General features: G+C 51.0%; 51 protein-coding genes (2 of these 51 only partly in view). 24 read left to right on the top strand and 27 right to left on the bottom strand.

Annotation, left to right across the window (positions count from 1 at the left end):
- From hutI to ABFZ84_RS12780, 3 genes are all read left to right on the top strand, one after another.
- Window positions 1-234, top strand: the 3' portion of a protein-coding gene (gene hutI / locus ABFZ84_RS12770; protein ID WP_369314403.1) for an imidazolonepropionase. 975 nt of this gene lie to the left of the window's left edge; only the last 234 of its 1,209 coding nucleotides appear in the window; its start codon lies off the left edge, out of view; it ends in the stop codon at window positions 232-234.
- 368 nt (window positions 235-602) lie between these two features.
- Window positions 603-1,547 (top strand): diacylglycerol kinase family protein, encoded by a 945-nt coding sequence (locus ABFZ84_RS12775; RefSeq protein WP_369314404.1) that lies wholly within the window; start codon window positions 603-605, stop codon window positions 1,545-1,547.
- A complete protein-coding gene (locus tag ABFZ84_RS12780) occupies window positions 1,547-2,521 on the top strand; it encodes a hypothetical protein (RefSeq protein ID WP_369314405.1) in 975 nt (324 codons plus the stop codon). Before ABFZ84_RS12775 ends, ABFZ84_RS12780 begins: the two co-directional genes overlap by 1 nt.
- On the opposite strand, the gene ABFZ84_RS12785 is transcribed toward ABFZ84_RS12780, so the two are convergent.
- On the bottom strand, window positions 2,518-3,378 hold the full coding sequence (locus ABFZ84_RS12785) for an N-acyl homoserine lactonase family protein (RefSeq protein ID WP_369314406.1): 861 nt from the start codon (window positions 3,376-3,378) through the stop codon (window positions 2,518-2,520). The two genes, ABFZ84_RS12780 and ABFZ84_RS12785, sit on opposite strands and share 4 nt — an antisense overlap.
- Before the next feature lie 229 nt (window positions 3,379-3,607).
- Window positions 3,608-4,396, bottom strand: coding sequence for a DUF7683 domain-containing protein (locus ABFZ84_RS12790; protein ID WP_369314407.1), 789 nt, complete (start codon window positions 4,394-4,396; stop codon window positions 3,608-3,610).
- Window positions 4,397-4,670: 274 nt separating this feature from the next.
- Between ABFZ84_RS12790 and glpK the strand changes: the two genes are divergently transcribed.
- Window positions 4,671-6,161, top strand: a complete 1,491-nt coding sequence (gene glpK, locus ABFZ84_RS12795; protein WP_369314408.1) for a glycerol kinase GlpK — start codon at window positions 4,671-4,673, stop codon at window positions 6,159-6,161.
- On the opposite strand, the gene selD is transcribed toward glpK, so the two are convergent.
- Window positions 6,158-7,201, bottom strand: a complete 1,044-nt coding sequence (gene selD, locus ABFZ84_RS12800) for a selenide, water dikinase SelD (protein WP_369314409.1) — start codon at window positions 7,199-7,201, stop codon at window positions 6,158-6,160. The two genes, glpK and selD, sit on opposite strands and share 4 nt — an antisense overlap.
- Here selD and mnmH point away from each other — a divergent pair.
- Window positions 7,186-8,385 (top strand): tRNA 2-selenouridine(34) synthase MnmH, encoded by a 1,200-nt coding sequence (mnmH, locus tag ABFZ84_RS12805; protein WP_369314410.1) that lies wholly within the window; start codon window positions 7,186-7,188, stop codon window positions 8,383-8,385. The two genes, selD and mnmH, sit on opposite strands and share 16 nt — an antisense overlap.
- Window positions 8,378-9,100: an SDR family NAD(P)-dependent oxidoreductase gene (locus ABFZ84_RS12810; protein WP_369314411.1), complete on the top strand. Its 723-nt coding sequence runs from the start codon at window positions 8,378-8,380 to the stop codon at window positions 9,098-9,100. Before mnmH ends, ABFZ84_RS12810 begins: the two co-directional genes overlap by 8 nt.
- 7 nt (window positions 9,101-9,107) lie before the next feature.
- On the opposite strand, the gene der is transcribed toward ABFZ84_RS12810, so the two are convergent.
- From der to ABFZ84_RS12850, 8 genes are all read right to left on the bottom strand, one after another.
- Window positions 9,108-10,481 (bottom strand): ribosome biogenesis GTPase Der, encoded by a 1,374-nt coding sequence (gene der, locus ABFZ84_RS12815; RefSeq protein WP_369314412.1) that lies wholly within the window; start codon window positions 10,479-10,481, stop codon window positions 9,108-9,110.
- Between the two features lie 41 nt (window positions 10,482-10,522).
- Window positions 10,523-11,935: a PQQ-like beta-propeller repeat protein gene (locus ABFZ84_RS12820; protein ID WP_369314413.1), complete on the bottom strand. Its 1,413-nt coding sequence runs from the start codon at window positions 11,933-11,935 to the stop codon at window positions 10,523-10,525.
- 3 nt (window positions 11,936-11,938) lie between these two features.
- Window positions 11,939-12,748 (bottom strand): tetratricopeptide repeat protein, encoded by an 810-nt coding sequence (locus ABFZ84_RS12825; protein ID WP_369314414.1) that lies wholly within the window; start codon window positions 12,746-12,748, stop codon window positions 11,939-11,941.
- A gap of 141 nt (window positions 12,749-12,889) precedes the next feature.
- Entirely contained in the window at window positions 12,890-14,227 is a 1,338-nt protein-coding gene (locus ABFZ84_RS12830) for an aminotransferase class III-fold pyridoxal phosphate-dependent enzyme (protein WP_369314415.1), read from the bottom strand.
- An 18-nt stretch (window positions 14,228-14,245) separates the two neighbouring features.
- On the bottom strand, window positions 14,246-15,736 hold the full coding sequence (locus ABFZ84_RS12835) for an aldehyde dehydrogenase (protein ID WP_369314416.1): 1,491 nt from the start codon (window positions 15,734-15,736) through the stop codon (window positions 14,246-14,248).
- A 13-nt stretch (window positions 15,737-15,749) separates the two neighbouring features.
- Complete coding sequence (locus ABFZ84_RS12840) at window positions 15,750-16,580, bottom strand: hypothetical protein (protein WP_369314417.1); 831 nt, start codon at window positions 16,578-16,580, stop codon at window positions 15,750-15,752.
- 85 nt (window positions 16,581-16,665) lie between these two features.
- Window positions 16,666-19,005, bottom strand: coding sequence for a TonB-dependent receptor (locus tag ABFZ84_RS12845; protein WP_369314418.1), 2,340 nt, complete (start codon window positions 19,003-19,005; stop codon window positions 16,666-16,668).
- Between the two features lie 273 nt (window positions 19,006-19,278).
- Window positions 19,279-20,874, bottom strand: coding sequence for a tetratricopeptide repeat-containing sulfotransferase family protein (locus ABFZ84_RS12850; protein ID WP_369314419.1), 1,596 nt, complete (start codon window positions 20,872-20,874; stop codon window positions 19,279-19,281).
- 109 nt (window positions 20,875-20,983) lie between these two features.
- On the opposite strand from ABFZ84_RS12850, the gene ABFZ84_RS12855 reads away from it, so the two are divergent.
- Window positions 20,984-23,029 (top strand): amidohydrolase, encoded by a 2,046-nt coding sequence (locus ABFZ84_RS12855; RefSeq protein ID WP_369314420.1) that lies wholly within the window; start codon window positions 20,984-20,986, stop codon window positions 23,027-23,029.
- Here ABFZ84_RS12855 and ABFZ84_RS12860 read toward each other — a convergent pair whose 3' ends face one another.
- Window positions 23,030-23,749, bottom strand: coding sequence for a GntR family transcriptional regulator (locus tag ABFZ84_RS12860; RefSeq protein ID WP_369314421.1), 720 nt, complete (start codon window positions 23,747-23,749; stop codon window positions 23,030-23,032). It lies immediately after the preceding gene.
- Between the two features lie 321 nt (window positions 23,750-24,070).
- On the opposite strand from ABFZ84_RS12860, the gene ABFZ84_RS12865 reads away from it, so the two are divergent.
- Genes ABFZ84_RS12865 through ABFZ84_RS12880 form a run of 4 tightly spaced genes read left to right on the top strand, consistent with a single transcriptional unit; the run spans window position 24,071 to window position 29,493 of the window.
- Entirely contained in the window at window positions 24,071-25,420 is a 1,350-nt protein-coding gene (locus tag ABFZ84_RS12865) for a glutamine synthetase family protein (protein ID WP_369314422.1), read from the top strand.
- Window positions 25,421-25,435: 15 nt separating this feature from the next.
- A complete protein-coding gene (locus ABFZ84_RS12870) occupies window positions 25,436-26,803 on the top strand; it encodes an aminotransferase (protein WP_369314423.1) in 1,368 nt (455 codons plus the stop codon).
- Window positions 26,804-28,195, top strand: a complete 1,392-nt coding sequence (locus ABFZ84_RS12875) for a glutamine synthetase family protein (protein WP_369314424.1) — start codon at window positions 26,804-26,806, stop codon at window positions 28,193-28,195.
- 11 nt (window positions 28,196-28,206) lie between these two features.
- A complete protein-coding gene (locus tag ABFZ84_RS12880; protein ID WP_369314425.1) occupies window positions 28,207-29,493 on the top strand; it encodes an NAD(P)/FAD-dependent oxidoreductase in 1,287 nt (428 codons plus the stop codon).
- Here ABFZ84_RS12880 and ABFZ84_RS12885 read toward each other — a convergent pair.
- From ABFZ84_RS12885 to ABFZ84_RS12900, 4 genes are all read right to left on the bottom strand, one after another.
- Complete coding sequence (locus ABFZ84_RS12885; RefSeq protein WP_369314426.1) at window positions 29,490-30,662, bottom strand: hypothetical protein; 1,173 nt, start codon at window positions 30,660-30,662, stop codon at window positions 29,490-29,492. The genes ABFZ84_RS12880 and ABFZ84_RS12885 overlap by 4 nt on opposite strands.
- Window positions 30,662-31,417, bottom strand: a complete 756-nt coding sequence (locus ABFZ84_RS12890) for a C39 family peptidase (protein ID WP_369314427.1) — start codon at window positions 31,415-31,417, stop codon at window positions 30,662-30,664. The genes ABFZ84_RS12885 and ABFZ84_RS12890 overlap by 1 nt, the downstream gene beginning before the upstream one ends.
- A gap of 38 nt (window positions 31,418-31,455) precedes the next feature.
- Window positions 31,456-31,896, bottom strand: a complete 441-nt coding sequence (locus ABFZ84_RS12895; protein ID WP_369314428.1) for a hypothetical protein — start codon at window positions 31,894-31,896, stop codon at window positions 31,456-31,458.
- A 189-nt stretch (window positions 31,897-32,085) separates the two neighbouring features.
- Window positions 32,086-34,488 carry a beta strand repeat-containing protein gene (locus ABFZ84_RS12900; protein WP_369314429.1) on the bottom strand — a complete coding sequence of 801 codons (2,403 nt, stop codon included), beginning with the start codon at window positions 34,486-34,488 and terminating at the stop codon, window positions 32,086-32,088.
- A 536-nt stretch (window positions 34,489-35,024) separates the two neighbouring features.
- Here ABFZ84_RS12900 and ABFZ84_RS12905 point away from each other — a divergent pair.
- The 3 genes from ABFZ84_RS12905 to ABFZ84_RS12915 all read left to right on the top strand — a co-directional run bounded on the left by ABFZ84_RS12905 (window position 35,025) and on the right by ABFZ84_RS12915 (window position 40,068).
- Complete coding sequence (locus ABFZ84_RS12905) at window positions 35,025-36,770, top strand: trypsin-like serine peptidase (protein WP_369314430.1); 1,746 nt, start codon at window positions 35,025-35,027, stop codon at window positions 36,768-36,770.
- A 332-nt stretch (window positions 36,771-37,102) separates the two neighbouring features.
- Window positions 37,103-38,305 carry a sigma 54-interacting transcriptional regulator gene (locus tag ABFZ84_RS12910; RefSeq protein ID WP_369314431.1) on the top strand — a complete coding sequence of 401 codons (1,203 nt, stop codon included), beginning with the start codon at window positions 37,103-37,105 and terminating at the stop codon, window positions 38,303-38,305.
- A 17-nt stretch (window positions 38,306-38,322) separates the two neighbouring features.
- Window positions 38,323-40,068 (top strand): LysM peptidoglycan-binding domain-containing protein, encoded by a 1,746-nt coding sequence (locus ABFZ84_RS12915; protein ID WP_369314432.1) that lies wholly within the window; start codon window positions 38,323-38,325, stop codon window positions 40,066-40,068.
- Window positions 40,069-40,103: 35 nt separating this feature from the next.
- On the opposite strand, the gene ABFZ84_RS12920 is transcribed toward ABFZ84_RS12915, so the two are convergent.
- The 3 genes from ABFZ84_RS12920 to ABFZ84_RS12930 are packed head-to-tail and all read right to left on the bottom strand — an operon-like array spanning window position 40,104 to window position 42,384.
- Complete coding sequence (locus ABFZ84_RS12920) at window positions 40,104-41,069, bottom strand: M48 family metallopeptidase (RefSeq protein WP_369314433.1); 966 nt, start codon at window positions 41,067-41,069, stop codon at window positions 40,104-40,106.
- A gap of 3 nt (window positions 41,070-41,072) precedes the next feature.
- Window positions 41,073-41,762 (bottom strand): aspartate/glutamate racemase family protein, encoded by a 690-nt coding sequence (locus ABFZ84_RS12925; protein WP_369314434.1) that lies wholly within the window; start codon window positions 41,760-41,762, stop codon window positions 41,073-41,075.
- 58 nt (window positions 41,763-41,820) lie between these two features.
- Complete coding sequence (locus tag ABFZ84_RS12930; protein WP_369314435.1) at window positions 41,821-42,384, bottom strand: LemA family protein; 564 nt, start codon at window positions 42,382-42,384, stop codon at window positions 41,821-41,823.
- A 197-nt stretch (window positions 42,385-42,581) separates the two neighbouring features.
- Between ABFZ84_RS12930 and ABFZ84_RS12935 the strand changes: the two genes are divergently transcribed.
- Window positions 42,582-43,229, top strand: coding sequence for a DUF2959 family protein (locus ABFZ84_RS12935; RefSeq protein ID WP_369314436.1), 648 nt, complete (start codon window positions 42,582-42,584; stop codon window positions 43,227-43,229).
- A gap of 5 nt (window positions 43,230-43,234) precedes the next feature.
- On the opposite strand, the gene ABFZ84_RS12940 is transcribed toward ABFZ84_RS12935, so the two are convergent.
- Window positions 43,235-44,008, bottom strand: a complete 774-nt coding sequence (locus tag ABFZ84_RS12940; protein WP_369314437.1) for an SDR family oxidoreductase — start codon at window positions 44,006-44,008, stop codon at window positions 43,235-43,237.
- Window positions 44,009-44,118: 110 nt separating this feature from the next.
- Complete coding sequence (locus ABFZ84_RS12945; RefSeq protein ID WP_369314438.1) at window positions 44,119-44,442, bottom strand: DUF1476 domain-containing protein; 324 nt, start codon at window positions 44,440-44,442, stop codon at window positions 44,119-44,121.
- 277 nt (window positions 44,443-44,719) lie between these two features.
- On the opposite strand from ABFZ84_RS12945, the gene purC reads away from it, so the two are divergent.
- From purC to purQ, 4 genes are all read left to right on the top strand, one after another.
- Window positions 44,720-45,496: a phosphoribosylaminoimidazolesuccinocarboxamide synthase gene (gene purC / locus ABFZ84_RS12950; RefSeq protein WP_369314439.1), complete on the top strand. Its 777-nt coding sequence runs from the start codon at window positions 44,720-44,722 to the stop codon at window positions 45,494-45,496.
- Between the two features lie 36 nt (window positions 45,497-45,532).
- Window positions 45,533-46,270: a hypothetical protein gene (locus ABFZ84_RS12955; RefSeq protein ID WP_369314440.1), complete on the top strand. Its 738-nt coding sequence runs from the start codon at window positions 45,533-45,535 to the stop codon at window positions 46,268-46,270.
- Between the two features lie 62 nt (window positions 46,271-46,332).
- Window positions 46,333-46,575 (top strand): phosphoribosylformylglycinamidine synthase subunit PurS, encoded by a 243-nt coding sequence (gene purS, locus ABFZ84_RS12960; protein WP_369314586.1) that lies wholly within the window; start codon window positions 46,333-46,335, stop codon window positions 46,573-46,575.
- 4 nt (window positions 46,576-46,579) lie between these two features.
- Window positions 46,580-47,242, top strand: coding sequence for a phosphoribosylformylglycinamidine synthase subunit PurQ (gene purQ, locus ABFZ84_RS12965; protein ID WP_369314441.1), 663 nt, complete (start codon window positions 46,580-46,582; stop codon window positions 47,240-47,242).
- Between the two features lie 5 nt (window positions 47,243-47,247).
- On the opposite strand, the gene ABFZ84_RS12970 is transcribed toward purQ, so the two are convergent.
- Window positions 47,248-48,729: an amidase gene (locus tag ABFZ84_RS12970; protein WP_369314442.1), complete on the bottom strand. Its 1,482-nt coding sequence runs from the start codon at window positions 48,727-48,729 to the stop codon at window positions 47,248-47,250.
- Window positions 48,730-48,852: 123 nt separating this feature from the next.
- Here ABFZ84_RS12970 and ABFZ84_RS12975 point away from each other — a divergent pair, with 123 nt between their 5' ends.
- From ABFZ84_RS12975 to ABFZ84_RS12985, 3 genes are all read left to right on the top strand, one after another.
- Window positions 48,853-50,070: a parallel beta-helix domain-containing protein gene (locus ABFZ84_RS12975; protein ID WP_369314443.1), complete on the top strand. Its 1,218-nt coding sequence runs from the start codon at window positions 48,853-48,855 to the stop codon at window positions 50,068-50,070.
- 32 nt (window positions 50,071-50,102) lie between these two features.
- Window positions 50,103-51,212 (top strand): SO2930 family diheme c-type cytochrome, encoded by a 1,110-nt coding sequence (locus tag ABFZ84_RS12980; RefSeq protein WP_369314444.1) that lies wholly within the window; start codon window positions 50,103-50,105, stop codon window positions 51,210-51,212.
- A 67-nt stretch (window positions 51,213-51,279) separates the two neighbouring features.
- Window positions 51,280-52,302, top strand: a complete 1,023-nt coding sequence (locus ABFZ84_RS12985; protein ID WP_369314445.1) for a methyltransferase — start codon at window positions 51,280-51,282, stop codon at window positions 52,300-52,302.
- Here the strand turns inward: ABFZ84_RS12985 and shc are convergent, their stop codons facing one another.
- The 3 genes from shc to ABFZ84_RS13000 all read right to left on the bottom strand — a co-directional run bounded on the left by shc (window position 52,303) and on the right by ABFZ84_RS13000 (window position 55,245).
- Window positions 52,303-54,345 (bottom strand): squalene--hopene cyclase, encoded by a 2,043-nt coding sequence (gene shc, locus ABFZ84_RS12990; RefSeq protein WP_407067092.1) that lies wholly within the window; start codon window positions 54,343-54,345, stop codon window positions 52,303-52,305.
- 62 nt (window positions 54,346-54,407) lie between these two features.
- Window positions 54,408-54,815, bottom strand: coding sequence for a DUF6691 family protein (locus ABFZ84_RS12995; protein WP_369314446.1), 408 nt, complete (start codon window positions 54,813-54,815; stop codon window positions 54,408-54,410).
- 1 nt (window position 54,816) lies between these two features.
- Window positions 54,817-55,245, bottom strand: coding sequence for a YeeE/YedE family protein (locus tag ABFZ84_RS13000; protein WP_369314447.1), 429 nt, complete (start codon window positions 55,243-55,245; stop codon window positions 54,817-54,819).
- Window positions 55,246-55,321: 76 nt separating this feature from the next.
- Here ABFZ84_RS13000 and ABFZ84_RS13005 point away from each other — a divergent pair, with 76 nt between their 5' ends.
- The gene (locus ABFZ84_RS13005; RefSeq protein ID WP_369314448.1) at window positions 55,322-55,633 is read left to right on the top strand and encodes an ArsR/SmtB family transcription factor; all 312 of its coding nucleotides are present in this window, start codon (window positions 55,322-55,324) and stop codon (window positions 55,631-55,633) included.
- Window positions 55,634-55,646: 13 nt separating this feature from the next.
- Complete coding sequence (locus ABFZ84_RS13010) at window positions 55,647-56,510, top strand: MBL fold metallo-hydrolase (RefSeq protein ID WP_369314449.1); 864 nt, start codon at window positions 55,647-55,649, stop codon at window positions 56,508-56,510.
- Window positions 56,511-56,512: 2 nt separating this feature from the next.
- On the opposite strand, the gene ABFZ84_RS13015 is transcribed toward ABFZ84_RS13010, so the two are convergent.
- Both ABFZ84_RS13015 and ABFZ84_RS13020 read right to left on the bottom strand, forming a co-directional pair.
- Window positions 56,513-57,037, bottom strand: coding sequence for a GNAT family N-acetyltransferase (locus ABFZ84_RS13015; protein ID WP_369314450.1), 525 nt, complete (start codon window positions 57,035-57,037; stop codon window positions 56,513-56,515).
- 11 nt (window positions 57,038-57,048) lie between these two features.
- On the bottom strand, window positions 57,049-57,671 hold the 3' end of the coding sequence (locus ABFZ84_RS13020) for a DUF885 domain-containing protein (protein WP_369314451.1). The gene runs 1,156 nt beyond the window's last position; 623 of the gene's 1,779 nt are visible here — the last part of the coding sequence; its start codon lies off the right edge, out of view — the gene reads right to left on this strand; it ends in the stop codon at window positions 57,049-57,051.

The raw sequence follows: 57,671 nt of genomic DNA on the forward strand, positions 1-57,671 counted from the left end.
TCGGTCCTGTTGGCGATGAATATGTGTTGCACTTTATTTCAACTGACACCCGAAGAGGCCCTAGCCGGCACGACTTGTCATGCCGCACGCGCCCTTGGTCTTGATGATTGTGGCATGCTAAAATCGGGTTTTCGCGCAGATTTGGCCATTTGGGATATTCATCACCCGGCGTCATTGGCCTATACTATTGGTCATAACTCCCTGAAAGTAAGAGCGTTTTCTGGCTCTGACTAACGCGCCCATGATGCGGGCAAAAGCGATGACCAGTTTTTGTGCGATCACGCCGCAAACCAAGCCAGAGTGAAAAAATCAAGCACGCACAGTGTGCGTCTAAACTGAACGTGAATAAACGGGAGCTGTAATTTCCACACGCCATACCTAAATGGCGATTGCTAAGTTGCGGAATTCAGTGGATAAATATGTCCAAAATGTGACAAATCGATTTTGTCGCATTGGCCGACTTTGGGCTGACGGGGCAAGGCGAAATACGCTGCAAGGGGTTGCGAGAAATCGCAATTAGGCTGCACGGTCGCCGCCTCATAAACGATGGCTAATACCAATCTGGTGGCGTAGCGCCGCAAGATGCTTACGGGATGTGCGCGATGTCTACCGCATCGATGATTATAAATTCTAAAAGTACGCGTAGCGCATTGCTCGCCGATGATCTGCTCTACGTTTCAAAGCGGCATCCGAATATCCGGCCCTATGTGCTTGAACAATTCGAAGATCTGGTCCCGGCCTTAGATGATATCGAAAAAGGCGACTCCGATACGTTGATCCTTTGTGGCGGCGACGGAACAATGCAAGCCACAATCACCAATGCGATTAACCGCCGGCGTTTTGACCGCCAACCCAACTATGTCGCCTTGCCTTGCGGCATGACCAATGTGATCGCCAATGATTGTGGCCTTCAGGGTCCGCCCGCAACATCGCTTGATAATTTCCTTTGGCGGAGAAATCGGGGCGAAATCAATCGCGTTGAACGTCCGCTCATCGGGATGCAATTATCAGAGCGGCAAGACCCGATTTATGGGTTCTTTCTCGGGGCTGGACTTTTTCATACTGCGGTCCATTTCAGCCGTCAGAATGTTCAGAAAATGGGCGCCAAAAGCTCGCTCGCGGTTGCACTGACCACAGCTGGATTCATCCTGAAAACAGCATTTGATAATTCCGGTGGCCCATCACCATTGATGACCCAAATTCGCGATGAAAATGGCGAGTTGCAGGATCGTGACCTTTCGATGCTGTTGCTGACCACGCTGAACCGTTTATCCGCCGGTATCTTTCCGTTCTGGGGCGAAGGCGAAGACCCAATGAACGTAATGGCCATCGATTATCCGCGAAAGCGTTTCTTGCGCGCCGCCATCAATGTGGTCGCAGGCCGCAAGGTGCCCTGGCTTTCAGATAGCGGATATCATAGCTGGAAAAGCCAAGAAATGCGCCTGCGGTTTGATGGGCCTGTTGTCTTTGACGGTGAGATTTTTCACACCAACCCCGAAGAAGACTTGATCCTCAAAGTTTCCGAAAAAGCTGCGTTCCTCACATAATGACAACCGAGTATGATGATAGTGCGGAGAACAATGATCCGCATACAGCCCTGTGCGCACGCATAGAAAAGGTTTCTGCGCCATCAATGAGCTCGGCAGCGAAACACCTTCTTGATGCGTTGCTTGAAAAATTCCCCACTTCTGCGGCGCTTTTTTATGGGTCCGGTGCCAGCGTCAGCAGCCACGAAGACCCCACCAATATCATATTCGATTTCTACATCATCGGCCCATCCTATGACGCGCTATATGATTCAGGAATGCTCGGGCTCGCCAACAAAATCATGCCGCCCAATGTCTTTTATTTTGAAACGCCCTCACCCGAAGGTGTGTTGCGCGCAAAATATGCGGTTCTGACCCTCGAACATTTTGAAAAACTCGTCAGTCCAAAGACTTTTCATTCCTATTTCTGGGCGCGCTTCGCCCAACCATGCCGTATTTATGATCCCAAAAACCAAATGCGGGCTCGCCTAGAGAATGCGCTGGCACAATCTATCATCAGCTTTTGCGCCAATTCCGCTGGTCTCGTTGGCAATGAATTTACCGCAAAGGAATTATGGCTTGCCGGGCTAAATGCGTCTTACAAAGCAGAATTACGCGCCGAAGATTCTGATCGCGCCAGCAAGCTAATCGAAAGCTATGGCGATTGGGCCGCGTCAGTCACCGCCCCTGCTTTGCGTGCTGCCGGGTTTACCGTCACAACATCGGGCGAAAAACTAAAGATTTCTGAGAGCGCCAAACCCGCCGCCTTCCCATGGCGGATGCGCGCCATCGCGGGAGCCGGTTTATCAGTCGCGCGCCTACTGAAAGGCACGCAGACCTTTAATGGCGGCATTGATTACATCGCGTGGAAAATCAAACGCCATTCCGGTATAGATGTTCAAATTACGGATTGGGAGCGCAAACACCCGCTTCTTGGTGCGCCTGGCGCGGGGCTGCGCTATTACCGCCTCCGCGCCAAACAGAAAAACGCCTAATCGAGATAGGCCGGGAACTTCGGAAGCGCTTCAAAGTCTTTCATTGAATGCTGAATAACCACCCGCGCGCCATTCTCTTTCGCGATGCCTTCAAAACGGTCCATTGAGGCCAATGTATCCTCAACATCGGTGTTGAACTTTGGCACATAGCGATGTTCGCGCGACTCGTTGAGGTGATAAAGATCACCGACCAACATGACCGGACCTTCATTCGCGAGGTTGACCGTCAATGATGTATGGCCGGGCGTATGCCCCGGCATCGACAGAATAGTCACGCTTCCGTCACCGAACACATCATAATCACCAGTGAATTCGATAGTCTCAGCATTCTCTAGCGCCGCATAAGCCGCAAAGCCTTGTTCATCGGCGCGTGCATCATCTCGGAACATAAATTCGCGTTCGCTTTCGTGAACGATAAAGGTCGATCCAGCGAACTGTCCGGCACCGCCAACATGATCAAAATGCGTGTGTGACAATGACAGATATTCGATATCATCAGCCGACAAACCCAACTGATCTAACTGTGTACTGATTTTTATAGGCAGTGACACATGAAACGGACCATTCGTAATGCCGCCTTCAGCGTCATTAAGCGCATCCGGGAAACCAGCATCCCAAATCAGATCACCATCTGGATGACGAATAAGATAACATGTGGAAGCCGCTTTGTTGGTGCGGCCGTCATATTCATTGCCTTGGGTGAAGATCGAAAGATCGTTCATATCAACCCGACCACAATCAAGTGCATATAACTTAACATTGGCTGCACTCGTCGTTTCCGTATCCGTTGACGGCCCATTTTCACCCTGTCCACATGCGGCCAGCGCCAAAAATGACAAGCTCAAAAATCGTTTCATGATACCCCTCAAAAGAAATTAGGCTGGCTGTCTATCAGCATTTGCGGCGATTTCATACCGAACAAGATACTTGGTAGTGACTCAGTTTGAAATATGAACGGATGATTTCTGTCAAAACATGCACCCGACCATCACACCTCGATAGGCATATACTCGCCAGTAGACGACATTGCAATTCAATGTGTGAGTGTCTTACTTGAGGCGATTTTAGGACGCTCGTTAATTGGCCTCAGTCCTGCCAGCCAGCGGTTTGGATGAAATATTCGTAGGCCTCAAAATCAAAATCCTGACCTACAACTTTTTCAATTTGATCTTTACAGTGTCGATTGACCCGCCACGTCCCAAGAAACGGATGCTCATCGGAGAAACCCCAAATAGGTTTCAACCTTTCAAGGTAAACTGCAGGCAGGTTGATTTCGTAGCTGTCGTCAACGAACTCTTCCCCAATTTTATTTCTGCCTATATGCAAAATATTGTTAGGCAGATTGAACGCCTTATAGGGACTGGGATAATTGCTCTCGACGTATAGGTCCCTAGAACGAGCGGCATCGTCGTTATCGGTAGTGGCTTTACCAATGCCGACGTACATATGAAAATCCCAGCCAATGTGTATATAAAATTTGTCGCGCCACTCGAGTGAGGCTTCGGCAAATCCTCGAAATATCATCTGCAATACGGTGGGCATGTCTTTGTGAAGAACTATTACATCTTCAGCGAACTCAATTTCGTCGAAAGCGGGATCATACAGTGGACCACCCTCTGAGCGCAGCTTTTCTTTTTGCCATTCGTGCCCATCTACTCTTGTTAGGCGTAAATGGGGCAAGCCACTTTCTTCAAATAGTTTAATGGCCGCGTTTATATACGCACTTTCGACACGTAAACATTCTTCGATAGTAAGTACCTTCCCATCGAAGGTTTCGCCTACATCGGAATAGCATGTCCATGCACTAGGACCAATATAAGCACCACGCTCATCTCGTTGGGATTGATCGTATTTAATGATCCTGTACTCAATCATACAAACCCTTAAAACGTCACATCTTGATGCCTTACCGTAGTGAGGAAAAGGAAGTTGCGCCAGTGTCCTCCTTTTAGCGTTTTAAGACACTCACCTTTCTCATGGCGGACGGTGAAAAAGGGCCATTAGTCGTCATTTTACTCGCCGATACAGTTGGCCAGCTTCGGCCCGAACGCGGACACTGCAAGATACTTGTTTCATGTTGAATTTAGGGGTTATGAGCGCGCGCAGTTCGCGATAGAGTGACCAAATTCGAAATTATAAAACGAGTGTCATGAGCGAAACCCAGCCCCCTTATATCCTCGCGATTGATCAGGGCACGACCTCTAGCCGGGCCATTGTTTTCGATCAGTCGGGTAAAATCATCTCACAGGCCCAAGCCGAATTTGCGCAACATTACCCTAAAGACGGTTGGGTCGAACACGATCCCGAAGATATCTGGCGCACGACACGCGATACGGCCCGCGAAGCGTTAGAGACCGCCGAAGAAAATGGCGGCGAAGTGGTGGCCATTGGCCTGACCAACCAACGCGAAACGACAATACTTTGGGACCGCGAAACCGGAAAAGCGCTTTACAACGCGATTGTCTGGCAAGACCGACGAACCATGGATGTATGCACGAAATTGCGTGAGGAAGGTTTTGAAATCCACGTCACGGCGCGCACCGGGCTTTTACTCGACCCATATTTTTCAGCAACGAAAGCTGCGTGGATTCTCGATAATGTCGATGGTGCGCGCGCCCGAGCCGAAAACGGCGAGATTGCATTCGGCACCGTGGATAGTTTTCTAATCTGCCGCCTGACAGGCGGCGAAACCCACGCGACCGATGCCACCAATGCCAGTCGCACCAGCCTTTATAATATTCATGATAATTGCTGGGATGATGCGTTGCTAGAAAAGTTCCGTGTACCAAAGGCCATGTTGCCCAATGTGCGCGATTGTTCAGACGATTATGGTTTAACCGACCCAGAATTGTTTGGACGCCCCATTCCGATTTGCGGCGTCGCTGGCGATCAACAAGCTGCGGCTTTTGGTCAAGCCTGCTTTGAACCCGGCGACATCAAAAGCACTTATGGCACAGGCTGTTTTGTTCTGATCCATACCGGCGACAAGGTTTTACATTCCCAGAACAAATTGTTGTCCACCATTGCCTGTCGATTGGATGGTAAAACGACCTATGCATTAGAAGGGTCAATTTTTATTGCTGGTGCCGCGATCCAATGGTTGCGCGATGAATTGGAAATCATCAAATCCGCTGATGAAACCGCCGCGCTCGCCGAAAGCATTGAAAACAACAACGGTGTTTATCTGGTCCCAGCTTTCACCGGTTTGGGTGCACCCCATTGGTCCCCCAGCGCACGCGGATTGGTTTCTGGCTTGACCCGCAGTTCCGGCAAGGCGGAACTAGCGCGAGCGGCGTTGGAAAGCGTGGTTTATCAGACTGCGGATTTAATGAATGCCATAGCACGCGATGGTGCAGAGACAAAAACTTTGCGGGTCGATGGCGGCATGGTCGCCAATGATTGGACCATGCAATTCCTCGCCGACATTTTGAATCTGCCAGTTGAGCGTCCCAAAATTCTCGAAACGACAGCATTAGGCGTTGCTTACCTTGCGGGGCTAAAGGTTGGGATCTTTCAAAATATCGAAGAAATTGCCGAACGCTGGCGATTGGACGCCCGCTTTCAACCGGCAATGTCCGCCGAAGAGCGCGCCGGCAACCTTTCTGGCTGGGCCGACGCACTAAGGCGAGCCTTGGCCTAGGCGGAAACCGTTATATGCGGATCGCCCGCACTGACCGAGCCAATGACACATGCTTGTTCATGGCCATGGGCCTTGAAAGCATCAATAATTTTTCCCGCGCTTTCCGGCGAGCATGCGACCAGCAATCCGCCACTGGTTTGTGGGTCGGTTAGCATATCGCGTATTTCAGCCGGTGCATCGACCATGTCTTTTATGCTTTCCCAGTTGCGACCGCTCGCACCGGTTTTGACCCCGTCCGCCAAAAGCGCCTTTGCTTCGTCGAAAACCGGCACTGCTTTTTGATCGACCTCGGCGGTAACCCCACTGCCCTTACATATCTCGGACAGATGCCCCAACAAACCAAACCCGGTCACATCCGTTACCGCATGAACACCGTCGATCTTCGCAAGCTCTGCCCCCGGACGATTGAGCAGCGTGGTCGAATTGATCATGGTTTCATAGCCCGTCGCGCTTAGGATCTCACGTTTCAATGCCGCGCTAAAAATGCCGACACCTAAAGGCTTCCCAAGGATCAGCACATCGCCCGGCTTCGCACTGGCGTTCCGAAGAACACGATCCGGGTGTACCAGCCCCATGGCCACTAACCCATAAATCGGCTCGGCGGAATCAATCGAATGACCGCCAGCCACGGGCGCGCCTGCCGCTTCGCTCACGGCGTGCCCGCCATCGAGAATTTTGCGAATAGTATCGGTCGACATTTTCCCAATCGGCATACCAACAATGGCAAGCGAGAAAATCGGCTGACCACCCATTGCATATACGTCAGAAAGCGCATTGGTCGCCGCAATCCGCCCAAAGTCAAAAGGATCATCAACAATGGGCATGAAAAAATCAGTCGTCGCGATTAGCGCCGCATCGTCGGAGACTTTATAAACCGCCGCGTCATCGCTGGTGGCAGCATCCACCATCAAAGCCGCATGGGCGGTGTTCAGGGGCGCTGCGCCCAGAATTTCACGCAGAACATTCGGCGCGATTTTACATCCGCAACCACCCCCATGGGCAAGGCTCGTCAAACGCGGTTCTTTTGGGGAATCAGACAAAACTTCTCTCCTTGCCGTCTTGGCAGAAAAACCTAGAACATCTTTTGGTCACTACATACAAGCCCAGCCCCAGAAAGGCCCAGCCCCAGAAAGGCCGCATAATCACTGCTGCGATCCACCATATAGACGAAACATCGGTCAAAACGCTTGGGCAGTTCGACACCATTATTGACGTGCGCTCACCAGCGGAATTTGCACAAGACCATATACCCGGGGCGATAAACCTGCCGGTTCTCAACGACACCGAGCGCGCGGAAGTGGGTACTCTTTACAAACAGGTTTCGCGGTTTAAGGCGCGCCGGCTTGGGGCGGCCTATGTTGCCAGAAATGTAGCGCGTCACCTCGATACGGCGCTGGCCGATAAACCGAAAAATTTCCATCCGCTGATATATTGTTGGCGCGGCGGAATGCGCTCAAACGCGATGGCAACGATCTTGGCCCAAGTCGGCTGGCACACGGGCTTGCTTAGCGGCGGATACAAAACTTGGCGGCGAAGTGTTGTCACGGCCTTGAGAGATTCTGACGCGCCATTGCCGTTGATTTTATTGGATGGGCAAACTGGCACAGCGAAGTCTGATGTTTTACGGGCACTAAACGATGTCCAAATTCTAGATCTCGAACACCACGCCAATCATCGTGGTTCGGTTTTTGGTGGGTTTTTCGACAATCCGCAACCGGATCAAAAACTGTTCGAATCGTTATTGTGGTATGATCTTCAGCATCATGATCTTTCTAAACCAATATTGGTCGAGGCTGAATCTAACCGGATTGGCCGATGCGAAATCCCCAAACGCATCTGGACCGCGATGCGCGCAGCACCAAGGGTCACCCTTACGGCCCCTATCGCATCGCGCGCCGAATATCTTTTAACTGCTTATGCAGACATCATTGTTGATGATCTAATCGTGCAAGATGCTATTTCGCGCCTGCGGGCATTCCATTCCAAAGAGACACTGGCGAAATGGCAGGCGATGGCCGAGGTCGGTGCCTATCGCGATCTCGCGGCAGAATTGATGCGCGTCCATTATGATCCGCTATATAGCCGAGGCCGCAAAAAAGACGCGCCGGTCACATTGGCGCATATTGCCTTGCCGGATCTTTCCGGCGCGACCATTGAGACGGTTGCGAAAGAGATCGCTTTGGTTCTATCCAAGGCGCAAAATAAGGAAGACGTCCATGGCTGATCTTGATCTCACCGGAAAAACTGCCCTCGTCACCGGCGCATCGCGCGGACTGGGCCGTTCTATTGCAATTTCGCTGGCCCAAGCTGGTGCCCATGTATTGGCGCTGGCCCGCACGCCGGGTGCTCTGGAGGAGCTTGATGACGCCGTGAAGGCCGTGGGCGGCAAAGCGTCTTTGATCCCGCTTGATCTCGTCGAGGGTGAAGGTATTGAACGGCTCGCCGAGGCACTCATGGGTCGGTTCGAGGCGCTTGATATTTTGGTCCTGAATGCAGCCAGCCTTGGCGAGCTTGCACCGCTCCCGGATATTGATCCAAAAGTCTGGAATCACACACTAAACCTGAACGTCACCGCAAATTGGCGCTTGATCCGCGCACTCGACCCATTGTTGCGCCGCGCCAAACGGGCCGACGTGATCGGCGTCACCTCGCATGTAGGCGGCGAAACTGCGCGCGCATTTTGGGGTTCATACGCCGTAACCAAAGCCGCACTAGAAATGCTGCTTGAGACCTATGCGGAAGAAACCGCCCGTACCGAGGTCGAAGTATCGATCATTGATCCCGGCACCATGCGCACAGATATGCGTGCCGTTGCAATGCCGGGTGAAGATCCGCAAACGCTGCCTTCACCGGATGAAACCCTGCCGCTGGTCCATCATGTTTTAACCCGCACCAAGGCCGAGCCAATTCGCGTGCGCAAGCGCGATTTACAAAACTGATCGACAGCTACCGGCGTTTTTCTTTGGCAAACGGGTTGCCCGGTCTTTTTAGGATAAGCCGAATTGGCACTGCGCGAATATCAAATGCGTCACGAATACCGTTGATCAAATATCGCTTATACGCCGCAGGCAAATCTTCCGCACGGGTACATTGCGCCACAAAAGTCGGGGGCCGCGTTTTTGTCTGGGCAATATAACGAAGCTTGATCCGCTGTCCTGAAACCGCAGGCGGCGCGTGACGCGACACTGCTTCTTGTAGCCAATCATTTAGCTCCGGCGTTTTTACGCGCGCATTCCAATCAATATAAAGCCGCGTCACAGCGGGCATTAAACGATTGATCCCAGCACCCGTTAGCGCCGAAAAAGCAGCAATCGGAATACCTATCGCCTGAGGTAACAACCGGTCGGCAGTTTCGCGCAATTCGCGCATTTTCGCATCGCGGTCTTCGATCAGATCCCACTTATTAACCGCAAGCACCAATGCTCGCCCTTCGCGCAAAGCGAGGTCAGCGATCTGAAGGTCTTGCTTTTCAAAGGGCGATGTCGCTTCCATCATCAGGACCACGACTTCGGCAAATTTGATCGCGCGCAAACTATCGGCGACCGAAAGTTTTTCGAGCTTTGATTGCACTTTGGCTTTTTTGCGCATTCCAGCCGTATCGAAAAGTTTGACTGGCCAGTCACGATCTTTGCCCGTCCACTTCCATTCAACTGAAATTGAATCGCGGGTGATGCCCGCTTCCGGCCCAGTCAAAAGCCGGTTCTCGCCAATTATCTGATTGACTAAAGTTGATTTGCCCGCGTTCGGGCGGCCAACGATCGCAACCCGAAGCGGTTTTAGCGGGTCGTCCCACTCTATTTCTTCGTCTTTTTCGTCCGACTGCCACTCCGCTAGAAACGGGTCGAGCAAATTATAAAGCTCGGCCATACCTTCACCATGTTCGGCGGAGATCGCCAAAGGCTCACCAAGACCAAGACCGTAGGAATCATATAAGCCGGAATCGCCCGCTGCACCTTCGACTTTGTTAGCCAAAAGGATCACCGGCTTTCCGCTCGCGCGAAGGATCGACGCAAATGTTTTATCGAGCGGCGTCACGCCTGCCCGTGCGTCGATCAAAAACAAACACGCGGCGGCCTCGGCCAGGGCAATATCTGTTTGTTGACGCATGCGCCCTTCGAGCGCTGCTTCGGGTGCCTCTTCAAGGCCCGGCGTATCGACAACCGTAAAGGACAAATCACCGAGACGCGCCTCTCCCTCACGGCGGTCACGAGTGACGCCGGGTGTATCATCCACAAGCGCAAGGCGCTTTCCAACCAAACGATTAAACAAAGTGGACTTGCCTACATTAGGCCGTCCGACCAGTGCGATTTTTACTGACATGTGCTCGATTTAGTCCTGCGGTTCTAAGCTTCGCTGGCGCATTAGCGCATAGCGACCAGCTTGCCATCCTCCGTCAGGATAAAGACTTTTTCGCCTGCGACAACCGGAGCCACAACTGAGCCGCCGTCAAACTTGTCAGTTTCGGTGACTTCACCCGTTTCCGGCGAGACCCTGACGATCTCTTTTTCAGTAGAGACCAATAGCAACTGCCCACCGGCAAGCACTGGTCCGGCCCAAGAAATACGGCCTTTTTTCTTCTTTTCGTTCTTGTAACGGCGTAGCTGCGTCACCCAAACGATGCCGCCATCTTCACGCGAGACACAGATCAATTCGCCTTCGATTGAGACGAGATAAATAAAATCACCCGCGACCCATGGCATTTGAAGGCTTGCGACCGGCAATTCCCATACTGGCTGGCCAGAGCGGATATCAATCGCCGAAAAGCGCCCGCCATGGCTAACCACATAAACCAAGCCCCGGTCGATCACCGGGCTACCGGCGATGTCATTTAGCTGGGACAGTGCCGTCAGGCGCGTTTCGCGCACCATGGTCGTATCCCAAACAGAGCGGCCATTGTCGGCGATAAACGCCACAAGTTCCCCCGATGAGAACGGCGCAACCACGAGGTCGCCAGCGGCAGCGGGGCTAGAAGAAGAAAGGAACCGCGCGGATTCTTCAAACGATTGAAACGCCCATGACGTCTCGCCGGTTTCCTGATCCAGTGCCAAAAATTCGTTGGTATTCGTCGCAAGATAAACCTTGCCGCGATAAGCCGTTGGTGGTGTACGCGCTGGTGCGGTCGTATCGACCTGCCACAGCTTTTCGCCCGTCTGCGCATCAAGCGCTGCGACAAAACCAAAACCCGAGGTCACAAAAATGCGGCCCTGATCAAAGGCGACACCACCGCCAAAACCGATTTGAGACGGCTTTGGCCGGCTCATGAGAACAAAATCACGAAAACGGAATCGCTCGTTAATTTCTGGTGTTAGCTCGGTTGTCCAAATTTCATCGCCCGTTTCAACGTCGAAAGCCGTGACATTCGCGGCAGCATCCATCACGAAAACACGGCTATCAACAACGATAGGCGGCGATGTCAGGCGCGCACGGCGCGCAGATGCCTTGCCAACATCGACTTTCCATAGGGTTTCCATCGTTAATGGCGCGCTCAAATGATGAAGCGTGTGATCAGCTTCGCCGCCCGGCTGCGTCCATGATTGGTTCACATATGAAGGTGGAACTTCGACGGTCACGCCCGCAAAACGCGGGTCCGGTGCCAAGGCCTGATCAAGCGCGAGGATCGAAATCCGCTCATCTTCTTCTGGTGCTTCCCCGTTTTTGTCAGAGTCATCGCTACCAAAAAGGCCCGAAATTGGATTAGAGCCACAAGCGGACAAAAGAGACAAACCCAAAGCCAACAATAAAGCGCGCAAGGGCGAGGAAGAAATGCCTGTCATATTTTACTCTTCGTGATTGTGATCAGCGTGGTCATCTGACGGCGTATCATTCTGCGCGTCAACAGGCTCGGTCATTGTGTTTTCGGTGTCGCTCGGTGCAGTGGTTTCACCCACAACTTTAAGAAGGTCATCAAGCCGGGTTTCGCCAGTGATGTTCACCCCCTCTTTTGCCGCCGATGCCAATGCCGCAAATTCTTCGGCGCGCTCGCGGATCCCTTGGGGGGCTTCGAGATTGATCGACAGTGCACGGAACGCAGATAGCGAAGCTTCGTAGTCTTTTTCAAAAAGGGCAGCGAGTGCCAACACTTCTTGAGCATAAAAACTAAACGGCCCGGTGACGTCCGTTAAATTACCAAGATCAGACATCACCACATCGCGGCCCTCCGCCAGCGAGAGGTAAGCCGCGCGTAATTGCGCCAATTCACGCATGCGGCGCGGCGCATCGCTATTGGCAAGCTCGCGGTAAACCTCAACGGCTTTCAAGCGCTCGCCATTGGCCGCATAAGAACCAGCGCGTCGAAGCGATGCCAATGCGCCATAGCCACCCTTGGCCTCAGCCACCGATTCAAGCGCCGCTCGACCCGCCATAGGGTCTTCTTCGAGCGTTTCAACCGCCGCCAAAAACTCAACCGCGTGCTTTTCCGCTTTGCTGGTTTGAAGATGTGACCAAACCTGCCAGCCGGCCACACCGACCACGATGGCTATTGCCGCACCCACAACCGCAGGACCATGCTGGCGGAACAGCGCCCACTGGCGTTCTTCCGCAAGTTCCTGATCAACTTCTCTTAATATTGTTTCGTCTTCGTTCGCCACTGACGCATTTCCTGCCGATTGCTATCTATAAAGCCGGGCCGTTCTAACGGCCTTTGTGTCCGCGCGCAACGCGGGCAGATTTTTAGTTACCATTTGATTTTGACGGATTTTGGCCGCCCTTACGGTTTTTCCAGCTTTCGCTCAGGCCGTGGCGCGTAAGCCCGCCCGAACCGCGTCGATCATCATGTCGATTTCCGCCTTGCCTGAGGTCAATATTGGCGCGATGGCGAGATGTTCGCCATTAGCCCGAACGGCGACGCCCTTTTCATAAGTTTTAAGGAAAACATCGTTCCCTCGGGCACCTGGCGCACCTTCGCGGCCAGATACAGTGACCCCCGCGGCCAAGCCGATATTTCGGATATCGACCACATGAGGCTCGTCTTTCAGGCTATGGACCGCTTGTTCAAAATAATCACTCATCTCAGCGGCATGGGCATATACCCCTTCTTCGCGGAACACCTCTTGGGCAGCGAGGCCCGCCGCCGCCGCTAATGGATGCCCTGAATAAGTGTAACCGTGGAAGAATTCGACGCCCGCAGCGCTCGCATCCATAAAGCCGTCATAGATATGCTTGCCGACAATTGCTGCGCCCATGGGGACCGCGCCGTTATTTATCGCCTTTGCGACGGTGACGATGTCCGGCTCTACGCCGAAATATGTCGCCGCATTCGGCGAACCCATACGCCCAAAACCGGAGATCACCTCATCAACGATCAGCAAAATGCCATGTTTCTTTGTGACTTCGCGCAGACGCTTTAGGTAATTTTTCGGCGGCACGAAAACGCCGCCCGACCCGGCAAACGGCTCGACAATAACAGCCGCGATCGTCGAGGCATCATGTAGCGCAATCATGGCTTCGAGTTCGCGCATATATGGTTCGACATCGACCTCAGCCTCGCCGGGCGTAAATGCCTGCGTTGCGGGATCATAGGGGAACGACATGTGATCAACGCCCGGAAGAAGGCTGCCAAAAAACTTTCGATTATTGACCATGCCCCCCACAGATATCCCGCCGAACCCAACGCCATGATAGCCGTTTACCCGCCCGATCAAGCGGGTACGGGTGCCCTCGCCGCGAAGGCGATGATATGCAATCGCCATTTTCAGCGCCGTGTCCGCCGCTTCTGAACCCGAATTCACGAAGAATACATGGTTCAGATCACCGGGGAATTGATCCGCGACGACGTTCGCGAGTTCAAATACTTTTGGGTGGCCAAAATTAAACGCATTGGCGTAATCAAGTTCATCCGCCTGCGCCTTAATCGCTTCAACAATTTTTGGATGCCGATGACCAAGGTTGCAACACCAAAGACCTGAAAACGCGTCGAGGACTTTCGTGCCCTCAGACGTATAATAATAATGCCCCTCTGCCCGTTCATAAATACGCGGTGCAGCCTTAAAGGCTTTGTTCGGTGTAAACGGCATCCAGTATGATTGCAGCCAATCGTTGCGCCGCTCAGGGGAATTATCCAAGGTCATCACAATCTTTCATCTTACTCAGGAAAGCTTCATCCAAATGGTCTTTAGCTCGGTATATTTATCTAACGCATGTAGCGAACGATCACGGCCAAACCCAGATTGCTTGAACCCGCCAAACGGCGTTGTAATATCACTACCGTCCCAACAATTTACCCAAACATTCCCGGCACGGAGCGTTCTTGACGCTTTGTGGGCATAGTTGAGATTGCTGGTCCAAATACCGGCGGCCAGGCCATAGATCGTATCATTGGCAATACGCATGGCATCATCGAAGTCATCAAAACCGATTGCGGAAATAACCGGCCCAAAAATTTCTTCTTGCGCGATTGTCATTTTATTATCGACACCATCGAAAATTGTCGGCGCAACATAAAAACCACCGCTATCGCTCAGAGCGCGCCCGCCACCACACACAAGTTTTGCGCCCTCAGCACCGCCCTTTTCGATGTAACCCAGCACCGTGTTCATCTGGGCTTCATCAACCAGCGCACCAAAGCGAGTATTTTCATCGAGCGGATCACCGGGTTTGAGGCTTTTTGCGACGGCCGCAACCTTGGCAAGGAATTCGTCTTTGACCGAGTTTTGAACCAACAGGCGCGTGCCCGCCGTACAGACCTGTCCCTGGTCATAAAAAACGGCCCAAGCCGCAGCCATCGCGGCCGCATCAAAATCCGGGCAATCTTCCATGACGATTTGTGGGCTCTTGCCGCCACATTCGAGGGCAATACGTTTCAAATTGCTTTGTGCACCATATCCCATGATCAACTTGCCAACGGCGGTTGAGCCAGTAAAGACAACCGCATCAACATCCATATGCAGCGCCATTGCCTTTCCGGCTTGCGCACCATTACCCGGCACCACATTAAGAACGCCCGCCGGTATGCCAGCCTCAGCCGCAAGTTCCGCCGTGCGCAGCATCGTTAAACTGGCTTGTTCAGCCGGTTTCATAACGACAGAGTTTCCAGTCACAAGCGCCGGTGCGAACTTCCAAGACGCCATCAATAGCGGAAAATTCCACGGCGTAACGGCACCCACAACACCTAAAGGTTCACGCACGATCATTGATACAGCGTCATGAGGTGACGGACCAAGCTCGTCGTAGATTTTGTCGATAGCCTCGGCGTAATAGCGGATCGTCTGCACCACCAAGGGAATATCCGCGTTGCGCGTGTTTCGGATCGGTTTACCCATATCAAGGGTCTCTAAAAGCGCCAGCTCGTCAGCATGGGCTTCGACCATGTCGGCGAAGTTGAGCATAATTTGGCGACGCTTGCGCGGCGGCAACTTGCTCCACAGACCACTTTCAAAACTTGCCCGCGCTGCTTTGACTGCTAAATCAACATCTGCGGCATCACACGCGCTTAGACGTGCGATCTCTGAACCGTCAATCGGCGAAATACACGGCAATGTCTCGCCCGATTGGGCAGGCGTGAACTCACCATTGATAAACGCTTCGGTTCGGATCGTGACTTTTTTAAGGGCAGCAGCAACACCGGTAGAAAATGTCATGATAAACGTACTTTCATTCGATTAGACCCGCCGCGCGCAACTGGGCTCTTTCTTCTTGCCATTTCAGCATATTCATTTCGATGAAGAAAAACGCAACGATCCATAACATCGCATCCCACGCATCCCATGGCTCGCCTAAATACCACCAATAACCAGCATTTACGAAGAGGATTGAATATAGCAAGACCTTGAATGACTTATAGGCGAGAAAGAATTTTGTACCGATCAGGGCAGATGATTTCAGATAGATCTCAAGTTCAAGGATGATGACGATCAAAACCCAAAGGCCGGCGTTTACCACATCGGTCCAGGCAAGGCGTTTGATCAGACTGAGATTTTCAGCACTCGCAAACATGTTGTCGCTCACGCTGTAATATGCATTCGCCGCCAACGCCTGACAGTTGGTGGCGTTTAGCAATTCATAATCATCGAGCGCATTCGCAAAGGATGCACCAGTGCCCGTGAGGCCACACGGATCTGGCCCGATATAAGCGTCAAATCCAAATGGCACCCCAAGCGTCGCGATATAGCCGTAAAACGAATATAAAATGACCGCCCAACAGGCAAAGCTGACGACGCTGATAATGCCATCAACCCAGCCTTTGATCTTTTCGTCCGGCAACACCCATGTCTCAAGCTCTAGCAACATCAACAAAACCAACCAAGCGGCCGTATCAATCGCATCGGTATAGGCGACGATAATATCGCTCAGCGCCACACCATCTTCATAGGTGAATGCACTACCGGAAAAGTTTTCCAGAAAAAAATGACCCGTGTTAATCGCCAAAAGCGCGTAAACGGAATATTTGAAAATCTGAAAAAGTTGACCAGTACCTATGCTCATAGTGATCCCAAAAATATGCGCCGATCACGAAGATCGGCGCAAATGGTTACAAAAATAGCGAGGCAAGCGCTTAGTGATTGCGCGATCAGTCGCCCCACTCATAACTCATGCGAACGCCAAAAGTGCGCGGCCGAATTGGTCCCACAAAATGCGCGGGAATAAAGCCGCCAGATTCTTCTGCGCCCGCAAAACCTTCTGTATCGGTAAGGTTTTCAATATAACCGATGACTGACCAACCCGCCTCGGCCTTATAGCCAAGCCGCAAAGCCATATCGAAAATACTCGGCGTAATCGCCTCGTCGAGATGGGCAGCGCCGCCATAGGTCTTGCTTTGGGCGGTGAATTCCGCAGCGCCATAAATCCCGCCCGCACCGGCAGGAATATTCATGCGTAAAATGCCAGCGCCCGCATATTTGGGCACATTTGCTAGCGACAACCCTTCGCAATCATCCGTACCGTCACAAATAGACTGCACATTGTTCGCCTCAGACCCGGTATACGAACCGGATAACAAAACACCAAAATATTCACCAATATCTGTGTCGATTGATCCTTCTATGCCCCAGCCTTTCACATCACCGATATTCTCAACGACAATTCCGCCGCCCGTTCCGGTCACTGTCTGTTGGAGATCTTTGTAGGTGTAGTAATAAATATTGGCATCAAACCGAGATCGACCACCAAGGGCCGTACCTTTAACCCCGGCTTCGTATGACCAAGCTTTTTCCGGATCAAACGGATCGGGTGACGCATCACCAGCCGCTAAGTTGATACATTCCGTACCAAATGGGCCGCAATAGGTTGTGGCCGATCCGTTAGGCAGGACGGTAAAACTACCAAAGCCCCCAGCCTTAAATCCGCGCGTCGCACTCGCAAACAACATCACATTGTCGGACGGGTGATAACGAGCAATGAAGCGTGGTGTAAACGCATCCCAGCTTTGTTCAGCCTCGTGGAAATCGGCTGACGTAAAGCCGAGTGCGAAATATGGGCCGAGCTGACTATCGATAGGAAGCGCGCGGATACCGAATTTTTTGGTATCTTTTGAATAGCGTACGCCAATACCAATATCGAACTGTTCGCTAAGGCGTAGTGTTGTATCCACATAAGCGGCAAAACCGTGATACCGCCCGCGCACCTGATTGCTTTCAATCAACCCTTCAGGGTTCGGCGTAAAAGAATAATAGTAATATGCGAAATAATCTGAACAGGAATTAAATCCGTAATAGCTCAGATAGTACTGACACATTGTCTCTTCGTCTGAAGCCTGCGTGAAGAGAACATCAATCTCTTCTTTGTAATACGAAGCACCAGCATACCAAGCCAATGGGCCTTCGTTATCCGATACAATACGGAGTTCCTGCTCGAAATATTTGCCGTCTTGGTCTTGGCTATAATCATTAATCCGCAATGGGGTGCCGTCAAAATCCTCCGCATAAAAATACGAATGATCCTTATAACCCGTCATTGAGCTGATAATTGCGCCACCTAAATCATAATCAAGTTGAAGACCAAAACTCAGAATCTCGCCATTATCGGCTTCGCCCAACCCTTGATCGCTATCAATATCATTTTCAGTTCCGCCGAGCGACAGCCCGAAAACATCAACAAGCGTATCCCAAGAATCGCCCTTTTCTGTTGCACGATAGACCGCGCCGGATTGCATCCGCTTTTCGTATTCAACAGTGAATAGCGCCTCAAAAGCATCTTTGCTGTATAGCGCCGACAGTCGGCCCGCATATTTCTCTGGCTCAACCTGTTTTTCGATACCCGGGCGCGCGACATTTTCGGCGTAGCCGTCTTCGTGCGCGCCATATCCGGAAACGCGCAAAGCGAAATACTCATTAACCGGAATGTTCAACGCCGCTTCGCCAAAAATCCGATCACGTTCACCGATATCCAATTCGGCATAACCGCCATATTCGCCGATACGTGGCTTGGCGGTATGAACGCTAATCGCGCCGCCAATGGCGTTACGCCCAAACAAAAACCCTTGCGGACCACGCAGAACCTCTGCCCGTTCCATGTCATAAAGACTAGAAACCGCAGCGCCATTGCGCCCCTGATAAAGCCCATTTTTGAAAAGCGGAATCGATGGATCACCGCCAACACCAAAGTCATTCGTGCGGATGCCGCGAATGTTCAAAAAGTCGATAAAACTGTCGAGCGAATTACCGCTTACGCCAGGGGTGAATTTCACCAGATCTTTGATGTCATCCAAATTCGTATCACGCACAAAGTCACCGCTATAGGCCGTGATCGCGAGCGGTACCTCTTGGATTGATTCATCGCGTTTCGTTGCGCTGACGATAATCTCATCACGCTGCGCCAAGGCCGCGCTGGAAGTCATTACGGCAGCAGCCGAACACCCCGTGAGAAGAATTGCCCGTCGAAAGCTGAATTGGCGGAGATTCGATTGTGACATGCTACGACCCCTGTATTAAGCGTGGACCCCGTCCGCACGGTCAGTCACGCAAAACCTTCCCTGTCCAGATTCGTATCAACAAAGAGAAATCTCGACAATAGTTTATACATTTTCGCGATCCCAACTACGACACTTTCTTGATTATCGCGACGAATATGCAACGCTCGAAGTTCATCGAAATTCTTATTTTTATAATAATATCAGTATATTAAAATATTTTCTGAAATCTTCAGCACCAAACCAATCGCCCGCTATAAATAGAAAATTATGTGATCACATATTCGAATCAAATGATTGAAAATTGCCGGCTTCACGCAAAATAGTCTCCATCGGCGCGAGCTTATTGTCATAGCAGCGCCAGCGCCCAACTGACCGTTGGTGAAGTTTCTCTCGTACCTGCACCGCACTCGCGGTCGCGACCGCCGATCTCTGGGTGTGGAACTCAAGGCACTGATCCTCCCACCTCAGTCCCAAGAAATCGATCAGGCGGCGGGCATTCGGCTCAAGGTCAGAAACAGTCTTCTCATAGGAAACGTCAAGGAATTGCCCAGGAAACACCTCGCGCCAATGAGCCATCAACCGCGCATAACGTAAATGATGGCGCGCCATTTCCGCTTGATCATATGAATGATGATATGCCTCAGCAAAAAGCTGTTTGAAGCTCGCAAAACAACTGTCCATCGGATCCCGCGTCAAATGCACAATTCGTGCATTGGGTAATGCAGCCAAAATAAGCGGCACATGTAGATAATTCCCCGGTAGTTTATCGACAAAATGAGCCGCGTTTTTTCGCATTGGCATAGACGCCCGCAAATATTCCCGACCGAGCGCAGCTGGGTCTATCGTCGCAGAGGCTTCAATCGCTTCTGGTGTCCAACGGTCCTTAAACGAGCCTTTGGACAATCGGTGAACGGATAGTCCGAACTGCTGAAGCTCGCCCGCGGATTCTACCATTGAATGGCTCGTGATAATCCGCTCAATCAGTGTCGTTCCAGTGCGGGGCTGACCGACGACGAATATAGGGGCCGGGTCATCATGGCCCGCACGTCGTTTCTCGGCCCAATCTTTCGAAAAGATGTTCATTAACGCCGCAAACATTGCGTCTTCTTTTTTCTCGTCAAATGTCAGGGTGCTGTGTTTTGCTTTCGCGCCCAAACTAAACGCACTGAAAGCTTCACTCCACGCCTCGCAATCTTCGTATTCTTTGCCTGCTGCATAGCCAAGAAATGCCTTTGAATGGGCATCTTTTGCCCGGTTTGCTTTATCCATCAGTATATCGGCGCGATCCGTGGTCTCGGCCTTGCGTAAGGACGACAACAGCCAGTGCGCCTGCGCAATGTCACCATGGCGAGAGAGCAAATTGTTCAAGGTTTTTTCCGCGTCATCGGTCTCACCCAAAAAGGTCTGGGCACTTGCTAAGTTAACACCATAAGCGGCGCGGTCTGGCGCTTTCGTGGCCGCCCGTTGATACCATTTTTTTGCTTCTCGTTGATTTCCCAAAAGTGACGCGACAACGCCAATAAGGTCTTCAACAGCCGGGTCATCCGTGCCCGCCATTGTCGCTTTTACGAGCGCTTGCTCCGCCCGCGCTGGCTGGCCCATTCGCATAAAAATGCGCGCAAGCTGCGCCCATGCCGCTGCATGGCTCGGCGAGAGCTTGGTGACAGAACCAAATGCGCTCGCGGCTGTCCTCATATCATCCATATCGAGGGCAACTAACCCTACCAGAAAATGAACCTCTGGGTTGTCACGGTCGATCCCCATGGCCGCCCGGCAACACTCGGCGGCGCGCTTGGCATCACCGCCGTTTAGCGCCACAAAGCCAGCGCGTAAAACTTCAGCTAATTTTTTGTCTTTATCCAAGCTCATAATTTTCCGCCGGCATGCCAATCTTTCTTGCGCGAATAGGACTTGTGATCACATTCGGTCATTGTCATCATATGATGCAGACATTTGCACCACTTAGAAAGCACTGACCATGAGATCAGCTCCACTCCTTGCCGTTGCCCTGTTCGGATTTCTATCGGCTTGCAACCCAGCCGACGACAAACAAGCGCAACCTACAGAGACGCAAATACCGCCCGCAGAAAAGCTGTTTATCAATGGGCGGATCTATACGGCAAATTCAGGTCGCGAGTTCATGACCAGCATGGCATTGCGCGGCGACGAGATTGTGGGTGTTGGCAATATTGTCGGCAATAAAGAGACCTTCGATGGGCTGATCGGCCAAGGCACCGAGATTATTGATCTCGGTGGCAAGCTGGTTCTACCCGGTCTGCATGATGCGCATTTACATCCGATTGGCGCGATGCCGATCCCATCGTGCAATGTCGAAAACACGCCCATGACTCTCAAAGAAATCGTGGATTTCGCAAATGGCTGCCTCGCAGAAGACGACATGGCCGAAGATGAATGGATCACAATCGAGCTTTGGAACTTCGCCGCCGGCAATCAGCCGGGCAAAGAGTTTAAGACCATACGCGAGGCACTAGACGCTGTCTCCAGCGAAAAGCCGGTAATCCTTCTGGGTAGCGACGGTCATCATTATGCGGTCAATTCTGTAGCTTTGGCGCGAGCCAAGAATGACGCCGGTGAAACCGTCGGATTTTCTGCCGCGACATTGGAAACCGATTTTGCAGAACTTGCACCCTATATTGGCCTGGATGATGCGGGCGAGCCAAACGGCAAACTAACAGAGGACTATGCCCTCACCTCCATTGGTGCCGGCAACTTACTCAATGCTGGTATTGAAAAGCGTCGTGCCTCACCGGAGCTGATGATGGACGTTACCCTGCCGCGCGGCATTACATCCTTTCTCGACGCCGCTGCTGACCCCAATACGCTCGATATATATGACCGTCTTATCGCCAATGATGCGTTTCACGCACGTGCGCATCTAGCGCTTTATTACGATCCCGGTGCGTATGCGAATGATAATGGCGCAGTAGATTATGACCGGCTTCTCAGTGATGCCCGAATGATCCGCACCAAATACGAGCGCACACCCAATATTGATGCTAACTTTCTAAAATTGTTTGCTGACGGTGTAATCGAAGGCGATCCGCTTTCTGATCCACCAACCTTACCCAACGCCGCTTTTTCTCGCGATTACCTACAGCCTATTTTTGAATGGGACGAAAAAAGCCAATGGATCAAAGTCACCGGCTATGTAGATACCGATAGCGAGCTTTGCGCCACGACGCGCGAAGCCATGAACGGCGAAGAAACGCTAGATATAGCCGCATTCAAAATCGAGAACGGGTTTCATCCGTCACAATGCGCTAAAAGTAATGGCGTTCTTCAGCACCCAGAAGACATAATCATGAATTATGTGCGCAGGGGCGATGCGGCTGGGTTTACTTTTCACATCCACGCCATTGGTGATCGTGGTGTCGAAACGGCGCTCAACGCAATAGAAAACGCACAGGCGACAAACGGGACACACAACAATCATATCATCACGCACCTTCAGGTGGTCCGTCCAGATGACATAGACCGCTTTGCGGCGAACGATATTTTTGCGTCATTCACCTTTGCTTGGGCCGTGATGGACCCCCAATATGATACCACCGTCATTCCGTTTATTGATCGCGTAGACGGCCCCAACGGCATTTACGAGCCCAACGGATACTACCTTCAAAATGGATATCCCGCCGAGTCCATCCGTGCTGCGGGCGCAACATTGATTGCTGGTTCCGACGCCCCGGTCGACACAAAAGACCCGCGACCGTTTGTGAACATTGAGGCGGCGGTTTCGCGCTCAATTTCTGACTTACCACCAATGAATATTAGCCAGGCCATTTCGATGTTTGATGCCATTGATGCCTATACAATCAACGCGGCCAAAGCGTTGAAACAAGACAACATTGTTGGCTCTATCGAGCCGGGAAAAAAGGCTGACTTCATTATTTTGGATCAAGATTTGTTCAAACTTGCCGAAAATGGTCGCGCAAAAGATATCAGCGAAACCCAAGTCTTAGAGACTTGGTTAGGCGGTAAAAAAGTCTACGCGGCGGATGAGTAATTAAACATCTGTGCGAGCAATGTTGGTCATGCCCTCAAGGATGTCATTGCGGATCGCTTTTGTCAGCTTTGTAACATCATCGGCGCGCAATGCGCTCACGGCTTCTTTGTGCTGATCCACAAGTGACGATGTGCCAAGGCGCCCGATCACGACGCGCATAAACGGTCCGATTTGTAGCCACAAGCTTTCGACTAACCCGAGATAAACCGGTGATTTTGCAGCTTCATAAAGCTTGAAGTGAAACTCGCTGTTATACCGCGCATAGGCGGCGCTATCGCCGCGCTCAATGGCCCGATCAAGGGTGGCATCAATCTTAGAAAGCTTTATCGCCAGCTTCTCACGCGCGGCGGATTGCCTCTTTAGTTGCGTAAGCACCCGCGCCGCTAATTCTGGCTCCAGCGCAAGGCGCGCCTCACTTATTTCCGAAAGCTTGTCTTCATTCATCTGCGCCACGCTAACCCGGCGCGTCTCTGTCAGTTCAAGTGCACCGAGCGCTACCAACTGACGAATGGCCTCTCGGGCTGGCATCGTACTCACGCCAAATTCCGCTGCCAATCCGCGTACGGATAGCGTTCGGCCTGGCTCTAGTTGCCCCGAAATGATCGCACGCCTTAGTTTTTGGTAGACTTCTTCGTGGACTATTTTTGGACGCGCATCGTTGGCCACCCCTTTTACGTTCGCAAGCGGTGAGTGTCGCGGCAATGTTTTGACCTCGGTCAAATTAATTCCTTTATGGCTGTGATCTCATCCATACTATGAACATAGATGCAAATCTCCAAATTGTAAGCGAAAAACGCTAATTGAGTGGCCTCTTGGGCCAGAAAAACTCTATATATGGCCCCTCTTGCGAAATCCTTACGAGCAATATATTTGTGATCACGTTTTGACCCATTGCGTTGGCTTAGACACCCGTTAGGCTATTTTTGCCAATGATAGATGCGTGCCCCCCCGACCCCGCTGGAACGGGACTGGGATCAAGAATAACGATTTAACAAAAGGCGCGCGTGCCGCCCGAAAAAGGCGCGCTCCGCGAAGTGATTTATGGACTTGGAAGAACTTAAAGAATGGATGCGCGAACGCCGGATTGGTGACGTTTCCTGTTTGACCCCGGATATGAGCGGCACAGCGCGCGGTAAAAATATGACCCCCGGCCTGTTTCTCGCGAGCCTTGAGAACAAAAGTCTCCGCATCCCAGAACTGACCTACACGATCAGCGTACATGGCGACATCGTTTTTAATGACCACGTCCAGCGCACCGAACAAGATTTAGTTCTCTCACCAGACCTATCGACAATTCACCTTGCGCCATGGAATACGGACGCGACAGCCGCTATCATTTGCGACGCGTATACTGATCAAGGTACACCGTTTAATCTTGCGCCGCGACAGGTACTACGAAACGTCATCGACCTTTATCAGAAAAAAGGCTGGACCCCGATTGTCGGCCCAGAGGTCGAATTTTACCTGATCGCTCGGTTTAACGATGTCGTTCTTGAACCCCGCGCACCAGATGGTGCGTCGGGCCTTCGTGAATTTGGCCAACATGTATATAGCGTCGATGCAATCGACGAGTTCGATAAGCTGTTTGAAGATCTTTATCAGTTCTGTGATGTTCAGCACATCGATCTGGAAACCTTGATCCACGAAGATGGCCCCTGCCAATTCGAGGTGAACATCCGCCACGGCGACGCCATGAAAGTTGCGGACCAATTATTCCTGTTCAAGCGCCTTGCGCGTCAGGTTGCCAAGCGCCACGGCATGTTCGTGACGTTTATGGCAAAGCCATACGCAGAAGATAGCGGATCCTCGATCCATCTCCATCAAAGCGTGGTGGACACCAAAACGGGCCAAAACATCTTTTCGAATAAAGACGGCTCGGATGCAGATATCTTCCGGCATTTTATTGGCGGCCTACAGGCGCATTTGCCTGCGGCGATGCCTTTGCTCGCCCCTTATACAAATTCCTATAACCGCTTCGAAGCCTTTATGAGTGCGCCGACAAACACCCATTGGGGTCGCGAAAACCGTACTGTTGGCCTGCGCGTACCCGCAAGCGGCCCCGAAGCCCGCCGCGTCGAGAATCGGATATCAGGCGCAGATGTGAACCCATATCTTGCGATCGCCGCCTCGCTTGTTTGCGGTTATATCGGTATGGCAGAATCAATTGAACCGCGTGCAGAGTATATCGGCGAAGGATATGAGGATCGTGAACGTCCCCTTCCCTCCACGCTTACCGAAAGCATCGAAACATTCAGCAAATCTGAAGCGTTGAAAGAATATCTTGGAGAGGCGTTCGTCGATACATTCGCCTCCCTCAAACGCTCCGAATATGAACACCGGTCCAGCGTACTTAGTCCGTGGGATGTTCGTTTCCTGATGGTCAACGTATAAATAAATGTGATTGAAATGACCAAGACAACGCAAGAAATACAATCTATCGACAACACTCACCATCTTCATCCGTTTACGGTTCATCACGAACTACGCGAGGCTGGGCCCCGCGTTATAACACGCGGCGAAGGGGTCTATCTGTGGGATTCTGACGGCAACAAGATCCTTGATGGTATGGCGGGCCTTTGGTGTGTGCAGCTTGGTTATGGGGAACAGGAATTGGTTGACGCTGCGACTGATGCAATGAAAACCCTGAGCTATTACAATACATTCTTTCAAACGACGACGCCCCACGCCACTCGGCTATCGCAACTGATCGCGGAAAAGACGCCCGATGGCCTAGACCAGATCATGTTCGGCTGCTCCGGCTCAGAATCAAACGATACCGCGATCAAATTGATCTGGTACTATTGGAACCTACAGGGAAAGCCAGAAAAGAAAGCCATTATCAGCCGCGAACGTGCGTATCACGGATCAACCGTCGCCGGGGCCAGCCTGTCTGGTCTTCCTTTTATGCAAGGCATCTTCGACCTGCCCCTACCGCGGTTCCATCATGTTGGACCGACGCCACATTATTACGAATACGGAAATTCGGACGAGAGCGAACGCGAGTTTGGTTTGCGATGCGCCAAGGCAATCGAAGATAAAATTCTGGAGCTTGGCCCGGAAAATGTTGCGGCATTCGCCGGTGAACCGGTCATGGGTGCTGGCGGGTTGATGTTACCGCCCGAAGGTTATTGGCAGGAGGTCGAGCGCATCTGTCGTAAATATGATGTTCTTCTGTGGTCAGATGAAGTCATCTGCGGGTTTGGCCGGACCGGTGAATGGTTTGGCTGTCAGACCTATGGTTACACACCAGATATTATGACCATGGCAAAGGGCATTTCGAGTGGCTATCAACCGCTCTCCGCTGTTGCCATAAATAAAAGAATGTCTGACGCAATCGTCAATGCTGATAGCGAAATGGCCCATGGCTATACCTATTCGGGCCATCCCGTCGTTTGCGCCGTTGCGGTACGAAACCTAGAACTCATCACCGAGAAAAAATTGGTGGGAGAGCGCGGCCAAGCAACATCAGAGTATTTTCTAAAACAACTATCATTGCTTGATGACCATCCGCTGATCGGGCAAACACGGGGTGTCGGCCTTTTGGGTGGCATTGAACTCGTGAAAGATAAAACAACGCGCGAACGATTTTCACCCGATGGCACGGCGGGCGTTACTTGTCGCAATCATTGTTTCAAATCCGGAATTATCATGCGTGCGGTTGGTGACACCATGTTCTTATGCCCGCCACTGGTTATTACCAACGATGAAATTGACGAACTTTTCCGCCTTGTACGGATAAGTCTAGACCTGACCCTAGAGGAATTAAAACCGTAAATGGCGCCACCTTCAGCATATGATGACCGGCAATCGATGCTCGCCAACGCAAAGGTACTGTTAGATTCTTCTCCTGACCTTGTGTTCGTGGATGCGTTCTTTACCGACTTAAACGGCGTATTGCGCGGAAAACGTATGCCTGCCCGCGATGCGATGAAGTTGGTCAAAGACGGATTGCGTTTACCGCGATCCCTTGTGGGTGTCGATATTTGGGGTACGGATGTCATTGAAAATGGGCTCGTTATGGAGACCGGCGATAGCGACGGCATTTGCTATCCGGTGGGCAGCGGGATAATTCCGACACCTTGGGCAGTCGATCCATCCGTGCAGGTCATGATGATGATGGGTGATACAGACGGCACTCCATTCCTTGCTGATCCACGCCAGTTACTAATTGAAATGAAGAACCGATGCGCCGCACAAGGGCTATTTCCCGTAGCGGCCATGGAGCTGGAATTTTACCTCCTCGCGCGAGAAACAGATGAAGCTGGCCGCCCGCAAACCGCCAATCTCGGTGTGACGGGGCGGCGTGTCAGCGATTCAAAGCTCTATGCAATCAACGAACTAGATGCCTTCAACGGGTTCTTTAGCGACCTTTACGCAGCGTGTGACCAACAGGGCGTCCCACTCGGCGCAGCGATCGTAGAAGGTGGCGCGGGGCAATTTGAGGTCAATTTACTTCATCAAGATGACCCTGTTAAGGCCGCTGATCAGGCAATTTTATTCCGTCGCGCAGTACGGGGCGTCGCCGAGAAACATAATCTACTATCCACGTTCATGGCCAAACCCTTTGGCGATCTAAGTGGCAACGGTCTTCATGTTCACGTGAGTATGCTTGATGAAAAAGGCCAAAATGTTTTTGACGATGGCACAGACAAAGGGTCGGAAAAGCTACGCCAAGCGATCGCTGGTTTGATTGATGTCTCTCCCGAAGCGATGATCTTTCTTGCGCCACACCTTAATTCCATGCGCCGTTTTCAAGATGAATCTCATGCGCCGACACGCCTTTCATGGGGTTACGAAAATCGAACAGTTGCGATCCGCGTACCAAATGATTCAAATAAAAATCGCCGCTTTGAATATCGTATTGCTGGCGCAGATGCCAATCCGTATCTAGTTATGGCGGCACTTCTAGGTGGCGTTTTAGATGGCATCCAGAATAAAAAGTCTCCGCCCTCACCAACTACCGGAAACGGTTATTTGTGTGACGCGCCGCGTGTTCCAACGTCATGGCGCGACGCATTAAATTGCTTTGAGAACGGACAAATATTAGCCCCGGCATTTGGACCGCTTTTCACAAATGTTTTTACTGCGGTCAAACACCAAGAAATGCGCATCGCCGACGCGCGCGTGACCGATTTTGAATACGATTCTTATCTACAAGTGTTTTGAGCAATGAAGCTGTGAAAAACGATCCCGAACACACACATAACTATTATGCCGCGACCGCCCACGCGGCACCGGCCCGCGCTGCCCTGAACCACAATATAGAAGTCGATGTGGCAATTATCGGTGGCGGCTTTTCCGGCATCGCAAGCGCCATATCGTTAGCCGAACGCGGCTTTAGTGTCGCGATTGCCGAAGCCAAACAAATTGGTTGGGGTGCCTCTGGCCGGAATGGTGGACAAGTCCTGGGTGGATGGTCCGGCGAAGGCGAGTTAATCAAACAACTCGGTCCCCGTGCAGAAGAGTTCCTTTGGAAAACGCGTTACCTTGGCAACGACATTGTCGAAGCGCGCATCCAAAAATACGGGATCGACTGTGATTATGCGCGTGGTGCGGCGACGGTCGCCTTTAACCCACGCCAGATGAAAGGCCTTGAAGCAGAATTTGAAGAAAGTGAAAGCCACGGCCTTAAAGGAATTCTTTCTCTTGCCGACAAAACCGAAATTCGCCGCCATGTGGGCAGTGATCTTTATTATGGGGGATTGATTGATCGTCGCGGTGCCCATTGTCATCCTCTAAACCTTTGCCTTGGCGAGGCCGCCGCCGCCGAAACGATCGGTGTCCAGATTTTTGAAAACACAACAGTAACGTCGATTGAACATACAGAACGTCCGGTCGTTCATACCGAAAATGGTCATATTCGCGCGCGCTGGGTTATTCTTGCGGGCAACGCCTATCACACGTTGGAGGCAAGAAAATTGGGTGGTTACATGCTGCCCGCAAAAACATATGTGTTAGCGACCGAGCCGTTACGCGAGGACCTCGCTAATTCTATAATGCCACAAAACCTTGCGGTTTGTGACGCAAATTGGGTTTTAGATTACTTTCGCTTCACCGCGGATCGGCGATTTTTATTCGGCGGTCGGTGTAATTATGCCAATAACGACATCGCCGATATCGAGGGATCGCTAGCCCCGCGTATGCGCGAGATTTTTCCGCAACTTGCTAATGTCAAAACCGATTATGCATGGGGCGGTGTTATTGGCATACCATTAAACCGCGTCCCATTGGTCGGTCATGTTTCTGAAAACGTGTTATATGTTCAAGGGTATTCAGGACACGGTGTAAATTGCAGTCACATCATCGGTGAAATGTTCGCCGACGCAATCGAAGGTGATTGCGCCGATCTTGATTTATTTGAGGATGCCAAACATTTCAAAGTGCCCATGGCGGATATAATCGGCAGTCCGATGCTCGCCTTGGGAATGAGTTATTTTCGTCTTCGCGATAAGCTGGGTATTTAGAACATGCCGCCCAACATGGCCGATTGACCAACCAGTTGCGACGTATAGTTCATTGTACGGGTCAGGCCCATCTGGAAATCATAGCCAGACACCTCAACCCGCATCACCACTTGTTGGCTCAAAACAACATTATCAAGTGTATTATTGATTGTTGAATAATACCCGCCCGGCACTTCGTGGATACCATTAGAATTTTGAGTATCTGGCGCTGACGCGACTGTTGTTGGATCAATTGGCTGGTCCGTAGAATTTTCAGCGAGCACCGGTGCAGATGAATCGGTTGAACCACCGGTTGAAGAAGGACCAGTAACATTTGGCGTTGGTGCAGAACTAGCGGCGGGTTGACCTTGTGTAGGCGAAGAGGTCGGTGTTGGCGAAGAGGTTTGCCCCGCATCAGCGACAACTGTTGTCGGTTCAGGTGTGCTCGATGTCACGGGTGCACTCGGCGCAGGCGTGCTGTTCGTCGTCGCTACCACCACGGGTGCACTTTGTGTCGGCTGGGTAGTTGTAGGCTGGATTGGAACGCTAACGACCGGTGTTGGCGAAGTTTGGGCTGGCGCGGAAGGTGCTGGAGTTGGCGCTGAAGAAGATGCCGGAGGGGTTGTCGCCGGCGTTTGTGCCGTGTTGCTTGGCGCTGGCGCAGTAGAGCCCAATTGCGATGGCTGAGAAACAGGTTGGTTTCCTCCAGACACAGCACTGCTTGCAGGCACTGCCGGAGGAGCGTCGGCTACGGGTGGCGCAGAAGGCGTTGGCGTAGGTTGTACATTCGCAACGATCAGACCTGTCGAAGGCGTCTGCGCTGCTCCCTGCCCCGAAGAAGCTGGGGCACTATTGTCACCAAAAGGACCGTTAGGCAGCGGACCACCACTATCGCCGAAAACGCCACCATCACCAAAAACACCCCCCTCTGGCAGAGGTCCACCATTCGGAAATGGATCAACAACTGGCGGCGGAATGATAACACCAATATTAAAGGTCAGCCCACCGATCGAGAATCCGCCACGAGCATCACCAAGCTCTGTCGCAGACATAGGCTTTTCGTTGAGTTCCAACATTCCTTCGCTGGAAAACAAATCGTCATTGAGGGGCGTATCGTCCGCAAACGCGGTTCCCATGGACGCAACGCTAACAACACCGACAAAACTAAAAGTTTTTTTCAGCATCGACATTACCGACTCTCCACAGTGGTATTGATCGTAAACCCAGAGGTGGATGGTCGTGTCTGATTAATTGAAACCGATTGTAGCGATTCTAAATCAAGCGCTCGATCATGAGGCGCAGATGGCGCAAGACGCCAATCAGCAAGCTGATTAAAGCTTTCCTTCCCACGTATCACATCAGACCGGATAAACAGAATTGTACCGTCCCACCGTTCCTCAAAAACATGTCGAGGCATGGATGTTACACCTGAAGAAGGATCGCCGATCAGTACGACCTCTCTTGTTATACCTTTGATAACAACAAAATGTTTGTACCCGCGCACATCAATCAATGCGATGCCTGGCACCCCAATTTCCTGAATGCGATCAAGCGTCAACACAAATCCGTCCGCCTTAAGATTAATACTCTCAAGGTAACGCTTCATCTCGAGTAAAGAAAAACCTAGTTCTCGAATTCGATTTTGATCACCGACTTCCCACATCGCCCGGAAAGCCTCTTCTTCTGTCGTGGTACGATCATAATGATGAGTTAGCAACGTCGCGAGCGCAGCAGAGCCGCAGCTAAAATCAAATTGCTGTTTGACGACGGTTTGGAACTTCCGCTCCGCCATGCTGACAACTTTTACACGGGGTGACGATCCACCAACGAAAAGTTGAAGGTCTCCCGCAAAAGAAGGAACAGAGAATGTGAATGAAGAAAAGAACACAGCAAGCAGCGCCAGAATTTTCTGACTTCCGCGCTTCTTTTGTGTGTTTGGTTGCATTCGTTCCCCCTGAACAAAAAACAAATTATCAACGACGATTAAGGCGTAGGCCCACCGCCCTGCAGGAAGATGTTGAGATTAACGATACTGTTCATCACGACACCATTGCCGGTATTGTTAAACACCGTGGTGATCCCGCCATTGTCGGAAACCACATTGTTGGCAATTTCGCCGTTATTGGTGTTGGAAACATTAATATTGTCCACTGAACCCATATTTTCAGCAGAATTTGCACCGAGATTGGCAATATCAATCGCAGTGGCGGAGCCACCAGAAGCGACAGACATTGCGCCATCATCAAGCGCAGAAACACCTTCTAATCCAGTAAGGTCAGCAAACAGATCAACGTCTTCAGCAGAGATGGACTGCGCGTAATCAAGCAGATCAGCTTCGCGCTGCGCATCAGTAATTCTCGGATCTGGGTCGGTGGCGATTAACATCGGAGTGATAATCAAGCCAAACACGCTTGCAGCACCCATTTTTTGGTCCCCCTTAACACGACCATCTTGCAAATTTTGACTTTTCAGAGTGTTCGGAATGAAAACTATAAAAGAATCAGAACGGCAAGAAACACTTTACAAACTTACCACATTCGGTGGTCGGAAATAGTTATCTTTTATTAATAAGAAGGCACCGCGGACAATGCCCGCGGTGCCTCTTACTCCGCCTTAGTTAGGCAGATTTACAGTACCAACATTGACGCTTTGTGAGTTTGTAAAGCTGCCGTTGCCGGTGTTGTTGTTGTTGATAACCAAACCGCGGTTATCAGTCATAGACTGGTTATTGATGCTACCAGTTGTGACAGGGCCCGCACCTGGGATTGTGCCCATATTCACGTTGGAAACAGTCGTAGACAATTCAGCAGAGTTCAACTGAACATCACCAATCGTCAATTCAAGCGTTAGATTGCCTGAGTCGTTGATTGAGTTGTCTGAGTTATCGACCGTTACAGTACCGCTGTCGTTAGCAACAGCAGAACCGTTGTCCGCATCGTTGTTGTCAGAGTTATCAATATCAACAGTAACGTCTACATCTGTTGAGTTGTCTGAATTATCTGAATTGTCAGAGTTATCAGAGTTGTCTGAGTTATCAGAGTTGTCTGAGTTATCTGAATTATCAGAGTTGTCGACATCTACAGAACCGCTGTCGTTAGCAGTCGCAGAACCATTGTCGGCAGTGTTGTTGTCAGAGTTATCTGAGTTATCAGAGTTGTCTGAATTGTCATTTCCTGAGTCGGAAATATCAACGTCGAGACCGTCATTGTCGGAACCGTCGCCGTCAATGTCCTGGCCGTCGTTGTCTTCAGTGGTGTTGCCACTGTCAGCAACATCGACGTTAGCGTTTGTGTTGGTCTGAGTAGAACCACCACTAGCTGAGTTCGAACCATCTGATGCTTCGTTTGTCTCGTTACCGTTGTCTGAAACGTTCAGATCAACATTGTTCGAGTCATTTGTTGAATTATCAGAATTGTCTGAGTTGTCTGAGTTATCAGAATTATCAGAGTTGTCTGAGTTATCAGAATTGTCGTTCAAGCTGTCGGTCATGTCGACATCGATCGCGTCGTTGTCTGATCCGTCACCTGTAAACGCCTCAGTTGAGTTATCAGAATTGTCTGAGTTGTCAGAGTTATCTGAATTGTCTGAGTTATCAGTCGCAGTAACGGCAATCGAACCATCATTCGCAGCGGAAGATTGGTTGTCAGCGCCTACATTGTCTGAATTGTCAGAGTTGTCAGAGTTGTCTGAATTATCAGAGTTGTCTGAATTGTCGTTACCTGAGTTGTCAACGTCGAGAACGTCGCTGTCAGCACCGGTGAACGCCTCAGTCGAATTGTCAGAATTGTCAGAATTATCTGAGTTATCTGAATTGTCTGAGTTATCATTACCAGAATTATCAACGTCTAGAACGTCATTGTCTGATCCGTCGCCAGAGAAGGCATCAAGGTCAGCATTGTTAGAGTCGTTCGTAGAGTTGTCTGAATTATCAGAGTTGTCTGAGTTGTCATTACCAGAGTTGTCAACGTCGAGAACGTCGCTGTCATCACCGGTGAATGCTTCAGTTGAACTATCTGAGTTATCAGAATTGTCTGAATTGTCGTTACCTGAATTATCAACATCAAGAACGTCGTTGTCTGAACCGTCGCCAGAGAACGCGTCTACGTCAGTTGAGCTATCAGAGTTGTCTGAGTTGTCTGAGTTATCAGAGTTGTCAGAGTTGTCGTTACCTGAATTGTCAACGTCGAGAACGTCACTATCGTCGCCAGTGAACGCGTCTGTGTCTGTTGAATTGTCAGAGTTGTCAGAATTATCTGAGCTGTCGTTACCTGAGTTATCAACGTCAAGAACGTCGTTGTCTGATCCGTCGCCAGAGAACGCGTCAGTTGAGCTATCAGAATTGTCAGAGCTATCTGAGTTATCAGAGTTGTCTGAGTTATCGTTTCCTGAATTGTCAACGTCGAGAACGTCGCTGTCGTCGCCAGTGAACGCGTCTACGTCAGTTGAACTATCAGAGTTGTCTGAGTTGTCTGAGTTATCAGAGTTGTCAGAGTTGTCTGAATTGTCTGAGCTGTCGTTGCCGTTGTCCTGAACATCGATGTCGTTGATGTCGCTGTCGGAACCAGTGAACGCATCAAGATCAGCATTACCTGAATCGTTCGTTGAGTTGTCGGCGTTGTTGGAATTGTCTGAGTTATCGTTGCCAGCATTGTCGACATCGAGAACGTCACTGTCACTTCCAGTAAACGCATCTGTTGAGCTGTCAGAATTGTCAGAGTTGTCTGAGCTATCTGAGTTATCAGAATTGTCAGAGTTGTCTGAGCTATCGTTGCCTGAGTTATCAACGTCTAGAGCGTCGTTGTCTGATCCGTCGCCTGTGAAGGCATCAAGATTACCGGAATCGTTTACAGATTCGTCGTTGTTTGAACCTTGATCGCCAGCACCTGATTCAGAAGCAGAGCCATTATCGGCGTTGCTGCCTGAACCTGGTCCAGCCTCAGATTGCTGAGCTAGCGCGCTGCCGTAAGAAGTAAGCAGAGCCGCCGCTGCAATCGATGACAAAAGTTTGAGTTTCACTTGTCGTCTCCCACTATTGGTTTCACTAAACTGTGGACCGGAGACACCTTTCCCGCTCTTTTGAGAACGGCCTCCCCAGACCCATTGGGAGTATTGTCCCCCCCAACGACACTCTTAAATGCAACGACCGTGCCAAGTTGGGTCAATGGACGGAAGTTAATGATTAATTTTGGGTTAAGGCAATATATACAATGACTTATATCGTTACACGGGTGTAATGTTAATTCTTTGCTGCGTCGCAACAAAGTGTTCAGCCGACCGTTCAACTGTCCAAACATGGCCAATCGGGGCACCCTCATAGGGTGTATTTTTTATATAAATTCGCGTGAAGTTTTGCGATGAAAAGCTAAAGTCTTCCGACCAATCCGTATTCACCCGCCCCAACCAAGAAATCGCGAAACCCGGCGCAACAAAATTCTGATTTGCAGATACCGATCCGCATTTCCAATTTGCACACTCTTCGCTGCTGGCCCTAGATTTGCTTATCTTTAGTCACCGACATATTTGAATATATCCGGGGGTCATTTTTTTCGATTATGCGTAACCATCAAAATGGTAGTGTCTTGCTTCGCCTGTTAGCAATCATCGGGATTGTCGGCGGTGTCATCGCGATATTCGCGATGGAGACAGCGAGATATGGCGAGCTTCGCCGGCTGCGCGACCGCACGACTGTTCTTGAACAAGATGTCAAAACAGCACAAAGCAAGGCCGATGCAGCATTATCAGCCGTGATCGAACCTGAAACATTGGCACAGGCGCAAAAATCTGTGTACCTCATAGTTGTGAACGGCTCAGCTCGTGGTACTGCATTTGTGATTGACCGTGAACGCGGCCTGTTAGCAACAGCGGCCCATACCGCCGCATCCTTACCGCTTGATGATCCCGCAGCGTCGGTGACAATTTTAAACCGCGCAACCCGTAAGGGGATGCGTGTCACCTCAGTCAAACTTCATGCTGGCTTCGGTGCATTTCGAGAATTGGTCGAAGACCATCAACCCATCCGGGGAAACAGTTCTATTTATTCACCACAGGCGGTCCCGCTACGGGATCTTGCCTTTGATGCTGGCTTGATCACCGTTGATGCCCTTGATCCAGAAACCAACGAAAACATGTTGGGACCAGATCTTAAAATCGCTGCCGAAGACAAACTCTTAGCACTGGAAGCAGGCGCGCCGATTGCGGTTATCGGCTATCCGTTCGACACACTTGATGACGGATTCGCTCCGGATTCTGCGATATCCCGTGTCGAGCGCGGCGTCATCGCCGCCATGACCCCACCCCTTGATTCTGTTGAGGAAAATCGTGATCCGGTCATTGCAAACTTGATCATTCACCGGCTTGCAACAGCCGGTGGAAACAGCGGCAGTCCGGTACTGAACGCCATTGGTGAAGTCGTCGGCATTCACACGCACGGCATTGTCTCGCCCGCTTCAAATGGCGACGGAGCCGCCCAACGTGCCGAAGTGCTTTATGACCTTCTCGACCACGACCGCGAAGAATCCCGACTTGAAAAAACTTTCTTCCCGTCCTGGAAACGTATCTTGGGCCACTGGTCTCGCGCCGAAAATGCGCTGCCTTGGTCTTTCTATATGGAGTATGCGCGCCCCGGCGAAGAGCCGGCCCCATTGGTCAGGGTCTTAACCGCGATTGACCCACTGCCGTTTGATCGAGCCATTGAACGGCTGAACTTCGAACCCGAATCAGAAAGTCGCGTTGTTGACGCTTCTGATGTTAAAGGCGCAACGCCAACAGGCGAAAACATAGAAAACTCGATTACCAAAAGCGGTTCCCGTTTTCTTATAAAATCGCCCGGACAATACGCAGAAATCTGGCGCACTGTGGACCGCAGCCGCGATCATGTCCTGTTTGCATTTGATTATTCACTTCGATCAACCAGAGGTTTTTGCCCCCTCTCCGCCTATTACCGCAAGAAAGGCGAAACCCGGTTGCGCATTATGAAGTCCCGCGCTTCGTTCGAGCTATATTTACCAGCCGAAGGGCATGCAGTTGAAGACTATCAGATCGTGCTTCGTAGAAATCCGAAATGCGATCCTCTTAGTGACGAGTTTTTCGTCGCAAGCGTGAGCTGGCCAACCACAACAACTAGCCCGGCACAAACGGTCGCCTATGCGCCGATCTCAACATCCACAGCCACAGAGGGTGAACCAAATGGTTTACTCAACCATCTGCGAACGTCTTTTCAATCACTCATCAAATGTCGCAAGCCCGGCAGCGGCCAAAATGAAGAATGTCAAACACCGGAATATATCGAGCTAGAATAAGCGTTTGCGCATTTCGTGCGTAGAGGTTTTTGAAAGGTCAGCAAAGGAGAACTCATTCCGAGTAGATACGGTTAATGGCGCTATGTGTAAAACCCAGAAAAAATGGCTATTTTTCCTCGTTTTTTAGAAATTAAGTTGATTCCTGCGGCCATTGATTTAGCTTATGCAACAAGTAACACGGTTACTGTCTTGTGGGAGAGAAAACGCGTTCGGCTCCTTGGTGGGTAAGCCAAACGCAAACGAAACGAAGCCTCTGATCATTATTGGTCGGAGTGTAGGTTTACTCATTTCATTAGATTGTGACTGGTGTCCTAAGCGCTTTGGGGGAAGCTATGGATGACCATGACGTGAACGGTGCAAGCCGTTCAACATATTATGATACTGACTATTCGTCAGTGAGCAGTTATTCGTCGCAAACACATGTTTCGACGAAGTTTGATCGCGATTCCGCGAAGTCAAAAGACGGCTTTAAACCGAAGCTCATAAAGCTTCGGCAAGAATCACCGAATGTCCTGTCGCGCTCGCGTCATGCAGACGAACAGGTGCCGCGTATTATTGGGTCAAGCCCGCAAGCGCAGGACCTTCGCGAAATTGTTGCTCTTTATGCGGAAGATGATTCGCCGGTCATGATTTCTGGCGAAACTGGTGTGGGTAAAGAACTCGTTGCCCGTCATCTTCACGGATTAAGTGATCGTCGCAATTTCGGCTTTACGCCCTTAAATACTGGTGCGGTTCCTGAAACGCTGGCTGCGGCTGAGTTATTCGGTCACGCCAAGGGTGCGTTTACCGGCGCTGTTGGTGAACGTGACGGTGCGATTGCGCGCTCAGAAGGCGGCGTTCTGTTTCTGGACGAGATTGGCGATATGCCATTATCGGTTCAGGTGCATTTATTGCGCGTTCTTGAAGACGGGCTGGTTACGAAGGTCGGCGGCAAAAATGCGCACCGGGTAGACTTCCGGCTGGTTTCCGCGACCAATGTCGATCTACGCGATCAGGTCGTACACGGTAAGTTCCGATCCGATCTGTTTTACCGAATTAACGTTCTGGTAATTGATGTACCGCCCCTTCGGAGCCGTGGCGACGACGTCGTTGAAATTGCCGAAGCCATGATCGCCAGCCATAAGAACGAGCGTTACCGCCGGACAATGTTAACGCCGAATGCGGCGGATCGCCTGCGTGGACACCATTTCCCCGGCAATATTCGCGAATTACGCAACGTATTAAGCCGCGCTCTGGTTCATGCCCAAAATGGCAAGATCATGCCGGATGACCTACGTTTTGAAGCAACTCAGGGGTGCCTGGGCGAGCTGTCACCCGCTCTTCTAAACGTCGATGAAGGCAAAAACCTGATCAGCAAGTTTCTGATGATGAAGGCCCTTTTCGCCGCCGACGGCAATGTAACAAAAGCAGCAGCGTTAACCGGGCGTTCGCGAGGTACGTTGCATACTATGAAAAAAGATCTCGAGGGAGAGGATTTCACGGAGGCCTATCAAACGGTCTGCGCCGAAATTAAAGCCCTGTTAAGTGAACGTTGAATTCAAGGGGAGTTCCGATGAAAACGAAATTGCTGCGCTATAGCGCTGCAGCGGTCTTTGCGGTCGCATTTAGCAGTCCGGCATTCGCGGACCAAAATCCTGCGGTGACTGATGCACCCGCAGGTACAAAGATCATGCCCAAGCCGAGCATGGAAGAGGACCTAGTCTATTTGAAAGATGTGGTCGCGCTCCAAACCCTCCGTCTTGATGAAGCTGAAGAGCTGATTGAACGCCAAAATGCACTGCTTGAAGCGCAAATGCAGCAAATTCAAATGCTCACACAAACGGTTGCCTCGATTAGCGAAAACCAGACTTTCGCCGCTGTTGCCAGCGAATACAAAGTTGAAAGTGGCGATACGCTTTCGTCTATCGCACGCAAAAACAACACAACCATTCGCGAGCTCGCTAGTGCAAACGATCTGAAAGCTCCCTACCCGCTGCGAGCTGGGCAAGTTTTAACTCTGCCGGGCACGCCAGCACCTCAGGCGCAAATTGCGGCGGCCCCTGCGCCGAAACCAAAACCCGTTCAAGTGGCCGAAGCGCCGAAAAAGCCTGAGCCTCAAAAAACCGAAAACAAAGCACAGGCGACGAACGCTGCTCCGGCACCTCAGCCAACGCGGGTCGCAGCCAATAGTAACAATGAGCCGAAAAAAGAAGAAAAAGACAGAAAGCCTGACGCATTACCGACAGAGGTTGGTGTTCGCCCAGAGGAAGAGGAAGAACGTCCGTATCTCGCGATCTTCTCTGATGTGGGCGGGATCCTTACCCCGAAAGGCACAATGTTTGTAGAGCCCGCGATCGACTTTACCGTGGCCTCTGACAATCGCTTTTTCTTCGCGGGCGTTGAAATTGTGGACGCCGTTCTAATTGGCGCAATTGAAGCAACGGATACGGACCGTCGTGCATTGTCAGAAAGCCTTTCGGTCAAATACGGCATCACCAATCGCTTTGAGATTGATGGGCGCGTTGCCTATGTTTCTCGCCAAGACCGCATTTCAGGCGTGGCCATTGATGATTCAACGACATCTGTACGTGATCTTGATGGTCGCGGTATCGGTGACGCCGAAATTGGTTTCCACTATCAGCTCAATAACGGCACCAAATTGCCTTATACGGTCGCGAACCTTCGGGTAAAAGCGCCAACAGGTACTGGTCCATTTGACGTTGACCGAGATCCTGACAATGGGATTGAGACAGAATTGGCGACTGGCTCCGGCTTCTGGACAATCGAGCCAAGTCTTTCATTTATTCTATCAAGCGACCCTGCGTCACTTTACGCAAATGTCGGCTATCAGATGAACATGCCAACATCACCAAATGAGGTTCTAACAGCGTCAACGCCGTTCACATCGACGTTGTTAGATTTCGACCCAGGTGATGCGATCCGCACCAGTATTGGTGTTGGTCTTTCGCTGAATGAACGTTTGTCGATGAACTTTGGCTATGACCAAAGCTTCTTCCTACAATCGCGCAATGATTTCGAGATTGTTACACGCGACCGGATTTTGTTACCTGATGACGGTGATCCGAATACACCTCGCGTTCAAGCAGAAGATAGCGACGGCAATCTTTTATTTGCTGATCCGGTGACGCAATTCACCGTTACAAAATCGCCATCGACCACTGTTGGGTCATTCCTCTTTGGTGGTTCATACGCGGTGAACAACCGCCTGCGGATCAATCTAAGCGGCGCTATTGGTGCAACTGCCGAAGCGCCAGACGCTCGCCTGTCGCTGCGTGCGCAGTATAAGTTATTTGAATAGAAATTTGGGGCTCTCTCGCGAATTGCGGGTGAGCCCTATTCCCGGCCACCCGCAAAATTTGCCAGCGCATCAATGCGCTTTTCGATCGGCGGATGCGTGGCGAATATCCCTGCGAAAAGCTGATCATTTTCAACCATCATTTGCTGAATATCATTCGGCGCATCGACTTTGCTGCGCCCTGATATCTTACGCAATGCAGAAATCATCGCATCGGGATTGCGCGTTAATTCAACGGCCCCAGCATCGGCCAGATATTCGCGCTTACGCGACAAGGTGAAGCGAATAACCAACGCCAGCACATAAGCAACAATAATGATTACACCCGCAATCAAAATCAAAATGCCGCCGCCCCGACTATCGCCATTGCGCGACCGTGTATGACCGCCCACGCGAATGCCGCTGCGAAATGCATTTCGAAAAATCATTTCGCCAAAAAACGAAAAAATACCAACAAAGATCACAGCAATGATCAACAACCGCACATCTTTATTCATAATATGCGTTAGCTCATGGGCAAGGACGGCCTCTAACTCTTCTTGATTGAGCGTTTCTAATAAACCGCGCGTAACCGTCACCTTATAGCTTTTCTCGCTTAGGCCGCTCGCAAAGGCGTTTAATGCCGGTGTCTCGATGATGTTGATGGTCGGCGTTCGCAGCCCGCGCGAGACGCAAAGGTTTTCCAACAGGTTGTATAGTTCCGGTTCTTCTTTTCGCGTTAACCCACGAGAACCAACAATCGACTCGATCATGTACTGATAAAACAGCCAAGCAATACCAAACCAAAGGGCCGCCCCCAACAAGGCATATGGCCATAGCCGCGCGACGTGATCAACCGCCAGCACAAGCCCGTTATTAACCGATTGGACATCACCGGCCAGCACCACATAAGCGATAGACAGTCCGTATAACAACAAAACAAGCAAAAACGGAAATCCGGCCAGCAAAATGGCGGATTTCAAATTGTTGTTCCAGATATGCGTCTGGAGGCCAAATGCGCCCAAGTTCTATTCCTCCCCTAACGCAAAAGCGCTCGCCGCAGCCGCATGGATACTCGTCGTATCCAGAACGGGCCGATCGCTATGTTCTTGAGAAAGGATCATGCAAAGCTCTGTGCAGCCTAAAATGATACCGTCGCCCCCACTCCGTTCGCAAACATCGAGCAATTCCTGACGCGAAGCATCCCGCACGTCGCCATTGACCAACTCATCAAGTATAATCCGCCCGACAATCGCCTGATCCGCAGCGGATGGTACAACGACCTCGCTATCAAATCGGGCGCAGAGTTCGTCACGATAAAACCCATCGGCCATCACAACCGGCGTGCCCAAAAGTAATGGCTGGCGAACTGCGCGTCGGTTCATCTCTGTCACTAAGGTATCCAAAATATGAATGAGCGGCAGGCCCGTTGCCGAAGCGCTGGCGGAGGCACCCACATGGGTCGTGTTGGAACAGATTACCAATGCCTCTGCCCCAGCGGCAGCCGCCGCTTTTGCACCTCGAACGACTTCGGCGCGAAATTTATCCCAGTCACGATTATCGTAATGTTTAATCATCACGCCATAATCGAGTGTATAAAGAACGATATTTGCCGAATGCTGATTGCCAATTTTTTTGCGCACAGCTTCGTTCAAAAGCCGGTAGTAAATCTCTGTCGATTCCGGACTAACACCACCCACCAAACCCAGTAGCTTCATCGTGCATCTCCACTCGGCGTCGCACCGACCAGCGCCAAGTGCATTGCTTGCGCAACCGCTAGAATTTTACTTCTGGCGCAGCTTCGACCTGAGCCCGGTTGACCTCTGGAATTTCGAAATACTCTTTTGTGCTAAACCCACCGAGCGGCGCTACAAAATTACCCGGAATTTGCTGAATTGCCGTGTTGAACTCTTGAACCGCATTATTAAAGAACCGCCGCGCCGCCGCAATTTTGTTTTCAACATCGGAAAGCTCGCGTTGAAGTTCCAGAAAGTTGGTATTGGCTTTAAGGTCGGGATACGCCTCAGCGAGCGCAAAAAGTTTACCCAATGCTGCGCCAAGAACCCCCTCTGCTGCGCCCTGCGCCGCAGGCCCGGTCGCAGCCTGCGCAGCGTTCCGAGCGGTTATAACCTCGTTTAAGGTCTCTTTCTCATGGCTAGCATAGCCCTTTACGGTTTCCACAAGATTAGGAATCAAGTCGTGACGTTGGCGCAGCTGCACATCAACATCTGCAAATGCCTGTTCCGTACGCTGACTGAGCGCGACAATGCGGTTGTAGATGGTAATGACAAAGAAAATGAGCGCGGCAACAATCGCGAGAAAAATCAAAAAGCCTGACATGCGGTCTCCTTTTTTGGCTGAGCAAATGGCAGGGTTTCGCGCCATTGCTTCCGAATCTTTCAATCATTGTAGGGGGTTCGGCCTCTTGCGGCAATCTTAACATCGGCGCACCGCCTCCCTATATGTTATAGCCTTTCCCGCAATGATCGATAAAATGCGATCGATTCGTCGAAGGCTTAATTGGAGGGGGATTTGTCATGCGGGCCAACATCCTACGCGGCGCGATATGTAGCCTACTGATACTCGTTACCGGGTGCGCCACCGCGTATTACGATGCGCTTGAACGGCGCGGTATAGAAAAACGCGATATCCTTGCGGATCGTGTGACCGAAGCCCGCACAGAACAAGCGAAAGCCCAGGCCGTATTCACGATAGCCCTTGATGAGTTTCGGGCACTCGTCAAAGTCGATGCGCCTGCCCTTGAGGCAAAATATGACGACATGGTCAGAGCCCTCGATCAATCAACAAAACAAGCGACAGAAGTACGCCAACGTATCGATGCCGTTGATGATGTTGGCAAACGCCTTTTCCGGGAATGGGAATCCGAGCTAAAGCTATTTGAGAGTGATGACCTTCGGCGTCGCTCCCAAACCCAGTTGATAGCAACTCAGCGCGACTATGACCGATTGATGACGGCCATGAACCAAGCCGCGGATTCTATGGACCCGGTTTTGTCTATTTATCGCGATCAGGTTCTGTTTCTAAAACATAACCTCAACGCCCGAGCGATTTCCTCGCTCGAGCCAGAACGCACACAAATCGAAGCACGGGTCGAAAAATTAGTTGATGAAATGAACCTGGCGATCAAAGAAGCCGATAGCTTCATCGCAACAATGAACAACTAATCCCACTATTGCGCAGTAATACCGCCATCAATCTTGAATTCTGACGCGGTGACATAGCGCGATTCATCTGATGACAGATAAAGCACGCAATAACCAACATCCTCTGGTTCTGCGAGGCGCTTCCATGGTATTTGCGAGACGAGGCGCTTTTCACCCTCCTCCGCGCCGCCACCCAATGCGATCAACGGATCAATAATTGGCGTACGTGTGAAGACTGGGTGCACAGAGTTGCAACGAATGTCATAGCCAGACTTTGCACAATGAAGACCGATTGATTTCGTCATCATCCAAACAGCCGCCTTGGCTGTGTTGTAAGCAATCATGTTTCCATCGGCGATCATTCCAGCGACAGAAGAAATATTGATGATTGATGCTGGCTGGGACTTTTTAAGATAGGGCATCGCCAACTGTGTACCCGTAAAAATCGAGTCTACGTCAATGGCTTGGGTCAGGCGCCAATTCTCTTCGGTTTCCGTTTCGATAGATCCAAAAGTGCCAATACCGGCATTATTGATCAAAATATCAATACCGCCCATATGCTCAGCGCCAGCGGCCAACGCCGTCTCCCACTCGTCACGCTTGGTAACATCATGACCGATGGATCCGGCAGCGCCTGAATAAGTTTTGTTTATTTCCTCAGCGGCTTTTGTTGCGCCGTCTGCATTCACATCAGTGAGAAAGACAGTCGCCCCCTCATCCGCCAACATGCGCCCAAAGCAGGCACCAAGCCCCTGCGCTCCGCCCGTGATGAAGGCTTTTTTTCCGGCGACCCGTCCCATGCGATACTCCTTTGATTTTTACAAAGGGTACCCCAAACGTAAAAGCGCGCCCACGGGTTTATGCAGTCACCCCGGACGCGCTTAAAAATTCAAACTAACGTGGAGCTTAATCAGCCCTCGTTTTGTAACTGCTGCACCGCCTCAGTCATGAATTCGGCCATATGCCGACGGAGTTGGTGATCAGATTGTTCAACATTGGCAGCGTCGAAATCGGCCCGGATCTTGCGGAATACGTCTTCATCACCAGCTTCTTCAAAATCAGCCTTGATGACCTCTTTTGCGTATGCGTCCGCCTCCGCACCTGTTTTCCCCAAAAGACCGGCTGCCCAAAGACCAAGCAACTTATTGCGACGCGCCTCAGCTTTGAATCTCAACTCAGCATCATGGGCGAATTTCTTCTCGAACTTGTCTTCACGGTCATCGAAAATGGTCATTGATAGGGTCTCCGGGGACTACGGCGGTTTAGAATTAAACCGAACAATTTCATGCTACTTAGTATTGGATTTGCGCCGGTGCAACGCAATGCTGGCGATTCAATCAACTCAGGGCTTTTCTTAACGGCGCACAGAGCGTAAACCGCCGTCTTCTCTCCTAACGCTAGCCGTGCTAGCGACGGGACGAAAACGCCGGAATTGAGTCGTCGGCATCTGATTTGACCGGCTTTAGAGAGCTGAAAAGTCGCCGATAAGGCATTGAAAGGATTACCAGAACATGGCCCGCCGCAAACAGATCTATGAAGGCAAGGCGAAAATCCTGTTTGAAGGCCCAGAGCCTGGCACCATCATTCAGTACTTCAAGGATGATGCGACCGCTTTCAACAACCAGAAAAAAGCGGTCCTCGAAGGTAAAGGCGTCCTGAATAACCGCATCTCAGAATATGTGATGCTGGGGTTAGAGCGAATCGGCGTGCCAACCCACTTCATCCGCCGCCTCAACATGCGCGAACAATTGGTTCGCCATGTCGAAATCGTGCCACTCGAGGTTGTCGTTCGCAACTATGCAGCTGGCAGCATCGCAAAGCGCCTTGGCGTTGAAACCGGGTCAGCCCTGCCTCGGTCGATCATCGAGTTTTACTACAAAAATGATGACCTCGGCGATCCCTTGATCTCAGAGGAACACATCACGGCGTTCAATTGGGCCACCCCTCAAGAGATCGACGACATGATGGCGCTGGCACTGCGGGTAAACGATTTCCTTTCTGGATTGTTTACGGGAGTCGGGATCAAGCTCGTGGATTTCAAGATCGAGTTTGGCCGCCAATATGAAGGCGAAATGATGCGCCTCATCGTAGCTGACGAAATCAGTCCAGATAGCTGTCGCCTGTGGGATATGGAAACAGGTCACATCATGGACAAAGACCGTTTCCGTCAGGATCTCGGCGAAGTAACCGATGCTTATCGCGAAGTTGCGCGGCGGCTCGGTCTGTTGCGTGAAACGGAAAGCTCCGGCCAAACAGGCCCGGTTCTAGTTAGCGATAACGAAAAATAGTGACCGGTCTGTGGTCACACACTCTAAGGTCAACGGATGTCTTTTCTGGCTTGGTCTCGGCTATTTATTGTATTCGCGATTATCGTTGGTCAAAAGCTGATCGCCGACCCCGCTCAGGCGCAAAACACTAGCGGTGTCAGCAATCCGGATGTCACCGATGGGGCCCGCAGCCTCGGTTATCGGAATTCAGTCGCACCAAGCGAAGGCCAAGATGCATTTTCGCATCGGGTTGATTATGGGCACTCGTTTAGTGACCGGACAAAAGCCAAATTTGTGGTCACGCAAAACAATCAGAACGGTGACCTCAAAATTCGCCATGTTCAGATCGAAGGCCAATATCAATTTGCAAAAATGCAAGAAGGTTGGAACAGCGCAATACAGCTTCAGGGCCGTGTTCCGACCGCCCACAACGTCAGTGGAAGAATGCGAATCGGATGGCAGAATAGTTTCGACCTTACGTCGAGGGTCGAATTCCGCGCGGTACTATTGGCGGCCAGAGAGTTTGGCGAATTGGCACGAGATGGCATCGCGCTTGAGACGCGATCGGAACTTACGGTTTCTGATCTCCGCGATATGCGCCTCGGCGTTCAAATGTTCAACAAATATAATACCACTGCGGATTTTGGGGATTTCAACGAACAACAACACCAATTCGGACCAATCATTCGCGGCCAAATCACCGACGATCTAAAATATGGTGTCGGCGCATTATTCGGGGTCTCTCGCGCCGCAAACGATGCCGAACTCAGGATCTTTCTCGGCTATTCGTTGTAGATGATTGCACTTAAGGGCGCATGAGCGTAATCACTGCCGCGAAGCTGACCGGAACGAGCCTGATGAAAGCCAAAATTACGATCACACTGAAAAGCGGCGTCCTTGATCCACAAGGCGTAGCCATTGAGACTGCCCTTGCGGGGCTCGGTTTTGACGGCGCAAATGACGTCCGTCAGGGGAAAGTGATCGAGATGAAATTGAGCGAAACTGACGAAGCTGAAGCGCGGGCGAAAGCCGAAGAAATGTGCAAAAAGCTTCTCGCAAATCCCGTCATGGAAAATTACTCAATCGAGATTTTGGCATAGCCTTATGAAAACTGCCGTTATTGTTTTTCCCGCCTCGAATTGTGACCGCGACATTGCCGTGGCGCTTGAACAAGCGACTGGTAAAAAGCCGGAAATGGTTTGGCATGGGGACAGCACTGTTCCAGATGCCGACCTAATTGCCCTACCCGGTGGTTTTTCCTATGGCGATTACCTGCGTGCGGGGGCGATGGCGGCCAAGTCACCAATCATGCGTGATGTGATTGAGAGAGCAAAAAAAGGAACGCCACTCCTCGGTGTTTGCAATGGCTTTCAGGTTCTTTGCGAAACGGGGCTTTTGCCCGGTGCTTTAATGCGCAATGCCGGTCTTGATTTTGTATGCCGTCCGGCAAGCCTGCGTGTCGAGAACAATAGCACCAGTTTTACGTCTGGGCTCGACAAGAGCCGTTATTTGAATTTTCCCGTGGCTCATCATGATGGAAATTATTTTGCGGATGACGACACCTTAGATCGTCTCGAAGGCGAAGACCGTGTCGCGTTCCGCTATGTCGATAACCCGAATGGTTCAGCACGAGACATTGCTGGGGTGATAAATGACGCCGGCAATGTATTGGGTATGATGCCCCACCCCGAACGAGTGATTTCACCATTATTGGGCGGCACAGACGGGGCGGACTTTTTCAAGAGCCTCGTCAACGCTCTTTCTTAATTCCCCTAACCATACAATGGCGGGCGTCGCCCTGCCCACGGCATAGCTTCTTCCAGCTGGTAAGCAAGCGAGAGCAATCTCGCTTCGTGACCAAGATTAGCAGAGAACATGCTGCCGATGGGAAGGTTATTTTTTGACATCGACAACGGCAAAGAAATCGAAGGTGCGCCGGTGATATTATAGAGCGCGGTGTACTGAACATACTTCGTCAATCGGTCCAGCGTCGTTTCAAAATCAAGACCGCCGTCTAGATATCCTATTTCTGGAGGCGGTGTCGTCACAACCGGTGACAAAACAACATCGAAATTTTCATGAAACCGGTTCATGTCGCCCTCGACGCCCTGTAACCGATGTATCGCGCCTTCAAACTCGCCCATATGCGTTTCAAAATATTCCGCAAGCCCAAGTGTAAATGGCTCGAACGCCATGCCGTTGCGCGGGAGGTGCGTGCTTCGCTCCCAATAACTAACCGCACTGTTCGCAAACGCTGCCCAATAGAGACTGAAATCTTCCGACAGCCCTTTTGCAATCGGAAGTTCGATTTCTTCAACCATATGTCCAAGCGCTTCGCACTGCGCCGCGACGTTGCGCGTGGCAGCATCAACTTCGCTATCGGGCCTTAAGCCGCCAAGGCCTAATGTTGTGAAACCGATACGAAGACGTTGCTCGGTTGGAGAAGTTACAAGCGGTAACGGCTCTAGCCCATTATCGGGAACGGCCAACGCCGCCGCAATCGCTGCCGTATCACGAACGGTTCTGGTTTGCGCCCCATGAACCGATAACCGAATTGGCCCAACCACATCATCTGGGCGTGCCGTCGGGTTGCGCCCGCGCGAAACCTTTAGCCCCACATTTCCGCAACATGATGCCGGTATACGGATTGACCCACCCCCATCGCTCGCATGGGCAATCGGCACGACGCCGCTTGCAACCAATGCCGCAGCGCCGCCAGAAGACCCGCCGGTGGAGTAATCTGTATTCCAAGGGTTGCGGGTCTGCCCCGTGCTCAATGGTTCTGTTGTGGCCGACAAACCAAATTCCGGTGTGGTTGATTTACCGAGACTGACAACCCCAAGTCCCAGGAATTTGTTGATCAGCGGCACTTGTTCTTTGCCGCGATAGCCAGGAAATGCGCGACTGCCAAATGCAGTTCCGACGCCCGTCACATCATCAAGGTCTTTGACGAATGTCGGCACCCCCGCCCATGGGCCAGTCGCCGCACTTGCTTCATTGCGCGCACGCCGGAAGGTTTTTTGAACAATCGCGTTTATTTCTGGGTTGATCCGTTCTGCTCGTTCTATTGCCGCCTCAACCGCTTCTTCAGCGCTTATTTCGCCAGACTTTATCCGCGACGCAGTCTCAACACCGTCAAGCGCCGCCAACTCATTTGAGGCTTTTTGATCCGGCTTCGAACAAGAAGCCCCCATCGCGAGCAGCGCAGCACCAATGCCGCCGGTTTCCATCAAATTCCGTCGTGTCAGAGACATGCATAGCTTCCTTTTATTCCTGCCGCGATTCCGGCATCATGAAATGCTGTAAGGGTGCGCAAGTAAAATCAAGACAAGAGCGCATATAGAACGGAACATTCAGGTCGACTAAGGGGAAGAACTATGAAGAAAAGTGTTTTCGCAATCGCAGCATTTGCGATCATTGCGAGTTGCGGTGAAAAAACGCCGCCTGCGCCCCAGGGTGATGCATCCTATCAAGAAACACTGATGACCCAGCTCCTTGATGCAAAGCCAGGTGACGTCATCGAAATCCCCGAGGGCCGTTTTTCGTTTGATCGCTCACTCAGCCTTACGGTTGATGGCGTGACCATTCGCGGTGCTGGCATGGACAAATCAGTCCTGACCTTCGCAGGTCAAATGGCCGGTGCTGAAGGTTTGTTGGTGACAGCCAGCGACTTCACCATTCAAGATCTGGCGATCGAAGACACCAAAGGCGATGCCCTTAAAATCTCTGAGGGCGAGAATATTATTATTCGCCGTGTACGCACCGAATGGACCAATGGACCCAAAACCAAAAATGGTGCCTATGGCATTTATCCCGTCCAAGTCAAAAACTTGTTGATGGAAGAAAGCGTCGCCATTGGCGCGTCGGACGCGGGGCTTTATATCGGCCAATCACAAAACGCCGTGATACGAAATAATCGCGCCGAATATAACGTTGCAGGAATCGAGATTGAAAATACCTTTGACGCCGATGTCTATGGCAATGTCGCCACCAACAATACCGGCGGCATTCTGGTTTTTAACATGCCCAACCTGAAACAACCGGGTGGACGGACACGCGTCTACAACAACAATGTCTACGAAAATAATACCAAGAATTTCGGCCACAAAGGAACCCCGGTTGCGTCTATTCCTGCTGGCTCCGGTATCGTCGTTAACTCAAATGATGATGTCGAAATATTCGAAAACGAAATTCGTGACCACCGTACCGCCAACGTAATTGTCGCTAGCGTTTTTTCAACGGACATCGGCAATAGTGATATGCAGGCAGATTTCGATCCTTATCCCGATGGAATTTATGTTTATGACAACCAGTTCGAAGGCGGCGGCAACAACCCTGACGGCCTTGAACTACAGGCACTAAAGCTTGCGGTCGTCGGACCCCAAGGGCGCATTCCCGATGTATTATGGGACGGCTATGTGGAGGAAGGTTCAACGGCAAGCGATGTTCTTTGCGTTGAAAATGGTGATGCAAAGGTGCTGAATGTTGACGGTCCCAACGGCAACAAAAGCCCACGAATTGTTGAAAATGGCGATCATGATTGCAGCTTTGAAAAACTCCCATCAGTCACACTGACCGGACCACTCGCCGAATAATGCCGCAGCGGTTCCAACTTCTACGAATTTGCATGAGGCTCATTGGCTTGAGCCTCACCGCTTTGACGATTGCAGCCTGCGCTGTGGAAACTGAAACTGCACCGACTTATCATAGTGAAACGAACCCCGAATATCTAAGCGATTGGGGCATGATATCTGTGCGCGATCAAACCCTACATTTGGGAAGCAACGTCACACCCTATGACCTCGCGACACCATTGTTCTCCGACTACGCTCTAAAGCTCCGCACCGTCTGGATGCCCGACGGAACCGCCGCCCAATACAATGCTGATACAGCATTTAATATGCCGGTCGGGACTGTCATCACAAAGACATTTTATTATCCCACTGACGGCGGTCCATCTACCGTCACTTATGCCCGCGACCGCAACCTCAATAACGGCGTGATGGAATTACGCGGTCTACGTTTAATTGAAACCCGTATCCTTGTACATCGCGAAACGGGTTGGAATGCTGTGGCTTATCTTTGGAATGACGAACAAACCGACGCCGTTGTCAAACGTATCGGTGCGGTACTGCCGCTTACCCTTAATCGCCCCGATGGCCGTTCGGAGAATTTTGCCTATCTCGTTCCAAATGCCAATCAATGCGCTGGCTGTCACGCGACGAATGCCACGACCAAAGCGATCAAACCAATAGGCATCAAGGCGCGCCATTTGAACAAACCGTCAAGCTTTGCCGATGGCTTTAATCAGCTCGATCATTGGGTCGCAAAAGGCATGTTAGATGCTGATATAAAAGGGCCAGCCCCGCGCAACGCCGATTGGACAGACACCAATGAAAGCGTTGAGCGACGAGCCAGGGCATATCTCGATGCAAATTGCAGTCATTGCCACAACCCTAATGGCCCGGCAGATACATCTGGCCTGAATTTAGAGCCTGATGCAGTCGGCCCTTCTCTCGGAATTTGCAAAACGCCGATCGCCGCCGGAACGGGGACCGGTGGCCGCGTACATGGCATTGTTCCTGGCGCGCCCGATAAATCAATCCTCATGTTCCGTATGGAAACCAGTGATCCCGGCGCAATGATGCCCGAACTTGGCCGCAGCGTGAAACACGACGAAGGCGTCGAGCTTATCCATCAATGGATCGTCCAGATGGATGGAAGCTGTCAGACGTAAGTAACACCCCGTATTTGCCGAACTTTATGGGCGATGTTAGTATCGCCCGAACGGGGAGGCATTTTCGATGAATGATTTAGATCCGGCACATATTCTACAGACGGCAATGGCCTTTTTTCCATCCAAGGTTTTGCTTTCGGCAAATGAATTAGGGATTTTTACAGTCCTAACTGAAAAACCTATGACGGGGGCAGAACTTTGTGATGCACTAGAACTACACCCGCGCGCAAACCCAGATTTTTTTGATACGCTCGCGGCTCTTGATTTTCTTCAACGCAACGGCGACGGCCCAGAGGCCACTTACCAAAATACACCGCAATCGGCACTTTTTCTAAGCGAGCAAAGCCCCGCTTATGTTGGTGGCTTTCTCGAAATGGCAAATACCCGCCTCTATCCGTTTTGGGGAAATCTCACAGAGGGATTGAAAACCGGAAAGGCGCAGAACGAGTCGAAGCATTCTGATAAACCTCTTTTCGAAGAACTCTATAATGATCCGGCCCGTTTAGAGGGGTTCATTGATGCAATGACCGGCGTGCAGATCGGAAATGTCATGGCCTTGGCTGAGAAATTTGATTTCTCATCATTTAAAACTCTATGTGACATTGGCGGCTCTGCCGGAACATTGTCACGCGCAGTTTGTCTGGGTCACCCTGAAATTAAATGCATAACGACAGATTTGCCGCCGGTCACCAAAATCGCAAAAAAACGAATTGACGATGCTGGCCTAAATGATCGAATCGAAACCAGGGATATTGATTTCCTTAATGAGAATTTTCCCGATGCTGATGTCATCACCATGGGAAACATCCTCCACGATTGGAATCTCGAGGTCAAAAAAATGCTCATCAAAAAGGCTTATCATGCTCTCCCGACCGGCGGTGCTTTTATCGCCATAGAGAATATAATCGACGACGCACGACGTGAAAATGTTTTTGGGCTATTGATGTCGTTGAACATGCTGATCGAAACTGGTGATGGCTTTGATTATACGGGAGCTGACTTTACGAAATGGTGCACAGAAGCCGGATTCACTCGCACCGAACTCATTCCTCTCGGCGGCCCCGCAAGTGCCGCTGTCGCGTATAAATAATCAAAGCGCATATTTTTTCCGTATACGCCCTAGTGCCATCATCGGAAAATAATGACGGTAGAGATTATAGTTGATCATAAACGCACGAGACAATTCTGGCCCTTGTTTTAGCCGCTCTTGCAACAACGGGTCATTTAGCTTGATGGTTTGGCCAACGCCGTAGCCGGGAAAACCCGTCCCGGTATATTCAGGCTCATTCCATGTGCCATCTCTCTGGCGTTCGATTAGGAATTGAATTCCGTCCGCGACAGCGCGTTCATCCTCTGCGCGACCAACGGCCGCCAATCCCATTAATGCCCATGCAGTTTGCGAGGCCGTCGATGCACCTTTGCCCATCTGCTTAACATCCACATAGGAAGCACAGCTTTCGCCCCACCCGCCATCAGCGTTCTGGTGCAAGATCAACCAATCCGACGCTTTGCGGATATAGGTCTGAGACATATCTTCGCCGATGGCCTCTAACGCCGGAAGAACCGCACCAGTGCCATAGATATAATTGACCCCCCAACGCCCGAACCATGCGCCATCGGCCTCCTGCTCGGCTTTTATATATTCAAGCGCACGAACCATGGAGGGGTGTTCTTTGCCGATACCCAATTTTCCAAAAGCCTCGACGATATGGGCTGTCACATCGACCGAAGGTGGGTCAAGCGCTTCGCCAAAATCACAAAACGGGATTTTGGTCAGAATTGTTTTGTCATTGTCTTTGTCAAACGCGCCCCAGCCACCATTTTTGCATTGCATGCCAATGAGCCAATTTACGCCTTTTTCTATGGCCGTTTCGATGCCGCGTGCACGCCATTCAGGGTCGTTCCGGAAGGGCGCAAGAACAATCAATGCCACAGCCGTATCATCTGTATCCGGATAGAAATAGTTTTTATACTCGAACGCCCACCCGCCGGGCTCGAGCTTTGGACATTTCACTTTCCAGTCACCATCACGCAAAACCTGTTGGCTTAACAGCCAGTCAAGCGCCTTTTCGACTTCGTTTTTCTGTCGTTCGTTTATCTCGCAATCATCAAATGCCAATAACGTCAGCACTGTATCCCACACCGGGCTAGTTGACGCTTGAATCCATGTAGCATCACCAACATCAACACGCCAGCGCGGGTCATCCAATGCCGCAAGTCCTTTCGCCATGACAGGATGGTCAAGGGCGTAGCCCTCGTTGTAAATCGCCATTAAAGAATAAATCCAAGGCGGCTGAATACCGCCCCAAACGCCATCCGCGTCTTGGTGTTCAATTATCCATTCAAGGCTACGTTTAACTGATCCCTTACGCCCTAAACCAATACCCGCTGTCTGACCAAAACTTTGTAGCAAATGAAGTATTTTATCTGCACCCAGAAAGAATTTATCAAGAAAGCCCGATCCCGGTTTTGCGGGATAGGCATAGCTAAAACTCTTCCGTCCCTCGGGAAACAGTTCATCCAATCGGCGATTATTTGGTAACGGGCGCGATGGTCGACGCGCCGACAACACCGCAATCGGCATCAATGTTGCGCGCGCCCATTGAGCGAAATTGTAAATTGAAAATACAAACCAGTTAGGAAAGTGAATAACCTCCGCAGGAAGGTTTGGGGTTTTTTCCCACGGCCATTCACCAATCAATGCCAGCCAATAGCGCGTGAACACGCGAATGTTCTTTAACCCGCCCTTTGATAAAATCCAATCTCGCGCCTTGACCATATGCGGGTCGCTGGCTCGCTCACCAATGCATCGAAGCGCAGCGTAAGCTTCAACTGTGGTGTTGATATCGCCCGCTGGTGCGCCGTGATAAATTTCCCAAGAACCATCTTCGCGCTGAGTTTCACGCAGGCTCTGGGCAAGTCGCGGCCATAAATGATGATCTTCTAATCCCATGAACCACAGGGCGAGAATCCATTGCGCCTCCATACAAGCATTGGATTCAAGACGCCCGACCCAATAGCCTTCTGGCTTTTGTCGTTTGGCTAACCAATCCGCAGCATTATTAATTGTTCCCATGAGCTGTCGGTCAAAATTGGAACGCGGATCGGCACCAGCCGTCTTGTCGTCATACATGATTAAACCCTTGGAGAGGACAACTAAATTGGGAATTATCTAGCGGTTTTGGACCTTCGCGACTAGGCCTTGACGAAGCTCCGCGACCACATGCCCAGCGTCATTGCACCAATAAATGCCCAAGGCATTACCCCGCCAACAGAGGCCGCACTGATCCCCGGTCCGGGGCAAAAACCAGCAAGTCCCCAACCAATGCCAAAAATCGCTGAACCGATCACCAACGGGCGATCAATCGCGGTCTTCGTCGGGATTTGAAACACCCCACCCAACACCGGGTCTTTTCGGCGAAATGCCAATCTATAGCCAATCATTGTGGTCAAAAGCGCACTCCCCATGACCACCAACAAGCTGGGGTCCCAGTTTCCCGCAATATCGAGAAAGTTTATAATTTTTTCTGGATTGATCATTTGCGAAATCGTCAACCCGATTCCAAACAAAACACCGATTAATAATGACGAGAAAATTCGCATTCTATCCTCCCATCACGTGACGTACAAAAAACACCGTGATGACCGCGCTAATCATAAAGGTCAGTGTCGCAATTATTGAACGCCGAGACAGACGCGCGATACCGCAAACACCGTGACCTGACGTGCATCCACTACCAAGGCGCGAACCCATACCAACAAGAAATCCGCCAACGACGACCATCCATAAAGGCTGCGGAAAGTTTATTGGTGGCCGATCAGAAGTGACCATTACAATGAGTGGTGCAATAAAAAGCCCCACCACAAATGCACCACTGATCCAAAAATCATTACCCTTTTCACTTGGGGTTAAAACACCAGCGACCAACCCGCTTATTCCGGCGATACGGCCATTTAGCAACATAAAAAGAACCGCCGACAGCCCAATTAATGTGCCACCGATAGCTGCCGAGACTGGTGTAAAATTTTCCATGTAAACGCTCCAAATAGATGTCTTGATTTTTAATATATATCACTTATGTTAATTGACAAGTGTTGAAGGGAATTCGATGTCAAAACCGATGAAAATCGCGGACCTCAAGGTTCATGCGCAAGACGTTTCCGCATTGCTCAAGACTTTATCGCATGCGAACCGACTCTTAATTGCGTGTGCGCTAACTGAAGGCGAAAAAAACGTGAGCCAGATCGAATCCGACACCAAAGTTCCGCAACCGCTACTATCACGCGACCTTGGCAGACTTCGTGATGCCGGGTTAATCAGTGCCCGCCGCGAGTCAAAAAACGTTTATTACTCGATTACCGACCCTCGCCTGTCTCAGTTAGTGAATGCACTTTGCAATGCTTTTGCACCAAAAAAATAAGTGGGAGATTGAAATGAATCCAGTTGTAAAAACCTTTTTCGACGAAGAGACATTCACTGCCAGTCATATTGTAATCGACCCGAGCGCAAAAAAATGCGCGATCATAGATTCTGTTTTAAACTTTGACTCTGCCTCAGGACGGACAACAACTAATTCAGCAGACATGATTATTGAATATATAAAAAACGAAAGCCTAAGCCTTGAGTGGATAATCGAAACCCATATTCATGCTGATCATCTAACTGCCGCTCCATATCTGCAACATAAACTTGGCGGAAAAACAGGCATTTCTAGTCGGATCAATCATGTTCAATCTACTTTCGGAAAGGTTTTTAATGCCGATGCAGGTTTCGCCCGAGACGGTAGCCAATTTGGCGTTCTTTTTGACGACGGCGAAAAATTCAAGCTCGGTAATATCAATGCCTATGTGATGCACACGCCGGGACACACGCCCGCATGTTCTACGGTTATTATTGGTGACGCTGCTTTTGTTGGCGACACGTTGTTTATGCCCGATTACGGTACCGCACGGTGCGACTTTCCCGGTGGCGATGCCCGTACGCTATATCGTTCTATTCAAAAGATTTTTTCCCTCCCCGATCAAACGCGGCTTTTCATGTGTCACGATTACAAATCACCAACGCGCGACGTCTTTGCGTGGGAGAGCACAGTCGCAGAAGAGCGCGCAGAGAACCTCCATGTTAAAACCGGGATATCCGAAGACGAGTTTGTCGAAATGCGCGAAGCACGCGACAAAACCCTGTCGATGCCTCGCTTGATCGTACCGTCGGTGCAAATAAACATGCGCGCCGGCGATATGCCGCCGCCCGAGGACAACGGTGTCAGCTATTTAAAAATGCCGATCAATACGCTTTGATTCTAGGCGCTCGGTTCGCGGAATAACAAGAAAACCTCGTCGCCATGATATTCGGTGGCCGCAGAACGAATAAAACCTATCTTTTCGGCAAGACGTACAGAAGGCTTATTTTCAGCCGTTATGATACACGACATGCGCTCGCCCGGCCACTTCGCTTCGCCCCATTCGATTGCCGCTTTCGCAGCTTCAATCGCATAGCCTTTGCCTTGAAATTCCGGGTCAAATGCCCACCCCATTTCCGGAACGATCGACGGGGTTGGCGTCATGTTACGTTTGAAATCCGCAAAACCCAATTCACCGATTATGCGGCCACTTTGACGTTCTTCGACAGCCCAAAACCCATATCCATTCAGATGCCAGTGCCCCGCCATGCGTAAAAACTTCAGCCAACTATCTTCCTCGCCTCTCGGTGTGCCGCCAATAAATCGCGTCACCTCTGGGTTGCCCCAAAGGTCACGGATAGCTGGAAAATCATCAAGTGTATGAACCCGGAGGCGTAACCGCTCCGTCTCAACCGTCATGTCCATCAAGCTTACTCTTATTTTTCGTCGTCAATAAATTGATCTATTCGTACCCTGAGCATTTCAAGCGGCAGGCCGCCCCCGCTTAGGACTGCGTCATGAAATGCGCGTATGTCAAAATCATCACCCAACTCTTGTTCGGCTTTCTCACGCAATTCCCATAATGTCAGCTCGCCCATTTTATAGGCTAATGCCTGACCTGGCCACGCAATATACCGATCAACCTCGGTCTGAACATTATGAAGCGACAACGCAGTGTTTGATGCAAGGTAATCAATCGCCTGTTCGCGGGTCCAGCCTTTTGCATGAATGCCCGTGTCGATCACCAAACGGCACGCCCGCCACATCTCATAGGAAAGCCGTCCGAAATCATCATATGGGGTTTGATAAATTCCCATCTCGACACCAAGCTTTTCAGAATAAAGGCCCCACCCCTCGCCAAACGCATGCGGGTAAAACTGTTTTCTGAATTCCGGCGTATCTTCAAGCTCCAATGCCAATGCGCTTTGAAGATGATGCCCCGGCACCGCTTCATGAAGCGTCAACGCGGGCAATGCATAGAGCGGCCGCTTATCAAGCGCGTAGGTATTTACCCAATATTGACCGCCACGATCACCCCCCGCAGGCGCGCCCACATAAC

It is taken from the genome of Hyphococcus lacteus (genome assembly GCF_041058985.1).
GTDB lineage: Bacteria > Pseudomonadota > Alphaproteobacteria > Caulobacterales > Parvularculaceae > Hyphococcus > Hyphococcus lacteus.

Excerpts from the sequence above, each read along its gene's own strand:
- ABFZ84_RS12850 (WP_369314419.1), bottom strand. The coding sequence starts at position 20,874 with ATGAGCTTGGATAAAGACAAAAAATTAGCTGAAGTTTTACGCGCTGGC.
- ABFZ84_RS12935 (WP_369314436.1), top strand. The coding sequence starts at position 42,582 with ATGCGGGCCAACATCCTACGCGGCGCGATATGTAGCCTACTGATACTC.
- ABFZ84_RS12870 (WP_369314423.1), top strand. The coding sequence starts at position 25,436 with ATGACCAAGACAACGCAAGAAATACAATCTATCGACAACACTCACCAT.
- ABFZ84_RS12885 (WP_369314426.1), bottom strand. The coding sequence starts at position 30,662 with ATGTCGATGCTGAAAAAAACTTTTAGTTTTGTCGGTGTTGTTAGCGTT.
- ABFZ84_RS12845 (WP_369314418.1), bottom strand. The coding sequence starts at position 19,005 with ATGTCACAATCGAATCTCCGCCAATTCAGCTTTCGACGGGCAATTCTT.
- ABFZ84_RS12810 (WP_369314411.1), top strand. The coding sequence starts at position 8,378 with ATGGCTGATCTTGATCTCACCGGAAAAACTGCCCTCGTCACCGGCGCA.
- ABFZ84_RS12985 (WP_369314445.1), top strand. The coding sequence starts at position 51,280 with ATGAATGATTTAGATCCGGCACATATTCTACAGACGGCAATGGCCTTT.
- ABFZ84_RS12820 (WP_369314413.1), bottom strand. The coding sequence starts at position 11,935 with ATGACAGGCATTTCTTCCTCGCCCTTGCGCGCTTTATTGTTGGCTTTG.
- purC (WP_369314439.1), top strand. The coding sequence starts at position 44,720 with ATGGCCCGCCGCAAACAGATCTATGAAGGCAAGGCGAAAATCCTGTTT.
- ABFZ84_RS12910 (WP_369314431.1), top strand. The coding sequence starts at position 37,103 with ATGGATGACCATGACGTGAACGGTGCAAGCCGTTCAACATATTATGAT.
- ABFZ84_RS12790 (WP_369314407.1), bottom strand. The coding sequence starts at position 4,396 with ATGATTGAGTACAGGATCATTAAATACGATCAATCCCAACGAGATGAG.
- glpK (WP_369314408.1), top strand. The coding sequence starts at position 4,671 with ATGAGCGAAACCCAGCCCCCTTATATCCTCGCGATTGATCAGGGCACG.
- ABFZ84_RS13010 (WP_369314449.1), top strand. The coding sequence starts at position 55,647 with ATGAATCCAGTTGTAAAAACCTTTTTCGACGAAGAGACATTCACTGCC.
- ABFZ84_RS12830 (WP_369314415.1), bottom strand. The coding sequence starts at position 14,227 with ATGACCTTGGATAATTCCCCTGAGCGGCGCAACGATTGGCTGCAATCA.
- ABFZ84_RS12980 (WP_369314444.1), top strand. The coding sequence starts at position 50,103 with ATGAGGCTCATTGGCTTGAGCCTCACCGCTTTGACGATTGCAGCCTGC.
- ABFZ84_RS12865 (WP_369314422.1), top strand. The coding sequence starts at position 24,071 with ATGGACTTGGAAGAACTTAAAGAATGGATGCGCGAACGCCGGATTGGT.
- ABFZ84_RS12945 (WP_369314438.1), bottom strand. The coding sequence starts at position 44,442 with ATGACCATTTTCGATGACCGTGAAGACAAGTTCGAGAAGAAATTCGCC.
- ABFZ84_RS13000 (WP_369314447.1), bottom strand. The coding sequence starts at position 55,245 with ATGGAAAATTTTACACCAGTCTCGGCAGCTATCGGTGGCACATTAATT.
- der (WP_369314412.1), bottom strand. The coding sequence starts at position 10,481 with ATGTCAGTAAAAATCGCACTGGTCGGACGGCCTAATGTAGGCAAGTCC.
- ABFZ84_RS12925 (WP_369314434.1), bottom strand. The coding sequence starts at position 41,762 with ATGAAGCTACTGGGTTTGGTGGGTGGTGTTAGTCCGGAATCGACAGAG.
- ABFZ84_RS12840 (WP_369314417.1), bottom strand. The coding sequence starts at position 16,580 with ATGAGCATAGGTACTGGTCAACTTTTTCAGATTTTCAAATATTCCGTT.
- ABFZ84_RS12835 (WP_369314416.1), bottom strand. The coding sequence starts at position 15,736 with ATGACATTTTCTACCGGTGTTGCTGCTGCCCTTAAAAAAGTCACGATC.
- ABFZ84_RS12970 (WP_369314442.1), bottom strand. The coding sequence starts at position 48,729 with ATGTCTCTGACACGACGGAATTTGATGGAAACCGGCGGCATTGGTGCT.
- ABFZ84_RS12875 (WP_369314424.1), top strand. The coding sequence starts at position 26,804 with ATGGCGCCACCTTCAGCATATGATGACCGGCAATCGATGCTCGCCAAC.
- ABFZ84_RS12915 (WP_369314432.1), top strand. The coding sequence starts at position 38,323 with ATGAAAACGAAATTGCTGCGCTATAGCGCTGCAGCGGTCTTTGCGGTC.
- ABFZ84_RS12780 (WP_369314405.1), top strand. The coding sequence starts at position 1,547 with ATGACAACCGAGTATGATGATAGTGCGGAGAACAATGATCCGCATACA.
- purS (WP_369314586.1), top strand. The coding sequence starts at position 46,333 with ATGAAAGCCAAAATTACGATCACACTGAAAAGCGGCGTCCTTGATCCA.
- ABFZ84_RS12955 (WP_369314440.1), top strand. The coding sequence starts at position 45,533 with ATGTCTTTTCTGGCTTGGTCTCGGCTATTTATTGTATTCGCGATTATC.
- ABFZ84_RS13015 (WP_369314450.1), bottom strand. The coding sequence starts at position 57,037 with ATGGACATGACGGTTGAGACGGAGCGGTTACGCCTCCGGGTTCATACA.
- purQ (WP_369314441.1), top strand. The coding sequence starts at position 46,580 with ATGAAAACTGCCGTTATTGTTTTTCCCGCCTCGAATTGTGACCGCGAC.
- ABFZ84_RS12930 (WP_369314435.1), bottom strand. The coding sequence starts at position 42,384 with ATGTCAGGCTTTTTGATTTTTCTCGCGATTGTTGCCGCGCTCATTTTC.
- ABFZ84_RS12890 (WP_369314427.1), bottom strand. The coding sequence starts at position 31,417 with ATGCAACCAAACACACAAAAGAAGCGCGGAAGTCAGAAAATTCTGGCG.
- shc (WP_407067092.1), bottom strand. The coding sequence starts at position 54,345 with ATGTATGACGACAAGACGGCTGGTGCCGATCCGCGTTCCAATTTTGAC.
- ABFZ84_RS12905 (WP_369314430.1), top strand. The coding sequence starts at position 35,025 with ATGCGTAACCATCAAAATGGTAGTGTCTTGCTTCGCCTGTTAGCAATC.
- ABFZ84_RS12895 (WP_369314428.1), bottom strand. The coding sequence starts at position 31,896 with ATGGGTGCTGCAAGCGTGTTTGGCTTGATTATCACTCCGATGTTAATC.
- ABFZ84_RS12785 (WP_369314406.1), bottom strand. The coding sequence starts at position 3,378 with ATGAAACGATTTTTGAGCTTGTCATTTTTGGCGCTGGCCGCATGTGGA.
- ABFZ84_RS12975 (WP_369314443.1), top strand. The coding sequence starts at position 48,853 with ATGAAGAAAAGTGTTTTCGCAATCGCAGCATTTGCGATCATTGCGAGT.
- ABFZ84_RS12940 (WP_369314437.1), bottom strand. The coding sequence starts at position 44,008 with ATGGGACGGGTCGCCGGAAAAAAAGCCTTCATCACGGGCGGAGCGCAG.
- ABFZ84_RS12855 (WP_369314420.1), top strand. The coding sequence starts at position 20,984 with ATGAGATCAGCTCCACTCCTTGCCGTTGCCCTGTTCGGATTTCTATCG.
- ABFZ84_RS13005 (WP_369314448.1), top strand. The coding sequence starts at position 55,322 with ATGTCAAAACCGATGAAAATCGCGGACCTCAAGGTTCATGCGCAAGAC.
- ABFZ84_RS12995 (WP_369314446.1), bottom strand. The coding sequence starts at position 54,815 with ATGCGAATTTTCTCGTCATTATTAATCGGTGTTTTGTTTGGAATCGGG.
- ABFZ84_RS12775 (WP_369314404.1), top strand. The coding sequence starts at position 603 with ATGTCTACCGCATCGATGATTATAAATTCTAAAAGTACGCGTAGCGCA.